Origin of the sequence: Haloarchaeobius salinus, assembly GCF_024464185.1 — an archaeon.
GTDB classification, from domain to species: Archaea; Halobacteriota; Halobacteria; order Halobacteriales; family Natrialbaceae; genus Haloarchaeobius; species Haloarchaeobius salinus.
The window spans coordinates 607,111-661,544 of the sequence record NZ_JANHAU010000002.1 but is presented as its reverse complement, the minus strand read 5'-3'; the positions used below and the strand labels follow the sequence as shown (position 1 = coordinate 661,544).

Here is a 54,434-nt window from a genome sequence, read left to right as displayed (position 1 = left end):
GGTCGTCGCGCTGGCTGCCGATGGTGCAGCCCGCGAGGGCCGTCGCGCTGCCCACTCCGACCGCCTGCAGGAACCGCCGTCGTGACGTGCTGGAACTCATGGTTTACAGCCTAACAGAACACATACGGTTGCTTATACACGGAATACGTTTCCCGCTTTTTGGGAGACCTAAAACGTTGTTTATACGGGGTACGCGTATGTTCGCTCATGAACACGAGCCAGCCACACACCGACGTCGACCGCCGAACCGTCCTCCGTGGGGTCGGGACCCTCGCAGCGGGCACCGCACTCGCCGGTGCCGCCAGCACGCCTACGCGGGCACAGGAGACGCCCGAACTCGCGGCGTGGTTCGAGAACGTCGACAACTTCGACGGGCTCGTCGACGCGCGGGGCCAGTCCGAGGTGACCGTCGGCGTCGGAACGCCGGGCAACGGTGGCGCGTTCGGCTTCGGTCCCGCGGCGGTCAGGGTCGACCCCGGCACGACCGTCGTCTGGGAGTGGACCGGCGAGGGCGGGATGCACAACGTCGCCGCGACCGACGGCGCGTACGAGAGCGACCTCGTGGACGACGCGAGCGCGACGTTCGAGCACACCTTCGAGGACGAGGGCGTCAGTACGTACGTCTGCGTCCCCCACGAGGCGATGGGGATGAAGGCCGCGGTGGTCGTCGGCGACGTGCCGGTCGACATCGGGCTCGGTGGGCTCGTCGAGGCGGAACCCGACTACGGCGACTGGTTCGACGGCGTCGAGAACTACGAGGGCACCGCCGACATGCGCGGGCAGGACGAGGTGACCGTCGCGGTCGGCGCGGCCGGCAACGGCGGCAACCACGCGTTCGAACCCGCCGCAGTCCGGGTCGACCCGGGCACGACCGTCGTCTGGGAGTGGACCGGCGGGGGCGGCGCACACGACGTGCAGGACAGCGACGGCGTGTTCGCCAGCGAGCCCACCGACGTCGGCGGTGCGACCTACTCGCTCACGTTCGACGGCGACGGCGTCAGCACGTACGCCTGCACCAGCGGCGACAGCGACGCGATGCGCGGAGCCGTCGTCGTCGGGAACCCCGAGGCGGGTATCGTCCACGTCAGCGAGGCCTCGATGCTCGTCGGCGGGTTGCTCGGGACGGCGCTGCTGTTCCCGCTCGGACTCCTCGCGTTCCTGCTCGCCACCGGTGAGGGGGACAGGGAGGGCGTCGTCCACGCACCCGGCGGGAACGTCCCGCCGAAGCGGCGGAACCGGCGTCGGTGACCGTCCGGCTACTGTTCCCGTTCCACGACCACGACGCGCAGGTCGTTCACGTTCGTCCCCGTCGCGCCCGTTCTCAGCACCGCATCCCGTCCGTCCAGATAGCCGAGGCTGTCGTTGTCTGCGAGGGCGTCCCGCGCAGCGGCCGTGTCGTCGACCGTCGCCCCGTCGACGAGCGCGCCCGCCGCGTCCGTCGAGCCGTCGCGACCGTCCGTATCGACCGCAGCGACCGCCACGTCGTCGCTCCCGCACAGGTCCAGCGCCGCGGCCAGCCCGAACTCCAGGTTCGGCCCGCCCGCACCGTCGCCGTGGACGCCGACGGTGCACTCGCCACCGGAGAGCAGCACCGCCGGCGGGTCGACGGGCTGGCCGGTCGCGCGAATCTCACGAGCGACGGCCGCGTGGAACCGGCCGGCCTCGCGCGCCTCGCCCTCGACGCTGGTCGAGAGCACGAGCGGTTCGCATCCGCGTTCGCGGGCGACCGCCGCCGCCGCCGACAGCGCCGTCTCCGCGTTCGCCAGCACGTGGTAGCCGGCGCGGTCGAACGCCGGGTCGTCGGTGCGCGGCGTCTCCGGTTCCGTCCCGTCCACACCGCGCTGGAGGTGCTCGCGCACGGTCGGTGCGGGCACGTCGTACCGGTCGAGGACGGCTGCCGCGTCGGCGTACGTCGTCCCGTCGGGTACCGTCGGCCCGCTCCCGACGACGGAGGGGTCGTCGCCGACCACGTCCGAGATCGCGAGTGTGACGAGCCGCGCCGGTACCGCCGTCCGGGCGAGCCGCCCACCCTTCACCGCCGAGCAGTGCTTCCGGACGGCGTTGAGCGCAGAGACGGACGCACCCGCGTCGAGCAGGTCGCGCGTCACGCCGGCGAGGTCGTCGACGGTGAGGTCGCCGGCGGGTAGCGTCAGCAGCGCGCTCGCGCCGCCGGTGAGCGCGACGAGAACGAGCGCGTCGTCGGGGGCGTCGGCGACGCAGTCCCGAATCCGGCGGGCCGCGTCGACGTTGCGCACCGTCGGGACGGGATGGTCGCCGACGAGCACGTCGACCGGGCTCGCGTCGGTCGGTTCGTCGGTGACGACGACGCCCCCATCCACTCGGCCGTCGAGTGCGTCGACCAGCGCCGCGGCCAGTCGGCCCGAACCCTTGCCCGCACCGACGAGCAGCACCGTCGAGAAGGAGTCGAGATCGTAGCGCGCGTCAGCAACCGTCAACACCCCGCCGTCGAGCGCCACCCGGTTCGCGACGACGCGTTCCGGGAGCGCCGCCTCGATGCCGGCCGCGACACAGGAGAGTGCCGTCTCGCGGGCCGGCGTCGTCGCCAGTTCGTCGCGGTTCTCGATAGCCACAGTCCGTTCCTCGCGGTCCTACGTGGCGAAGCGCCGGACGAGCCCGACGACCACGTCACGGATCCGGTCGGGCAGGTAGCGCGCGAGCAGGCCGTACTTCGCGACGACGCCGACGGGATATCTGGTCGCCGGGTCGGTGCTGCTGGCCGCGTTGAGGATGACCGCTGCGACCTCGTTGGGTGAGACGGCGAGCGGACCGTCGCCCGCGACGAGGCTCGCGTCCTCGAAGATCTCGTAGAGGTCGTCGTAGGCCTCGGAACGCGGCAGGTCGTCGACCTCGCTCTCCGCTCGGTCCCCGAACTCGGTGGCGACGGGACCAGGTTCGACGACGACGACCTCCACGTCGAACTCCCGCAGCTCGCTCCGGAGCGCGTCGCTCATCGCCTCGACGGCGAACTTCGAGGCGGAGTAGACGCCCGTGCCGGCGACCGAGAGCTTGCCCGAGACACTGGAGACGTTGACGAACGTGCCGTCCTCGGCCTCTCGCATGTGGGGCGCGACGGCGCGGACGAGCCGGTGTGGCCCGTAGACGTTCACGTCGAACTGCTCGTGGACCTTGTCGGTAGGAACGTCCTCGATGGGGCCCAGCTGCGCGTAGCCGGCGTTGTTGACCACGCAGTCGATGTGGCCGGCCTCGTCGACGACCCGGTCGACGACGCGTTCGACCTGTCCGCGGTCGGTGACGTCGAGTTCGGCGGTCTCGCAGCCGATGTCGGCGAGGTCTGCGAGGTCGTCCTCGTCGCGCGCCGTCGCGTACACCAGCCACCCCTCCGAGCGGAACGCCTTCGCGGTCGCACGGCCGATACCTGAGGAACAGCCGGTGATGAGCACGGTCGAAAGCGTCGGTTCCGGGCCGGACGACCCGTCGTCCTCGTCGTCCGCCGTCGGGCTCGCCGCCTCGGGCGAGTCGTCGTCCTCGTCTGCGGTCATGGTCCGGCGTTCACCCGGGAGGTACCTAAGTGTCGATGGTTCGTTTCACGTCCGCGGCGTGTGCGTCGGCCAGCCGGGTCGGCTCGGGGAGCTTGTAGCCCGCCGACGTGGCGAGCGTCCAGTCCGCCGCCGTCTCGGCACTGACGCGGTGGCCGGGACTGACGTACAGCGGGTTGACGTGGCGGTTCGGCGAGTCGTACTGCTTCGTCTGCACGGCGTAGCCGATTCTCGTTCCCGCGGGCGCGTCCACGTCGCCGTCGGCGTCGATGCCGACGCGCTCGCCAGCCCGGAGGCCGTCGGTCGACGCTTCGGGCGTCCCACAGAGCAGGTTCTTGGCGACGCCGACGCTCGGGATATCGAGCACGACGCCGATGTGCGTCGCGAGCCCGGCCTGCCGGAAGTGGATGCGGCCGCTCCCGTCGAACAGCACGCAGTCCGGCTCCGTCTCCAGTTCCTCGAACGCGGCGAGGATGGGGTTGCCCTCGCGGAACGACAGGAGGCCGGGGATGTACGGGATCGAGAGCGGCGAGACGGCGTGGGCGCGCTCGACAACGCTGTCGCCGCGGGTGACGACGATGGCGCTCACCGCGCGATCGTCGAGGAATGCCTGGTCGACGCCCGCGACGAGCGGGCCGGTGTCGGTGCCGACCGCGTCGCAGTCGAACGCGAAGTCGTCCGCGAACGTCGCGGCGTCGGCGATGTCGCGCTGCTGGGCCGTCATCTCCGCGCGGGAGGCAGCCGGGTCCGGAACGAACTCGGTCCGCATCTCAGAACGGGCCGCGTCCGCCACCGCCGCCGCGACGGCCGCCGCCGAGGCTGGTCTCCCGGGGGAGGCTCACCTTGTCCTTCACGTACTGGCCGTACAGCAGGCCGAGCACGAGGCCGAACAGGTGGGCCGCGTGGGCGACGTTCCCCCCGCCGGGCATGACGCTCCCGCCGAGGATCCCGGTGACGCTGACGAGCGCGTACAGCCCGGTGAGCACCCAGATGGGCGTCGGGATGATGAAGTAGATGAGCACGGTGAGGTTGGGGCGGATGATCGTCAGCACGCCCATCAGGGCGAGCGCGGCACCGGAGGCTCCGTACAGCGCGGTCGGTTCGCCGGTCACCAGTGCGAGGCCGATGTGGCCGAGTCCGGCGAGGACGCCGCTCCCGAGGAACAGGAAGATGTAGTCCCGGCTCCCGACGTACTCCTCGACCAATCGGCCGAAGAAGAATATCACGATGCTGTTCCCGGCGATGTGGTAGAGGCTGGGCGCGTGCGAGAAGATGGAGGTGAACCACGCCCAGACGTACTCGGGGTGCTCGCTCTGGAGCGCGAAGATGTCGGTCCACGCCTGCGAGCCGGCCTGGATGTCGGTGACGTTCGGGACGATGAAGTACTGTAGCGCCCACGTCACCCACATCAGCCCGAGGAACACGAACGTCATGTTCCCGCGGAAGTACGCCAGCGGGCCGCCGCGGCGGAACGGGTCTGCCGTGAGGCCGCTCAGCACGCCACCTTCGCTGTCGTCGCTCGCTGTCGTCGTCTCCTCGGCCCAGACGCCCTGCGGGTCGTTCCACTGCAGCCCGGGACAGTCGTGGTTCTCGGGCAGCCGGTGGGTGCCACAGAACTTCCCGCCACACCGGTTGCAGGTGTACGGCATGTTCGTCTCGTCGCCGCACTCGTCGCAGTTGGCCATTGGTCGCCCGTACGAACACGGACGGCAAAGGGGTTGGGATTCCGAAACAGGGGCAATCAAGTACCGATGGTGACAACTGCCGGTCAGTGGAGTTGCCGAACCTCGACCTTCGTCCTGAACTGCGCGGAACGGCGTACGAGAGCCTCTGGTTCCTCAGTATCCAGCGCGTATTCGCGATTGGATTCCTCGGTTACCTCCTGCACCGGTACGTCGTCGGCTACAGTCCACTCGTAGCACAGCTATTCCTCCTCGTCGTCGTCCCTGCGATGGTGCTGTTCCATGCGTATCTGGCACTCAGTACCGCTCCGCGAATCGCGAGACACTGGTTGCCGTCGGTTTCGTACTCGCTCGCAACAGCCCCGTGGTACGTGTTCGGCGTGGTCTGGCCCGTCGAATTTCTCAGGAAAGTCGTCCCGATAGTGTACGTCCTCGCCGGGTTCGTGACGGTGGTGTGGCTCATCGCGTCCTTCGACGCGGAGACCGCGGCGTAGCAGGAACCCGCCCGCGAACAGTCGGTTCCGTCCCGTACGGCCAGCTTTCGGCTCGTCGTGAGAGGCAGGACACCGTCGCTCTCGGGCGGGAGTTCGTCAGGAAGGGGGTGAATCGTAGCCGGCGATGCTGTGTACGTCGCCGGCCGGTGAACGGTTCGGAACCGTCCGGGATTGGATCAGTCTCGATCCAGTCGAAGTGCCTGATCGACCGCCATGTCGTTCTCGATGGCGGGCGGCGGCGGGGCGAACATGCGTTCGAGACGGTCGCCAACCGTCCGTGCGCGCGCCGCGTCCTCGACCGGGGTGGCCGGGTTCGCGGCGTACGCGAGCAGTTCGGCCCGCAGACGCCAGCCCTCGAACTGTGTGAACGAGCGCACGCCAGCTTCGAGTTTCTTCGCGGTCTCGAGTGCCCACCACGGCTGCGGCGCGTGGGGCGAGTCGCTCTCGTCCGTCAGCGCGGACAGCGCGACGTGGTGGACGACCCACTCCTCGGCTCGTGAGAGGTCGAGGCGGGTCTGGTTCGTCTGGCTGCGGGTTCGGTTCGTGGTCGACATGGCGTGACTGGGGAGTTCGTATCCCCTATCATCCTGGTGTGACCGTACCCACATGAAGGTGTCAACGAAGTCGGGTGTCGTTTCGAGTCTCGATTCGGCTAGCGAACTGACGCAGTAGAGCCGGTTGCAGTATGGCGATTGTGGGAACTATCTGGTCGACAACAGCCAGAAAGCCCCGCACAGCACCGCACCTCACGCCTCCCCAGCCGACTGCGCTCCTCGCTCCGCTGCGGTGCTCATCCCTCGCGCGGATGGCTCGACGCGCTCGCTTCACTCGCGCAGTCTCGCCAGTCGCGCGCCACGTGGACTGCTGCGCGTCGAACTGTGAACGGATTCGCCCCCGTCAGCGTGAGAGTTTTTGGTCCCACGGGCCCGACTCTGGAGTGTGAAAGCGTACGAACAGAAGCAACTGCTCGCGCGCATCGACCGCGAGGGGGCGACCGTGGGCGCGGAGATCCCCGAGCGCATCGACGTGCAGGGCGAGCCCATCGACCTGCAGTCGTTCGTCTTCGAGATCAAGCGTCGGGACACCATCCCGACGGGCGAGCGCGAGCGGGTGCAGCAGGCGAAGAAGAACCTGCGGCGCGAGCGGCTCCAGCGCCGGCAGCGCATCGAGAACGACTGGGCCGACATGAGCTGGGCGGAGGGCGAGGAGCTGGTCGAGGCCATCATCGGGCTGGACCGCGCGCTGAACGCACTGGAGAGCCTCGGCCCGACGAACATCGAGGCGGAGGCCGACGCGAAGGACGCCGCGGACAAGAAACGCTGGATGAACTTCCTGAAGAAGGCCCTCGGCCGCGAGGGCAGTGGCCCACGAACATGACACTACAGGACGACGTCGCCGCACGACTGGAGGAGATGGCGGACCTGCTCGAAGCCGACGACGTGGACTACAAGCCGAACGCCTACCGCCGCGCGGCCGAGAGCATCCGCGACTACCAGGGCTCGTTCGACGACCTCGTCGCGGAGGGTGCCGACGCCGTGGACGAGCTGGACCACGTCGGCGACGCCATCTCGTCGAAGATCGTCGAGTACGCCGAAACCGGGGAGATCGAGGAGCTTTCGGAGCTGCGCGAGCGCTACCCCGTCGCGCTCGACGCCTTGCTCAGGGTGGAGGGCGTCGGCCCGAAGACCGTCGGGACGCTGTACGACGAGCTCGGCGTGACCGATCTGGAGGACCTGGAGGCGGCCGCACGCGCGGAGAAGATACGCGAGCTCCACGGCTTCGGCCCGAAGACCGAGGAGAACATCCTGGGGAACATCGAGTTTGCCAAGTCCGCCGGCGAACGGACGTTGCTCGGCGACGCCCGCCCGCTCGCCGACGAGCTCGTCGGCTACCTCGCGGGAGCCTCGCCCGTCGAACACGTCGAGGTGGCGGGTTCGCTCCGGCGCTGGCGGGCGACAATCGGCGACATCGACGTGCTCGTCGGCACCGACGACGGCGAGGCGGCCATCGACTCCCTGCGCGACTGGGAGGCCACGGACGACGTCATCGAGGCCGGCACGGAGAAGGCGAGCGTCCGCAGCGACGGGATGCGCGTCGACCTGCGCGTCGTCGTCCCCGACGAGTTCGGCTCGGCGCTCCAGTACTTCACCGGGAGCAAGGCCCACAACGTCGCCCTGCGGAACTACGCCATCGACCGCGGCCTGAAGCTCAACGAGTACGGCGCGTTCGACGTGAGCGACGTGGACGACCCCGACGCCGGCCAGCGCGTGGGGGAGCGCGTCGCCGGTGACACGGAGGAATCGATGTACGACGCGCTCGACCTGCCCTGTATTCCACCCGAGATCCGGGAGGACCGCGGCGAGATAGCCGCCGCAGCCGACGACGACCTGCCGGACCTGCTGACCGCGGACGAGATCCGCGGCGACCTCCACACACACACCGACCGGTCCGACGGTGCGGAGTCCATCGAGTCGATGCTCGACGGTGCGGCCGCCTTCGGCCACGACTACATCGCCGTCACCGACCACGCGACCGGCCCGGGCGTCGTCGGCGGTGTCGGCGTCCCCGACGAGGAACTGCTCGAACAGGCCCACGAGATCCGAGAGCTCGCCGACAACTACGACATCACCGTCTTCACCGGCGTCGAGGCGAACATCACCGCCGACGGCGAGATATCCGTCGACGACGACGTGCTCGCAGAGCTCGACGTGGTCGTCGCCTCGCCACACGCCGCCCTCGACGGCGACGGCACCGACCGACTCGTCCGCGCGATGGAGCACCCCTCGGTCGACATCCTCGGCCACCCCACCGGCCGGCTGCTGAATCAGCGGCCCGGCCTCGACGTCGACGCCGAGGCGCTCGCCGAGGCCGCCGCACGGGAGGGCGTCGCGCTGGAGATCAACAGCGACCCGCACCGGCTCGACCTCTCCGGCGGCCCGGTCAAGGTCGCCGTCGACGCCGGCGCGACCATCGCCATCGACACCGACGCCCACCGGACGCCATCGTTCGGACACATCCGCTTCGGTGTCCACACCGCCCGCCGGGGGTGGGCCGAGGCCGCCGACGTGCTGAACACGCGCGACGCCGACGGCGTCCGCGAGTTCCTGCACTGATGCGGTACCTCCTCGACGCGATGCTCGGCACCCTCCCGACCTACCTGCGGCTCTGCGGCCACGACACCGTCTACGCGCTGGACCGCGACGTGGAGGCGGACGAGGCCGTGCTCGGGCTGGCGGCCGAGGAGGAGCGCACGCTCGTCACACGGGACGGACGGCTCGCCGCGCGGGCCGACGACGCCGTCCTGCTCCGGGAGCGCGACACGGAGCCACAGCTCCGCGAACTCGCCGCGGCCGGCGTCGAGCTCACACCCGCCCCCGAACCGGTCCACTGCGGGCGGTGCAACGGTCGGCTCGTCCGGGATGACGCCGCCGATTCGGACACCCGGCCGGCGTACGTCCCCGACGATGCCGACCCTGTCTGGCGGTGTCTGGACTGCGACCAGCGGTTCTGGAAGGGGAGCCACTGGGAACGGATGGTCGCGACGCTGGCGGACGTACGGGACACGTCAGGAGAGACGGCTACGGACGGCTAGTTGTTCGGCTCCCACTGCTGGCACGCCTCCATGTCGTCCATGACCTCGTCGTGCGCGCCGCAGTAGGGCTGCATCCCGCGGTTCGTCCGGACGTACTCGAAGTGCTGGCAGTTGCCGCAGTAGCGGTCGGCGAGGCTCTTCTCGCGCCGACCCGAGTCGGACTGGAGCACCTCGCCGTCGTCGTGTGTGTCCATCGGCGACTGGATGTCCCGGGTCGACGCCCCGCCGTCGCTCGTCGCGGTGCCCGTGCCACCGAGCCCCGGTGACCCGCCACCACGGGACGACCGCGACGACGCCGCGGCCGACGCCGTTGCCCCGCCGGAGGACTGGTTCGACCCCGGTGCGGGCTGGTTCGTCTGCGTCTCGACGGAGCCGTCGGGGTCCGCACCGAACATGCCGACACCGCCGTAGGCGGCCTGCTCGGCGTGTTCGGCGGGCACCTCGACGACGCGGGTCTCGCCCTCGCGGGTGACCTGCATCGTGACGGTGCCGCCGGGGTCGTTGCGCGTCTTGAACGTCACGACGGCGCTGAACAGGCAGCCGATGGAGGCGAAGACGCCGAAGGAGTACACCGCCGCGACGAGGAGGGTGAGCCCGGTGCGCTCCTGCGGGCCCGTCACCCAGTACGTCGGGTAGGCGTACCAGAACAGCGCGACGCCGAGCACGCAGAGGCTCGCCCCGATCGCTGCGGCGGCTCGGATGCGCTTGCTCGCCGGCAGGACCGTGAACACGCCGACGAGCACGGCCGGCACGCCGAGTCCACCCAGCACCCCGGCGACCTTCCGTGCGTCGTAGACGCCCACGCCGACCGCCCCGAGCAGGTCGGTCCCCCCGACGAGGATACCCACCACCGTGAGCAACGCACCCGCCGCGAACAGTGCGACCCCCAGGTAGAAGCGTCGGAGGTCCTCGACCTCCCCGACGTTGTCCTCGTACACGTCCGCGAGACTGGTCATGCACCCGTGTTGGTCTTCCCACCACAAAACAGTACGTCAGACATCGGGGGCGGAAGCGAAAGGTTGAATCGACGCGGTTGCAAACCCCCGACCATGGCTGACGAGGAGGAAGAAGACGCAGAACCCGCCGTCGAGCTTGGCGAGGGTGAACCCGTCGAGGGCGCACCGCTCGCACGAGTCACGTCCCGCCTGACCTGGCCTATCACCAAGAGCCGACTCGAGACGCTCGAGGGCGACGCCGTCATCCGGACGCCCGACGGGCCGACCGAGCTCTCCGCGGCCCTCGAGGACGTGGACATCACGTACTTCGAGAAGCGCCAGGAGTTCGAGGAGGCCGTCCGCGACGTCGTCGGTCGCGGCCCCGTCGCGACCGCGGACGAGTAGAGCCGTGTCGAGCCAGGACGCCGGCGTCGTCGCCGATGCCGTCGACTGGCTCCGCCCCAGGCTCGCGTCCCTGCGCTGGTCCCGGCTCTCCTGGACCGCGAGGTCGCTCGTCGCCGGCGCGGTCCTCTCCATCCTCTGGATGACGTTCCACCAGGCCGGGCTGGACCAGCGGCTGGTCATCGACGGGCTCATCTTCTTCGGTGGGCCGATGGCGCTCGCGACGTACTACGGCAAGGAGATCGGCTACCGGGTCGACCGGACCGCGGTCCGGAACGCCGTGCTGCTCGCGCTGTTCGTGCTCCCGTTCTACCTCGTCGGGTCGTCGCTGCCGTCCATCCGGAACTACTACCCGATGTGGGCGACCGCGGCCGAGCTGCGCGAGCCCGGCACGTTCGCCGTCCACGCCGCCAAGCAGTTCGCGCTGGTCGTCGCCGTCGAGACGTACTACCGGGGGCTGCTCTGTGTCGGCGTCGGCGAGCGCTTCGGCATCAAGGCCGCGTTCATCAGTCCCGTCGTCTACGCGCTGCACCACATCGGGAAGCCGCCGATAGAGATGCTGCTCTCCGGGCCGACCGACGTGCTGTTCGGCGCGGTCGACTACAAGAGCGGCTCTATCCTGCCCTCCGTCATCGCGCACGGGGCCGGGCTGGTGCTGCTCGACTGGCTGGTCATCCACGACCCGCTCATCCCACCGGAGACGGTGTACGGCTGGCTGGAGTGGCTGCCCGTCCCGCTGTAGGATACGTTTTTCCCCTTGCGAGCCGCCTCTTGTAGTATGGGACTCGAATCCAACGACGAGAGCGACGTCGAACTGCCGACCCCGAGCGACGACGAGATCGGCAAGAAGCAGGCCACGCTCGAGATGGAACACGAGGCGGCCATCGAGCACGTGCGCGAGGCCTTCGCCGACGCGGGGTTCGGCACCGCCGTCGAGTTCTCCGTCTCGGACCTGCTCGCCGAGAAGATCGGCGCGGACCGCGACCCGTACTACATCCTCGGGGCGTGCAACCCGGAGATGGCCGACCGCGGGCTCGACATGAGCCCCGAGCTCGGCGGACTGATGCCGTGTAACGTCGTCGTCTGGGAGGAGGAGCCCGGTCGGCAGCACGTCTACCACGTCTCCATCATGAAGATCGCGCCGCTGCTCGGGATGGCACCGAACGACGAGGACTGGGACGAACTGGTCGCCGACACCGGCGAACTCGTCGAGGCGGCGTTCGAGAACCTCGATACGGCCTGAGCGCGGTCGCCGACGCCTGTTTTCGGGTCAGAAGTCACCCAGCGAGCTCTGCACGCCGGCGACGAGGTCGGACTTCCGGCGGAGCCGGTCGTAGGAGACCGGCAGGCGCTGTGCGATGGTCCGGACCGCCCCGTGGAACGTCTCTGCCTCGCCGTGCTCGCCCTCGAGCGATTCGTCCACCGCGTCCTCGTCCACGCTGTGCCACGGCGTCCCGTCGAAGGCGTTGCGGACGCTCTCGCGCACCTGCCAGACGCCGACCGGTGCCCAGTAGTCGTCGCTGACCTCGCGGAGCACCAGGCACTTCGCCTGGCGGCCGCGGTCGGCGAGGTGTTCGAGGACGCCGAGCCGGCTGGCGTAGTACGCCCCGGCGGTCTCGTCGACGTAGCCGGTCCGGCCCTCGTAGCCCTCCGAGGCGCTCCCCATCCAGATGTCGCCGGACGGGTCGGGGTTCCAGACGCTGCCCGGGGCCTTCATCTCGACGAGCTCGAACTCCCACTGGCCGGGCGCGAGGACGACCCAGAAGCGGTTGCCCATGTACTCGTTCATGCGCACCTCGACGCTGTCGACGCTCGGCGCGTGGCGGAGCTTTCCCCGGAGGTACTGGCCGATGGTGTCGTCGACCGCGGTGATGGACCAGCGGGTCGGGACGAGCCGCCGGTTCTCGCCCTGCCCGAGCGCACCGGCCGACAGCACGCGGTTGATGTCGTACACGTCGAGACCCCGCCGGTAGAGGTACGTCATCGCGCCCTGGGCCTGCCAGTCGTCGTCCTCCAGCGTCTTCTTCACCGGGCGCGGGACGTACGGGTTCTCGGTGAGGTCGACGGAGGTGGCGCTGGCGCTCGGGCCGGTCGGCGTCGCCACGCCCTCGCCCACGTCGAGGTCGAGGTCGAGCTTGCCGTCGAGGCCGATCTCCACGTCGACCGGGTCGCCCGCGATGGCGACCTCGCGCTGGACGCCGACGAAGCCGTCCCAGACGTCCTCGACGTTCACGTTCGCGCGCCGGCGGGAGTTCAGCAGGCCGGTGCGCCGCTCGACGACGTCGCCGACGCCGAGGCCCTGCTGGTACCACTGGCCGTCGGTGACGAAGTCGGTGGGGTCCCCCTCCGCGACGGGCGAGAGCAGGCCCGTCGAGACGTCCGGGTAGTTCGTCCGACCGACGAAGATGGAGGGAGCCGTGGCTCCGTAGAGCGAGTCGCCCTGCACGGTCTCCTCGAAGCGCGACTGGAAGTCCTCGAGGTACTCGGTGATGGCGTAGGACTTCTCCTCGGCGAGCTGTCGGCGGCGCTGGGACTCGTCGGGCTCCAGTCCCTCGATGTAGTCGTCGAGCCGCATTCGACCGAGATACGGCGACGATGCGCTTCAATCTGGCGGACAGGCGACACCGGAAACTCCCCGACTGCGACGTGTCGCACAGCCGCTGCCCGCAGTCGGTCCGTCGTCAGGACACGCCGACGCTGGGCGCGGCCTCGTACTTAAACCGTCGCGAGCGTTCTGGCTCCCGCGGGGACCGTCGCGACCTCGAACCAGCCGCGCTCCTCGCGCCGGAGGATGCGGGCGGGTTCGTACTGGCCGAAGCCGTCGCGTACGTCCATCGTGCCGGCGTAGACGGTGCCGTCGACGACGGCCCAGGAGACGGGGAACGACTCGTTCTCGCCGGGGTACGGGAGCCGGTCGACCTCGCCGTCGTGCGCCTCGAACAGCGCGCCGCCGGGTGCGGCGGGCCCCCAGCCGTTCGCACCGATGTACAGCGTCCCGTCGTGCTCGCAGCTCTCGCGGAAGTAGTTGAACCAGAAGTCGCGGAAGTCGGTGTCCTGTCTGAGCCACGTGCGGCCGGCGTCGTCGGTCCGGTAGAGCCCGTTCCCGCAGGCGGCGACGTACTCGTCGGCCCCGAGCGCGAGCAGGTGGTGGACGTCGTCGTGGACGCCCGCGGAGCGGGCCGACCACGTCTCGCCGCCGTCGACGCTGAGGTAGACGCCGCCGGGTTCGATGCCGACGGCGAGCCGGTCGGGTGCGCCCGGATGGACGGCCATCGTACGGACGCTCGCGTCGTCGCCGGGTGCGCGGTCGCGCCAGCGCTCGCGGCCGGGGAGCGACTGGAGGGCTTCGAGCTCGCGCCAGCTCGCCCCGTCGTCGGTGGAGACGTAGACGGCGGCGGGGTCGGTGCCGACGTACCAGCGCTCGCCGTCCGGGCTGACACCCGTCGAGACGGCGGCACCGGGGAGGTCCGCGACGTGGACCCAGTCGTGGCCGTCGGTCGTCCGGTAGAGGCCGGACTCGGTGGCCGCGACGCAGCCGCCGGCGGTCGAGTGCAGTCGGTGGACGGTCGCGTCCAGCCGTCGTTCGGGGGCGTCGTCGTCCTCCGGGACGGCGAAGAGACCGTCGAACGTGCCGACGAGTAGCACCATCTTCGGGTACGTCTGTCGCCACGCTCGTTAAGCGTTGTGTCGCACGTGGCAGGCTCGGTCGGACGGCCCGTTGAGTCGGTACTGCAGGGGAGCGGGCGAAAGAACGGGTGGATGGTGTGTGGGCTCTAGCTGTGGATACCCATCGCTTCGATCTGCTCCTGGTAGCGGTTCCGGATGGTGACCTCCGTCACCTGCGCCACGTCGGCCACCTCGCGCTGTGTCTTCTTCTCGTTGCACAGCAGCGAGGCGGCGTAGATGGCGGCGGCGGCGTAGCCGGTCGGCGACTTGCCGGAGAGCAGACCCTTCTCCGCGGTCGTCTCGATTATCTCGTTGGCCTTGGTCTGTACCTCTTCGGAGAGTTCGAGTTCGGAGCAGAAACGGGGAACGTACTTCTTCGGGTCGACCGGCCGCATCTCCAGGCCGAGTTCCTGGGAGATGTATCGGTACGTGCGCCCGATCTCCTTGCGCTCGACCCGGGAGACCTCCGAGATCTCCTCGAGGCTGCGCGGGATCCCCTCCTTGCGGCAGGCCGCGTAGAGCGCGCTCGTCGCGACGCCCTCGATGGACCGGCCACGGATGAGGTCCTCCTTCAGGGCGCGGCGGTAGATGACCGAGGCGACCTCGCGGACCGAGCGTGGGACGCCCAGTGCGCTGGCCATGCGGTCGATCTCGCTGAGCGCGAACTGTAGATTGCGCTCGCCCGCGTCCTTGGTTCTGATGCGCTCCTGCCACTTGCGGAGCCGGTGCATCTGACTCCGCTTCTTCGAGGAGATAGAACGGCCGTACGCGTCCTTGTCTTTCCAGTCGATAGTCGTCGTCAGCCCCTTGTCGTGCATCGTCTGCGTTGTGGGGGCACCGACGCGAGACTTCTCCTGGCGCTCCTGGTGGTTGAACGCTCGCCACTCCGGACCGGGGTCGATCTTCTCCTCCTCGACGACGAGCCCGCAGTCGTCGCAGACGAGTTCGCCCCTGTCGGAACTCTTGACCAGGTTCTCGGAACTGCATTCGGGACACTCCCTGACTCCCTCCTGCTCGTCCGACGCCTCGGTCTCGGTTTCTCGCTCCCGCTGGCGGGTGGACCGTGTCATCGCACTTTTATAGTAGTATTTCGCACACACTTAAACCCTCGGTGGGAATCTGTCGGCTGTTACGGGGACACAACCACGTGGAAGGAAGACAACCGCACGACTGCGCGATGTAACTATTTCCGACACGAATTCGGAATCAGAACGGTTATACCCGAGGTTCGGTGACCTTCGGTCAATGCCGGCCATCGAGTGCGACGTCGAGGAGGCCCGCGCGGCGCTGGAAGCCGCCGGTGCGAGGGTAACCGAGGGGAACACCGAGCACGAACGCTGGCGCGCGGAGTACGGAGATGCGTCCGCGGTCGCGTACGACGGGAAGGTCGTCGTGCAGGGCGCACGTCCAGCCGACATCGAGGCGCTCCTCCGGGAGGGGAGCGGTCGGGCGCACTGCTACTTCGACGGCGCGTCGCGGGGGAACCCCGGGCCCGCCGCCATCGGCTGGGTCGTCGTCACGAGCGACGGCATCGTCGCCGAAGGTGGCGAGCGCATCGGGGACGCGACGAACAACCAGGCCGAGTACGAGGCGCTCCTGCGCGTACTCGAGGTGGCCGTCGACTACGGCTACGACGAGGTGGAGATCCGCGGCGACTCCGAACTCATCGTCAAGCAGGTGCGAGGGGAGTACAACGCGAACGACCCCACGATGCGGGAGAAGCGGGTCTCGGTCCACGAGCTCCTGTCGAACTTCGACTCGTGGACCATCAGCCACGTCCCCCGTGAGATTAACGAGCGTGCGGACGAACTGGCCAACGAGGCACTCGACGAGGCCTGAGAAGACGTGTCAATGTCAGGGAAAGATAACACTACGGTGGATGACACAGCGATGGACCAGAGCGGGAACGAGCTCCCAGAGCCGGTGGTGGACGAGGCCGAGCGCCTGTCCCGGCTCGCGCGTGAGGCAGTCGACGACGCCGAGGCGGAATCGTACCGCGACCGACGTGCCGACCTCGTCGACGAGTACGGCTACGCCGCGCGCGTCCGGAGCGAGGACGAGGCCACCCTGGTCTGCTATCCGCAGGACTGGCTCGAGGACGGCGTCGTCCAGATGGACCGCATCGAGGACACCTCACGCGCCGTGGAGGTGCCGCTCTCCGGCCCCGGCGACCCCGACGAGTGGCGCGCGGTGGACGAGCACAACCGCGAGCTCGTCGAACAGGTCCGCGAGGAGCACGGCGAGGTACACGCACGGAACGCGACGGCGTTCGCCGACTTCGCCGGGAACCACTACGCGAAGCCCGCCGAGTCGCTCACGGCGGGCGAGATGCGGGAGTTCCTCGAGGAGTACTACCCGCGCAACGCCTGGCCCAGCGAGGAACAGACCGCAGTGGTGGAGCAGTCGCTCGAACTCGTGTACGAGACGGCAGGAGAGCGGGTGCCCGGTCCGTAGTCCGCCTCCCGCGTCGTCAGCGACTGTCGCAGTTCCGTTACTCGAGGATGGCCCGGACGTCGTCCGCGCGCTCCTCGTCGGTCGCGATGTTCTCGAGCGTCCACTCGACCTGGTCCATGACGGCGTCGTAGCCGTCGTCGGTCAGCTCGTACTGGTTCGTGCGCTTGTCAAGCTCGCTCTTGTCGATGAGCCCGAGCCCGACCAGCTCGTCGAGGTTGGGGTACAGACGCCCGTGGTTGACCTCGGTGCCGTAGTACTCCTCCAGCTCCCGCTTGATCGCCAGCCCGTACATCGGTTCCTTGGCCAGGATCACGAGGATGTTGTGCTGGAACGCGGTGAGTTCGCGTGCAATGCCCTGCTTGCCGGTGACTGTTTGTGCCTCTGACATGGTTGCATAAATGTCATCGAGCTATTTAACACTTCTCAACTATTCGTTGTGTCCGCCGCTACTTACGTTTAATTGCATGAGGGAAAAAACCAGACGGTGACCAGTTCGGGCCGAGTCCGAGAACAGCCGATCTGAGGCCGAGACGGACACGCATACCCCACCCGGGCACGTGCGAACGTGCCGCATACGGCCGAGACGAAAGGACTTTGCCCCGGCCAGTCCCACGCCGGGACGTATGACGAACCTCTGGGAAGACCTCGAGACGGGTCCGAACCCGCCGGAAGAGATCTACGCGGTCGTCGAGTGCCTCAAGGGCGAGCGCAACAAGTACGAGTACGACAAGGACGTCCCCGGCGTCGTGCTCGACCGTGTGCTCCACAGCAACGTCCACTACCCCTCGGACTACGGCTTCATCCCGCAGTCGTACTACGACGACGAGGACCCCTTCGACGTGCTGGTGCTCGTCGAGGACCAGACGTTCCCCGGCTGCATCATCGAGGCCCGTCCCGTCGCTCTCATGAAGATGGACGACGACGGCGAGCAGGACGACAAGGTCATCGCGGTGCCGACCGAGGACCCGCGCTTCGACCACATCGAGGACCTGGAGGACATCCCACAGCAGCAACGCGACGAGATCGACGAGTTCTTCGCGACGTACAAGAACCTCGAGGAGGGCAAGGAAGTCGAGACGCTGGGCTGGGAGGACAAGGCGGCCGCGAAGGAGGCCATCGAGCACGCGATGGACCTCTACGAGGACGAGTTCCAGTAGCGCCGTCACGACCCACGACGCTCCGTTCTTCGCCGCGATCACACCTCCACACAGCGACGCGGCGCTCCCCGGATACGCACCGGTTATGCGAACCCACCCCACGATGAATTATGAGCATGGGTAATCTTATCCGGGTACCGTCCGTAGCACCACCTGTGATGGCGACCAACACCACGACTCCCACGACCGACAGCCGCGAGGACGACGACGACCGCCCGTCGGTCGGACTCTCCCACGTCACCGTCGTCCCGACGAACTTCGAGCGGCCGGAGCGGTAGCCGTTCTTGCCGCCATCGACGAGCGGCGGTGGCGCTGCCGGTGAAAAGAAGGTTCTTGTATCCATCTCCAGTACGGGAAGGTATGGGTCTGTTCGACAGGTTACGCGGTGACGACGCGCCACGCGTCGCCTTCTTCGGTATCGACGGTGTGCCGTACAGCCTCGTCACCGACAACGAGGACGTGTTCCCGAACCTCAACGAGATCGCCCGCGAGGGCAGTGCCGCGGCGATAGAGAGCATCGTGCCGCCGGAGTCCAGCGCGTGCTGGCCGTCGCTGACCACCGGCGTCAACCCGGGCGAGACGGGCGTCTACGGCTTCCAGGACCGAGAGACGGGCACCTACGACACGTACGTCCCGATGGGCGACGACGTGCAGGCGAAACGGCTCTGGGACCGCGTCCAGGAGGACGGCCGCGACGCCACCGTGCTGAACGTCCCCGTGACGTTCCCGCCCCAGCGCAACGTCCAGCGACAGGTGTCGGGCTTCCTCTCCGTCGACGACATGTCGAAGGCCGCACAGCCCGAGGAGCTGCAGCAGTACCTCGACTCCATCGACTACAACCTCGACGTGAACGCCAAGCTCGGCCACGACGAGGACAAGTCCGCGTTCATCGAGAACGCCCACGAGACGCTCGAGAAGCGCTTCGAGACGTTCGAGCACTACGTCGAAGAGGACGACTGGGACCTCTTCTTCGGCGTGTTCATGACGACCGACCGCGTGAACCACTTCCTGTTCGAGCACTACGAGCGCGACGGCGAGTACAGCGAGGAGTTCATCGAGTTCTACCGCAAGGTAGACGAGTACATCGGGAAGCTCCGTGACGCACTCCCCGACGACGTGACGATGATGGTCGCCTCGGACCACGGGTTCACCACCCTCGACCACGAGGTCCACCTCAACGAGTGGCTCCGTCGCGAGGGCTGGCTCTCCTTCGACACCGACGAGCCGAGCGAGCTCGGCGACATCAGCGACGACACCCGGGCGTACTCGTTCATCCCCGGCCGCGTCTACCTCAACCTCGAGGGCCGCGAACCCCGCGGCAGCGTCCCCGAGGAGGAGTCCGACGCCGTCCGCGACGAGCTCAAGGCCGAACTCGAGGCCCTGGAGGGGCCGAACGGCGAGCCGGTCGCCGAGCGCGTCGTCGAGAAGGAGCAGGCGTTCCGCGGCGACCACGACGCGATCGCGCCCGATCTCGTCGTCATCCCGAACCACGGCTTCGACCTCAAGGCCGGGTTCAAGGGCCACGACGACGTGTTCGGCAAGGAGGCGCGCAACGGGATGCACAGCTTCGACAACGCCGCGCTGTTCGTCGACGACCCCGACGTGAGTATCACCGACGCCGACCTCTACGACGTAACCCCGACCATCCTCGACCTGATGGACGTCGACTACGAGCGCACCGAGTTCGACGGCGGCTCGCTCGCCTGAGTCCTGTCGGAACGTTTTTGCGACGATTGCACCAACGTCAGGGCATGACACCGGGTGACGACGGGGACTCCCAGGGAAAGGCCTCCGCGATCACCTCGCTGCTCGTCCTGGGCGCGGGCCTGCTCGGTCTGTTTCTGGACGTGCCGAACTGGTGGCTCATCTTCGTCATCGGCTACGCCGTCGTCCTCCCCATCGTCGCCATCCTCTTCGACGAGGACGACGACGTGCTCGACGAGACGGACCGTCGGATGGACGACGCACTGAAGGGCCGGAGCGAGGGCAAGCTGCCCGACTCGAAGCGCGACGCGCTCGAGACGCTCCGTGAGCGCTACGCGCAGGGCGAACTCTCCGAGGAGCAGTTCGAGAACAAGCTCGAGAACCTGCTGGAGACGGAGACGCTGGAGGACGCCCGCGCCCGAATCGAACGGTCGTCGGCCGACGAGGAGGGTACCGACGACGACCGCGAGCTAGAACCCGAACGGGAGCGCGAGTAGCTCAGAACAGGTCGTCGAGCTGGTCGTTCTGGAAGTTCGCGGTGTGGTCGACCTGCTCCTGTTCCTGCTGTGCCTCCCGTGCGCGCTCCATGAACTCGTCGATGCGCGGGGAGCGCTCGACGCCGCCGAGCAGCACCAGCGCCGCGAGGCGGTCGGAGTCGAGCGGGAAGTCGCCACCCCGGACCTGGAGGCTGCCGGTCTGGTCCTCGACCCAGCTCCGTGCGCGCTCGACGCCCTTGCGCGGGATGGCGTCCGGACGGCCGGCGACGACGAGGAGGGCGGCGTCGGCCGTCACCGCGTCGGGGAGGCTCGTGCCCGTGAAGAGGGCCGAGCGCGTGATGCTCGTGACCGCGTTGATGTTGTCCTCGGCGTCCTCGCCGGCGGCGGCGCTGGCGTAGCCGACGCAGGCGATGCCGCCCTCGCGGAGCGTGTTGATGATCTCCGAGGAGTCGACGACCGACTCGCCGACGCCCTCGACGTTCTCGCCGGAGGCAAAGAGCAGCCCGATGCGCTGGGCGATGTTCCGGTTGATGGTGTCGAACGCGGCCTCGACGGACTCGCCGGCGTCGTGCCACGCATCGTTGTCGACGAGGATGGTCGAGTCGGCCTCCCGCACGACGGTCTTGAGCGAACGGCCGGCGTTGGCCTGGTACATCGACCCCTCGCCGCGTCCGGGGAGGATACCGAGTGCGTAGACGGGCACGTCGTAGACCCGCTTGAGCTCGCGGACGAGGACGGGTGCACCGCCGGAGCCGGTGCCGCCGCCGAGGCCGGCGACGACGAAGACCGCCTCCGCCTCCGCGGTTATCTTCCCGTCGAGGGCGTCCATCACCTCGACGGCGTCCTCCTGCATCACCTCGGCACCGAGCTCGTTGTCGCCACCGACGCCGTGGCCGCGCACGCGGTCCTGGCCGATGAGCTGTGTCTCGATATCGAGCGTCTGGAGGTCCGTCTCCGCCGTGTTCACGGCGAGTGCGCCGCGGACGGCGTCGAAGTCCATCTCGTAGTCGAACTCGGCCAGGGCCTGGGTGAGCTTCCCACCGGCCTGCCCGACACCAATCAGGACGACTTTCATGTCCCGAACGTCGAACGACGAGGGGGTAAACGTTCCGACCAATCGTTTTTGTTGGATGACGCGCCCAGAGCGGTCATGCCCGACACCCTCGAGGACAGGCTCCGCGCAGTCGAACGCGCGCTGGATGGGTCGACCGACCGCGCCGCGAGCGTGACGACGACGCCCGACGAACCGAACGCTGACCACCGGTCAGCCCGGCGACACGACGAGCGGGAGGGCGACCGCCTCGACGAGTTCGAATCGCGCCTCGACGACGCCGAGACGACGCTGTCCGAGGTCGAGGCCGCCGTCCAGGCGCTCCGTGGCTACGCCGGCAAGGTCCGGTCGGTCGACGAACGCGTCGAAGAGCGTGCCGACGCAGCCCTGGCCGCGGTCGAGACGCTGGAGGTCCGCGTCGACGAGCTCGAGACGGCTCCGACCCAGTCACGCGAACACCGTGAACCCAGTCACGACGGGCACTGCCCGCACTGCGACGACCAGCAGGACGACGACCGACCGACCACCGGACGACGCGACCGGACGCTCGACGCCGAGTGGCCGACATCCCCCGCGCCACGCTTCGAGAGCGAGGACGACACCGACGCGGACCCCGGGCTGCTCGCCCGGCTGCGTGACCTGCTGTGATGCGCGTCGTCCTCGCGGTCGCCGTCACGCTCGCGCTGTTCGCCGTGGCCGCCCCCGCCGCGGCGGACGCCCGCGAACACCGGAGCGACCGCGTCGTCGCGACCGACCTGACGGCTCTCGAACGCGCGGGGACGGCGCTACTCGGCCTCGAGGCCCCGACACCGTCGCCCGCGACCGGGCCGCGACGGTTCGTCACGCTGCGGGTCCCGGGCGAGAGCTTGACGACCGCCAGTGTCGACTGGGTCGCACTCGGGGGACGCCCCGACGTGGCGGACCGCGACCCACACGTCGTCGCCTACGCACTCGCTGGCGGCGACCCCCGGACCGTCGAACTCCCGTTCCGGCTCGTCACCGACGCCGATGGACCCCTCGTGCTCGAGGGGAGCGGCCGCTACGAGCTGCGCCTCACGCTCGCACTGGACGGTGTGCACGTCGACCGGGTCGAAGTTTAAACCGGAGCGGGCGGCCAGGGGCGGCATGGGACCACTCCGTTCGCTGCTGGGCGACGATGACGACGACCGCTGTGGCTGTCGCCCTCGGTTCGAGGACGACCGACTGCTGGTCGACGCGAGCGACTGTGACGGCCGTGGCGACCTCGCGACGGTACCGGACTGTCGGGCGACCGTCGTCGGGGCCCTCGCCTCGCGCGACGCCGACCGTGTCGTCTGTCGGGCCGAGGGTGTCGACCGCGCCTACGAGGACGACGCCGCGGCGCTGCTCGTCGCGGCCGGCCGGTTCGCCGAGACCGTCGCGCACCGCGACCCGACGCTTGCCGACCGTGCCGAGACGGACCCGCTCCGGGCGGCAGCGGACGCCGAGGCACGCACCGGACCGGTCGCGGACGCCGCCGCCGAGACGGGCCTCGCGCTCGCAGCGAAGCGCGCACGGAAGCTCGCGGCGGGTGGCGACGCGGACATCGGCCGGTACGAAGCCGTGCTCCGCCCGTACGTGGCTCCGTCGCTCGCCCGCGCCAGGGTCGCGGCGACGCCCCCACCGGGCGCGACGCTGCTGCGGGCTCGCGAGACGGACACCGACGCGGCGGTGCGCGAGTACGAGGACGCAGCGGGCCGACGGCGCTACCACGTCGAGCCGGTCGAGCACCGGCTGGACCCGGCGAGTCTGCGGACGCTCGACGCCGCCTACGAACGGCTCGCGTCGGGGACCGCGGACGGTGCCGTCGACGACGACGGTGCGGGCCGACGCGCGCCGGGCCGGGCCGTCCGTGCCGTCGCGGACGACGACGACCCGGTCGAGACGCTCTCGGCGGTCCTCCGGAAGCACACCCGCGGCTTCGGCGTGCTGACCGACTGCTTCGCCGACGACGCGGTCTCCGACGTGTTCGCCTCTGCACCGGTCACCGGGACCCCGCTCCGGGTGACCGCCGACGGACACACCATGCCGACGAACGTTCGCCTGACCGCCGACGGCGCGGCCGCACTCGCCTCCCGGTTCCGTCGCGAGAGCGGCCGTGCGTTCTCCAGGGCAAGCCCGACGCTCGACGCGACGGCGACGGTCGCGGGAGAGCAGATCCGCGTCGCCGGCGTCACCGAACCGGTCAGCGACGGCTACGGCTTCGCGTTCCGCCGCTCGGGCACCGAGGCCTGGACGCTCCCACGGCTCGTCGCCGTCGACTCCGTGACCCCCCGGGCCGCCGCCGTGCTCTCGCTCGCGGTCGAGCGAGCCGCCGCCACGCTGGTCGCCGGGACCCGCGGCGCGGGCAAGACGACCACGCTCGGCGCGCTGCTCTGGGAGCTCCCCGTCGAGACGAGGACCGTCGTCATCGAGGACACCCCCGAACTCCCGGTCGCGAGCCTCCAGAGCCACGGGCGGGACGTGCAGGCACTCCGAACGGCGACCGACGACGGGCCGAGCGTCGCCCCCGACGAGGCGCTCCGCACCGCGCTCCGGCTGGGCGAGGGTGCGCTCGTCGTCGGCGAGGTCCGCGGCGAGGAGGCACGCGTGCTCTACGAGGCGATGCGCGTCGGTGCGAGCGGGAGCGCGGTGCTTGGGACGATCCACGGCGACGGTGGTGCGGATGTGAAAGAGCGCGTCGTCTCGGATCTCGGTGTTCCCGTCTCCTCGTTCGCCGTCACGGACCTCGTCGTCACGCTCCGACCGCTCGACACGCCGGATGGGAGCGTTCGGCGCGTCTGCCGCATCGAGGAGGTCCGTACCGGTGGGGACGACGGTGTCTCCTTCGCGCCGCTGTTCGAACTCGACGGCCGCGAGCTGGAGCCGACCGGGCGCATCGACCGCGGCGAGAGCGAACTCGTGGTGGCCCTCGCCCGCCCCGGCGAGTCCTACGCCGACGTGCGCGAGGCGCTGGCCGACCGCGCCGAGAGCATCGCCTCGCTCGCCGGCGAGGTCGACGGCGACGTGCCCGAAGACGGTGGCTGGTCGTGACGTCCCGTCTCGCTATCGTGCTCTCGCTACTCGGCCGTGGGTACCCGTGGCCCGTCGATACGAGCGGCGAACTGGGGCGTGCGCTCGCCTTCGTCGGGGCCGAGGTCGACGCCGCGACGGTCGTCCGGGCCGGCTACGTGATGGGTGCGCTGGCCGCGTTCGCCGGCACCGCCGTCGCACTCGTCCTCTCGCTCTCCCCCACGACCGTGCCGCTCGTCGCCGCCGCGCTCGGGCTCGGCGTCACACACGCCGTCCACGTCGCTCCCGGCGCACTCGCGAGCGCCCGTCGGACCGCCGCACTCGGTGACGCACCCGACCTGGTCGGCCGAGCGGTCCTGCGGATGCACGTCGAACCCGCGGCCGAGCGCGCCGCCGCCTTCGCGGCCGAGACCGACGACGGGCCGCTGGCGCGGAGCCTCGCGGGCCACGTCCGCCGTGCTCGTGGCGCACCCGGGTCCGGACTCGGGTCCTTCGCCGACGAGTGGGGCGCGGAGTTCCCGGCGCTCCGCCGCGCCCTCCACCTCGTCGACGCGGCCGCCGACGCGCCGCCGGGCGAGCGCGGGCGCACCCTCGACCGGGCGATGACCGCCGTCACGCGGGGGACCCGCGACCGGATGGACGAGTTCGGCGCACGCATCCAGGGTCCTGCGACGGGCATCTACGCGTTCGGCGTGCTCCTGCCGCTCGCGCTCGTCGCCGTGCTCCCGGCCGCGCGGGTCGCCGGCGTCCCGGTCACCGTCGGCGTCCTGGTGCTCGTCTACGACGTGGCGCTCCCCTGTTGCCTGCTCGGGGCGAGTGCGTGGCTGTTCGCCCGCCGTCCGGTCGCGTTCCCACCACCGTCGGTGCCGCGTTCGCACCCCGACGTACCGGACCGGCCCTGGCGCGCGCTCGTTGGCGGGCTCGGTGCCGGCGTCGGCGGTGCGGCACTGGCTGGTATCGTCGCGCCGCCGTGGACCCCACCGCTGGTCGGCATCGCGATGGGTGCCGGCGTCGCGCTCCTCGTCCGCTACCGGCCCATCGCGTCGGTCCGGGACCACGCACGGGCCGTCGAGGCGGACCTCGTCGACGCGCTCTACCTCGTCGGCCGGCGCGTCTCGGAGGGTACAGCGGTCGAGTCGGCCGTCGAACGCGCCGCTGCGGAGGTCGAGGGCGAGACCGGCGAGACGTTCGCGACGGCGGCCAGCCGCCAGCGCCAGCTCCGCGTCGGCGTCGAGCGCGCGTTCCTCGGCGACCACGGCGCGCTCGCGGACGTGCCGAGCCCGCGGGCCAGGGGAACCGCGACGCTGCTCGGCCTCGCCAGCGAGGAGGGTGCGCCGGCCGGTCGCGCGCTCGTCTCCATGGCCGACCACCTCGCCGACCTGCAGGCGCTGGAGCGCGACTGTCGCACCGACCTCGCACGCGTGACCGGGACGCTGGCCAGCACGGCCACGACGTTCGGCCCGCTCGTCGCGGGCGCGACGGTCGCGCTGGCAGCTGGGATGGGGATCGACGGCAGCACCGGAGCGGCGGGTCTCGGCGGCGCGGGAGCCGGTGGCAGCGCGACAGGCGTCCCGCCGCTCCCGACGGCCGACCTCGGCATCGTCGTCGGCGTCTACGTCTGCCTGCTCGCGGTCGTCCTCACCGTCCTCTCGACCGGGCTCCGTCACGGCCTCGACCGCGCGCTCGTCGGGCTCCACGTCGGCCGCGCGCTCCCGACCGCGGTCTGTGTCTACGTCGGGAGCGTCGTCGCCGCGGGCGTGGTCGTCTGAGGGTTCAAGTACGGAGCCGCGGCCAGGGTCGGCATGTTCGACGCACCACCCGACGTCTGGTATACCTGGGTCGCCGTCGCGGTCGCCAGCGTCGCCGTCGCCGGCGTCGCGACCGACCTGCCGACCCGTCCCGCGCCCGACGCGTCGGCCGCCGCCGACACTGTCGACGCCGTCGCCGGCTCCAGCTACCCCAGCTCGGCCGAGCATCCGCTCGACGCTGACCGGGTCAGACTCCGCCCGCACCGACTCGCCCTCCGGACCGACGGCGAGACGAGCCACGCCACGTTCGCCTTCGGGCCGGTCGTCCCCGTCGGCGGCGACGACGCCCTCACTCGCGTCGCCCGAGGTGTGCCACCCGGACGAGCGTTCGACTCGCTGGCCGCCTTCCGCGAGGCCGTCGAGGCCGCCCGCGAGCGCGCCGCCGACGCCGACTGGCGGCCCGCCGACGACCAGCTCGTCGTCAGGCACCTCGAATGGGGTGAGCTGGATGTCACGCTGGTCGACGCGTAGGGCGCAGGTCGAGCCGACCGCCGCGCTCGTCGCCGTGTTCGCGGTCGCGGTCGGACTGACGCTGTACGCCGGCGCGCTCGACTCGCTGCCCGTCGCGGAGGACTCACGCCGGGTCGCGGAGCCGACGCTCTCGCGGGTCCACGAGTCGCTGACCGAGACCGGCGTCGCCGACCCTGCGGACCTGAACGAGGCGCTCGCGGCCGGCCCGGACGGCTACCACGTCGCGGTGACGCTTGCGGCCGACGGCGAACGGTGGCGTGCTGGCCCCGCAGCACCGCCGACTGCCGCGACCGCCGCACGTCCGGTGAGCGTCCGCGTCGCACCGGGCGTGGTCGTCTCGGGACGGCTCCACGTGGAGGTGTGGACGTGATGCTCCCCGACTCCGCCGGCGGCCGCGCAGTCAGCACCGTGCTCGACGTGGCGGTCTGCCTGCTCTTCGTCACCGCCGCCGTCGGAGTCCTCGCGACGGTCGACCGGCCCACCCCGGACGACTCGGACACCGCGGACCGCGCGGCCTCGCTGCTGGGCACGACGACCACGACGGTGCACTACGCCGCGACGGGACCGGACGGGGGAAGCGGCGGTCGAGCGGCGGTCGCCTGCCGAGTCGACGGCGGCTCCCGCCCCGACGACTGCCGGACCGCCCACGGCACTGTCGCCGACCTCCTCGCCCATGCCGCGGTCGCCGACGTGACTGCCGCCGCCGAGGGCTCCGGGTTCGAGCGCGGCGTCAGGAACGCGACACATCAGCGACTCGCCGGCATCCGGTCTTCGTGGCAGGTCGTCGTCACGTGGCGGGCGTATCCGGACGCGCCGCTCGCGGGCCGCCTGGTCGTCGGTGACGGCCCACCGCCTGGCGTCGACGTCCACACCGCGACGCTCCAGGTACCCGTGGCCGGAAACGGGGCGACTGAGGCAACCGGTGCCGACGAACCACGGACGGTCGACGCCGTCGCACGACAGGCCGCGAGCACGATGATCACCCGCCTGTTCCCGCCCGAACCGACGCGGCTGGCGCTCGTCGGGGAGGCATCGGCCGACCAGCGAACGGCCAGCCACTACCGCCGAACCGCGGCCGCACTCGGCGTCGGGCTCGACGGTGCCGTCGCGGACGGGTCGGTCAGACGGGCAAACAGTATCCTCACCGACGCGCTCGCCACACGGTACGCCCGCGACCTCGAGACGAGAACCGACGACCCGACCGCCGCCGCGGCGCTGGTCTCGGTCGAGACCGCGACGGTCACCGTCAGGACGTGGTCGGCGTGAGACTCGCGGACGACGAGCGAGCGCGGGTTCCGTTCGCCATCGTCGGTATCCTGTTGCTTGTCAGCAGCGCGACGCTCGCGGCGACGTTCGCCACGCGCCAACCGGGCGGTGCCGAGGCCGACGGCGACGTGGCGATGGAGCGCGCCGACGCCGCGGTGACGACCGCACTCCGGGCGGCGGTCCAGCGTGCGGCCCGGAACGCGGCCGCCGACCCGGTCGTCTCTCCGGCGAACACGACGTACGGCCGGGTGCTAAACGGGTCGCGGCCGTTCCGCGACGCGCTCGAACTCCGGGTGTACCTGCAGGCACGAGGAGCGCTCGCCGGCGTCGGTGCCCGTGCGGGCGACGCACGGGCGACGGCCGCCCTCCCGTCAATCGACGGCACGGCCGACGCGCGGGCGGCCATCGAGCGCGTCTCGCTCACCAGGACGGGGAACGGCACCGTGTCCGTGGCCATCTCGAACGTCTCAGTGACGCTCTGGCGGCACGACCGCGCCGTCGACCGGCGGACGGAGACGGTCCGCCTCACGAGTGCGACGCCGGTACTGGCCACCCACGACCGCGTGACCGAGTACGAGCGACGGCTGAACCGTGGCCCGACCGAGGGCCCGGGGCTCGGTCGCCAGTTCGCCTCACGGCTGTACGCCTGGACGTGGGCCCGCGGCTACGGACAGTTCGGCGGGCTCCCCGTCGACAACGTGCTCGGGAACCGCCACGTCTCACTGTCGGCCAACGAGGCGGCGCTGGCGACCCAGCGAGGCGTCTTCGGCGCGAGCGACGACGCGGGGCGACGGGCACTCGGGCGAGCACGCGCTCGGCTGCTGGCACAGGAGGCGCTCGACCAGGCTCCGGGCGAGACCGGCATCAGTCCGGGGCAGTGGACGGACCTCGTTCTGGGGGACATGGACGGGTCGTTCGCCAACGCGGACCCGAACGTGTCGGCGGTCCCCGAGACCGGCTCGCCACGGACGACGCACGACGACCCGGTGACAGTCGGCGTGAACGAGAGCGCGACCGACGCCTTCCGCCGGCTGCTCGACGGCGACGACGGTCCGACCGTCGAACAGGTCGTCCGACGGACCTACAGCGCCGAGGTCCTGGTACACGCGACGACGAGGCAGGTCGCCGCGGAGCCGGCGCTCCCCGCGGCCCCACCGGGACCGGGCTGGGAGCGACGCGGGAGCCACACAACCCGGGCTGTCACCGTCTCAACCGGCTCCGCGCCGGTCCCGTCCCGGCCGTCCGGAGCGACGCGGTTCCTGACGTTCGAGCGCGTCGTCACCGTCACAGAGACGACGACCACGGTCTGGGTCCGGGGCGCGAACCGCACCGAGACCGAGCGCACGGCGAACCGGACCGACCGCGTCGGCGTGGCGGTCGACGCGACGCCCGCGACACTCGCCCCGGGGCCCAAGGGCCACGTTCCGGGCGCGTTCCAGCCCGGTGGCGTGCTCGGCGGCGAGACCCCGTCCGACGTGCGCCAGCACGTGCGCTCGGTCGTCGACGACCGCGGTGGGCCGGACTCGGTGGCCACCGCCGCCATGACGGGGAGGCTCGACGAGACACCGACGGTCGTCCATGGAGCTCCGCCCGAGGACGCCGTGGACACCGCGTATCTGGCCGCCGCCGCGCTCCGCGACCGGACGCGGAACCGGTCGGTGACGACGACGCACGGTGACCTCGTGACCTCGGCGAGCCCCGCGACCTCGCTGGCGGACGGCATCGCCGCCGACCGGCCCGAACTCGTCTCGGCAGCCGACCCGTACCCGAGCGTCGCGGGGCGACTCCGGACCGCCGCCCGGGCCGCGTACCTCGACCAGCTCCAAGCCGAACTCGAGTCCCGTGCCGACGCGACCGACCGGACCCGGGACGGGATGGACGAGGTGCTCTCGGACCACGGCCACTCGCTCGCCGAAGCTGACGCGACGATGGACGCGAGCGCGAACGCGAATCTGCCGGGTGCACCCACGCTCGGCAGCGATGGCCCGGCGGGGCCGGTCTCGTTCGACGTCGCTGCCGGCCCGTCGTACCTCGTCACGAGCGAGCTGGACACCGACCGGCTCCGGGCGGTGCGCGAGGACGGGTTCGCACCGCTGACCGCGCGGAACGTGAACCTGTTCACCGTCCCGTACGGCGAGGCCGCCGACAGCGTGACACGTCAGGTCGACGAGGGAGCCAGCGGGGACAGCGTCGCGCTCGCGACGGGGAGCCCGGCACTGTCTGCGATGGAGCACGCGGGCCGCGTCGCCGAGAACGCGAGCGCACGGCAACGACGGGAGCGGCTCCGGACCGCGGTCGGCGAGTCGCTGGCGAGCGTCCGGGAGCAGGTCGCGGTCGACCTCGCGACAACGACGACGCTCGCCTATCCCGAGGCCGACGCCGCCGTCGCGGCGGCGTTGGGGCGGTACCCGACCGAGGCCGAGCGAGCGGAGGCGGTCGTGAACGGCTCGTTGGCACCACAGGTCGCCGGCGAGGCCGCGACCAGGCTGCCGCCGGACGGCGCTGTGACCGCCCGACAACGCGACGAACTGCAGGTCCGGGCGACGACTGCAGTCCGGGACGCGAGACAGTCCGAGGCCGCACGGCTCCCGCAGGGTCCGGTCGGGGACGCGAGCCGTTTCCTCCGCGACCGACAGCGTAGCCTCGTGGCCGCCGGGGCGCACTCGGCGCTTCAGGACGGTGTCGAGGGCTACCTAAACGGGAGCAGCGACGAGGAGGTGCCACACACGTTCACCGGCGTCCCGCTGGTGCCGCTTTACTCCTGGGTCGTCACGACGAACGTCTGGGTCGTCGACGTTCGCGGGACGTATCCGCGGTTCACCGTGCGAGCCGACCGAGGAACCCCAGGGGAACCGGGCGGGTTCGTCTACAGCCGCGATGGGTCCCCGGTCGCGTTCGACGTCGACGGTGACGGGGACCCGGAACGTGTCGGACACGCCGACCGCGTCTCCTTCGAGAACAGCGTCGCCGTCGTCGTGGCGGTCCCACCGGGCAAGCAGGGCGTGGGGGACAGGAACGGGGTCGCAGACGAGCACACCGGTGCCTGGCCGTGTCCGGGGGCCGAACGCTGGCCGGCGGCGACCGGCACCCCCGCGGGTACGGAGGCCGGGAACGCGTCCGATTGCAGCACTGACTTGTACGCGCCGGACCGAACGGACAGCCATGTTCCACGAACACCGGACCGACGTGTCGGGGCAGTCCCCGCCCGAGCTGGAATCGGAGTACGCCGCAGACCTCGCCGCCATCGTCGAGGCCCACGGCGTGGACGCAGTCGTCAAGGAGACCGGGCTCGACCGGCAGCTCGTCGAGACCGTCGCGAACGAGGAGCTCCCCGAGGAGCTGACCCTGGAGCAGGCCGCAGCGATCCAGGCGCTGGCCGACGGTGTCGCCGACGCCGACACGGTCCACGAGATGGCCTGCGAGCATCTCCTGCTCGGGATGACCACGGGCGTGCTCGACATCGACGCGGTGACGGCCGAGCTGCCGCTGAACCTGGAGGCGACGGAGGTTCAGCAGAAGATCGAGCGCCGCGCCCCGATGACGTTCCGGGAGTTCGTCTACATCCAGCACGTCATCGCGACGCACCAGCCGTAGTCAGACCGCGCGACGGTTGCCATCGCCGTCGAATCCCGGCATCCCTAACACCGTCTCCCTCCTACCACCGTCCATGCGCGTCGCGATCCTCGGCTGTGGCTACGTCGGCATCGAACTGGGACGACAGTTGACCGAGGTGGGGCACGACGCCGTCGGCGTCCGGCGCTCGACCGACGGGCTGGCGGCCATCGAGGCGGCCGGCTTCGAGGCCGTCGAGGCGGACATCACCGACGGCGAGAGCCTCGCGGCCGTCCCCGACGCGGACGCCATCGTCTTCGCCGCCAGCACCGGCGGGCGCGGTGCCGACGCCGCGCGCGAGATCTACATCGACGGGCTGCGGACCGTGCTCGACCACTTCGCCGCGCGGGAGTCGCCACCGGACCGGCTCGTCTACACCTCCAGTACGGGCGTCCACGGCGACCACGACGGCGACTGGGTCGACGAGTCGACACCGCTCGACCCGACGACGCCGAAGACCGAGGTGCTGGTCGAGGCCGAGGAGCTGGCGCTGGCGGCAGGCGAGACCCACGGCATCGACGGGACCGTCGCTCGGTTCGCTGGACTGTACGGTCCCGACCGCTACCGTCTGGAGCGGTACCTCTCCGGACCGGTCACGGAGGGCTACCTGAACATGGTCCACCGGGACGACGCCGCCGGTGCGGTCCGGTTCCTGCTGGAGGAGGACCTCGCACGCGGTGCCGTCGTGCAGGTCGTCGACGACGAGCCCGTCTCGAAGTGGGAGTTCGCGGACTGGTTGGCCGAGCAGTGCAGGGTGCCGGAGCCGCCGAAGCAGACCAAGGCGGAGCGACTGGCCGACCCCGACCTCTCCGAGGCGGCCAAGCGACGCATCCGCACGTCGAAACGCTGTTCGAACGACCGCCTCCGCGAGCTGGGATACGAGCCCCGATATCCGACGTTCCGGGCCGGCTATCGTGCCGCTGTCGACGGGTATCGCGCGTAGTGACCGAGTGGGAACCTTCTTACTCGTCCGATGTGAGACGTGGGGTATGGGGTTCGCTGTCACCCCGGCCGCCATTCGCGCCGCCAACGCCGTCGACGCAGCCACCAACGATCCGATGATGGCTGCCGGTGTGTTGCTCGCGGTGGTCCTGGGGGCCGGAGCGGGGCTGGTCGGCGTCCAGCGGCTTCGTCGGTCACCCGGCGAACGGTTCGTCCGCGCCGTCGGGGGTGTCGACGAGGTGTCGGTACTGCTGCATCCGAACCCGGACCCGGACGCGATGGCCGCCGGGATGGCGGCCGCCGACCTCTGTGAACACGCGGGGGCCGACGCCACCCTCCAGTACCCGGGCGAGATACGCCACCAGGAGAACCGGGCGTTCCGGACCGTCCTCGACCTCGACCTCGAACAGATCGAGACCGCCGGGGACCTCGCGTCGGACACGGTCGTCCTCGTGGACCACAACACCGCCCGCGGGTTCCAGGGTGCCCAGAGCGTCGAGCCGTACGCGGTCGTGGACCACCACCCCGGCAACGGAACCGGCACCGACCACACCGACATCCGGACCGACTACGGCGCGTGTGCGACCATCTTCGCGGAGTACTACGAGGAGCTCGACGCCAGCCACGGCAACGGCGACGAGGGCCTCGCACTCGAGTCCAAGACCGCCACCGGGCTCGTCTACGGCATCCTCTCCGACACGAGCGACCTGACGAAGGGCTGTTCGGCGGCCGAGTTCGACGCCAGCGCGTACCTCTACCCGGCCGTCAACGAGGACCTGCTCGACCGCATCGCCAACCCGCAGGTCCCCGACGAGGTGCTCAAGACGAAGGCGAAGGCCATCGTCGAGAAGGACGTCGACGGCCCCTTCGCCGTCTGCGACCTCGGGGCCATCCCGAACGTCGACGCCATCCCGCAGGCCGCCGACGAGCTGATGCACCTCGAAGGCGTCAGCGCCGTCGTCGTCTTCGGCGAGCAGGACGGCACCGTCCACATGTCCGGCCGGTCGCGCGACGACCGCATCCACATGGGCGAGGCCCTGCGCTCCGTCGTCGCCGACATCCCGATGGCCGACGCCGGCGGCCACGCCCGCATGGGTGGCGGCCAGCTCTCGAAGGAGCACATGGAGGGGCTCGGCCCCTCCGACGGCGTCTCGCGCGACGACTTCAAGCAGCGGCTGTTCGACGCGCTGGCAGGTGCGAGGGGATAGCTGGCTGGTTTTCGACGGGACGACGAATTTCCACTTCCCACCACTGGCGAGCGTGCCGAGCCCTGTGGGGTCTCCGCGAGCCATCCCGCGCGGGGGGCGAGGTGCAGCCGTCGAGACGCTCGGGGCTTCCGGGACCATCCTGGCTACGGTACCTGATCGGACTCCGGAAACGACGTTCGAAACCGAGCGCGCTCCTTTTCACGACCACCCCACTACACCCACCCATGGTCACCAGCAATGCCTCGTGGGCGTACCGGGACGAGTTCCACGACGCGTTCGCGCGGACGTTCTACCGGCGGTTCGGCGACGGTCTGGTCTCGAGCATCGGCGTCGGGACGTACCTCGGCGACCCGACGGACGAGGTGGACGAGCGGTACTACGACGCCATCCGGGAGGCGCTGGCGACGGGCGCGAACGTCGTCGACACCGCCATCAACTACCGGTGTCAGCGCTCGGAGCGTGTCGTGGGACGAGCCCTCGCCGACGCCGACGTGGATCGCGACGCCGTCCTGGTCTCGACGAAGGGCGGGTTCGTGCCGTTCGACGGCTCGCGACCCGACAGCCCCGGCGCGTACATCCAGTCCGAGTACGTCGACACGGGCATCGTCGACCCGGACGAGCTCGTTCGGGGGAGCCACTGCATGGCACCCGACTACCTCGACGACCAGCTGGACCGGTCGCTGGCGAACCTGGACCTCGACACCATCGACCTCTACTACGTCCACAACCCGGAGACCCAGCTGGCCGAGCACGACCGCGAGACGGTGTACGACCGACTGGAGGTGGCGTTCGAGCGGCTGGAGGAGCGGGCGGCGACGGACGACATCGACCACTACGGCGTGGCGACGTGGGAGTGCTTCCGGGTGCCACAGGACCACGAGTCGTACCTCTCGCTGGCGGAGGTCGTCGGCCGTGCGCGGGCGGCGGCGGAGTCGGCGGGCAACGCGGCGACGCACTTCCGGGCGATCCAGCTCCCGTTCAACGTCCACATGGCCGATGCGTTCACGGTGGAGGCACAGCCGTCGGCGGACGGGCCGGTGAGCACGCTCCGGCTCGCCCACGAGGCCGACCTCGACGTGTTCACGAGTGCCTCCATCCTGCAGGGCGACCTCGCCGACGGGCTGCCCGAGGACGTCGACGCACGCGTCGCTGGCGAGACGGCGGTACAGCGCGCGATAAACTTCGCTCGGTCGGCACCGGGGGTGACCTGCTCGCTGGTCGGCGCGAGTCGGACCGAGCACGTCGCCGAGAACGTCGACGCGGGACGGTTCGAGCCGCTGGGTGCGGACGCCTTCGACGCGACCTTCGAGTGACTAGATCTCCTTCCACTCACCACCGCAGTCGGGACAGACCCGGACGGTACCGATCTCGTCGGGGTCGTTCTTCGTCTTGAGCGTCTTCCCGCACTCGGCGCAGTTCAGTCGCTCGTACGTGTCCTTCTCCAGCGTGCCGTCCCTGAGCGCCTTCCTGACCGATTTCATGTGGCGTCGCTACGAGGGGCGGCGGGAAAAAGACCCGGGTGTCGATCCGGGATACCGCCGGCAAGAGGCGGGGTGCCTCCGGAGTGACAGGTTCGGCGAGTGTCGATGGCTACCACCGGCGACACGCGTCTGTCCCGACGCCGACCGAGCGACTGGCAATTCTGTTTCGGTTCGAAAGGTTTGAACGCACCCCGGGAGTAACACGGTTCGTGACGGAACAGCCACGGAACGAGTCCGAGCACCGCCGAGACGGCCGTCTCGGCGTGTTCGGCTCGCTCTGTACGATGGTGTTCCTCGTGAACTTCGCGCGGGTCGTCTTCGCGCCGTTGCTGGACCCGTTCCGGCTCCAGTTCGGTATCGGAACCGAGGGCGCGGTCGGACTCATCGCGACGCTGGCGTGGGTCGGCAGCGCGCTCCCGCGCATCCCGACGGGCTACGTGCTGACCCGCGTCCCTCGCCACCGCGTCGTCGGGTGGACCGGACTCGTCCTGACCGTCTCGGCGGCGTTCACCGCCGCGGCGACCTCGCTGACGATGGTGTACGTCGGCGCGCTCTGCATGGGCCTCGCCAGCGGCGCGTACTTCATCGCGGCGAACCCGCTCGTCAGCGAGCTGTTCCCCCGGCGGGTCGGCCGCGCCATCGGCGTCCACGGGATGTCGAGCCAGCTCGCGGCGGTCGCCGCGCCGTCGTTCGTCGGGCTGGTGCTCGTCCGGGATACCTGGTGGGTGCCGATGCTCGGCAGCACGGAGGCGTGGCGGGTCGTCTTCGTCGCCATCGCGGCGGTGACCGCGGTCACGACGGCCGTCTTCTACGTCGTCGCGCGCCGGACGACGATGCCGGTGGCGGGCACGGAGGACCGCGACCTGCTCTCGGCGCTCCGGCGGCAGTGGAAGATCATCCTCACCGGGCTGGCCATCCTCGGCGCGACCGGGTTCGTCTGGAACGGCGTGTTCAACTTCTACGTGCGCTACATGACCGTCTCGAAGGGCCTGACTGCGGGTCAGGGCCGCACGCTGCTGACGCTCGTCTTCCTCGCGGGCGTGCCGGCGTTCCTGTTCACCGGCGACCTCGCGGACCGGATCCCCCACGTGCCGCTGCTGCTCGCGCTGCTCGGGGGCTTCGTCGCCTCGCTGCTCGGACTCACGCTCGTCGGCGGGTTCCTCCCGCTCGTCGGGGTGACGCTCGTGCTCGGCTACATCGTCCACAGCACGTTCCCCGCGATGGACACGTTCATGCTCGATTCGCTGCCCGACGAGAACCGGGCGTCGGCGTACGCGCTCTACTCCGGCTCGATGATGCTCGTGCAGGCGACCGGCAGCGTCGCGGTCGGGCTGCTCGTCGACGCCGGCGTGGAGTACGACGCCGCGTTCCAGGGGTTCGCGGCGGTGCTCGTGCTGGTGCTGGCCGGACTCGTCGGCCTGTACCTGCTCGACCGGCTCCCGTCGGGTGCGGAGACCTGACGAGGCGCGACCCCGGAAACCCGTTCCCCAGTCGGGGCCGTTTTAGGACTGTGGTCCCGACCGTCGAGTGATGGAGTACGTCCAGGAGCGGGTCGCCACGCTGCACGACCTCACCGACCCGACGCCGGACGCGCCGACCGACCGCGCGGCCGTCGTCGTCCCGATGACCGAACGGGAGTACGCCGGCCTCGCCGCGGAGCGGGTGCTGACGACGCTCGCCGCGGTCGACCCCGCCGCGGTCGTCGTGCCGCTGCGCGCCCCGGCCGAGCGCGTGCCGGACTTCCACGCGTGGCTCGACTCGTTCGACCTCGACGTGGAGCTGCTGTGGTGCTCGGCCGACCGCGTCACCGAGCTGCTGGCCGAACACGGCCTCGACAACGGCTTCGGGAAGGGCCGGGACGTGTGGCTCGCGCTGGGGGTGGCGGCGGAGGCGGCCGACTACGTCGTCGTCCACGACGCGGACGCGAAGACCTACTCCGAGCGCCACGTCCCCCGACTGCTCGCCCCCGTCGCCGGGGAGTTCGAGTTCTCGAAGGGCTACTACGCCCGCGTCGAGAACAACCAGCTCTACGGCCGGCTGTTCCGACTGTTCTTCACGCCGCTGGTGCGCGCGCTCGACGACGAACACGACCACCCGTTCCTCGACTACCTCGACGCCTTCCGCTACGCGCTCGCCGGCGAGTTCGCCATGACCGCCGACCTCGCCCGGACCGTCCGCGCCCAGCGCGCCTTCGGGCTGGAGGTCGGGATGCTCTCTGACGCGTACGAGTACGCCGGTTTCGCTGGCACCGCACAGGTCGACCTCGGCCGGCACGAGCACGACCACCGCTCGGTGTCGGGGCCGACGGGGCTCTCGGACATGGCCGACCAGGTCGGACAGGCGCTGTTCAACGCGCTCGGCGACCACGGACTCGACCCCGACTTCGGGACGCTGCCCGACCGCTACCGCACGGCCGCCGACACCCTCGTCCGGCAGTACGCCGCCGACGCACGGTTCAACGGCCTCGACTACGACGTGGCGGGCGAGCGCGAGCAGGTCGACGCCTACGCCGGCTCGGTCCGCCCGCCCCGGACCGACACCCGGCTCCCCGCCTGGGACGACGTGGCGTTCTCGCCGGGGGACGTCGCCGCGGCCGCCCGCGCCGCCAGCGACGAACTGGTCGAATGAGTCTTTACCCCCTCGCCCGTGGCACCCCACATGCGCCTGAGTGAGGACGAACTCGCCGGCGTCGTGGACACCTTCGGCGGCCTGACCCGCGCGGAACTCGAGCAGGCCGTCGAGGAGGTCGCCTTTCGCGCCGGTGCGGACGTCGACGCCGAGACGGTCGACGGGTGGGTGACCGACGCCGTCGACGCCTACCACCTCGTCGCCTACGACGATGGCGAGCGCACGCTGTACGTCGCCGGCCCGCGGTCGTTCCCCGAGGAGCCACCCCACGGTGAGGACCTCCCGCACATCATGGACGTCGAACCCCGGAGCGTCGACCGCGCCGACCTCGGTGCCCAGGTCCACGACCGGCTGGCCGACGAGGCCACGGCGGCACTCGCCGGCGGGAACGAGGAGCGCGCCCACGAACTGCTCGACGTGACCTACGACCTCGAGGCGTGGGCCCCCGTCGACTGCACCGACGTGCGGAGCCGGCTCGACGCCCGCCTCTGAGAACGAGAGAGTGAACGCTTTAGGGCCGGGGACCGTAGCCGGTGGCGATGGACCTGCGTCGTGTCGCCGAGTTCACGCCCCGTTCCGTCGACGACGAGCCGCGGGACGCCGGCGTGCTCATCCCGGTCGTCGAGCGCGACGGCCGACTGTTCCTCATCTTCACGAAGCGCTCGGAGGACCTCGGCAAGCACGCCGGGCAGATGAGCTTCCCCGGCGGCGGCTACGAGCCCGGCGACGCCGACATCGAGGAGACCGCGCTCCGCGAGGCGTACGAGGAGATCGGGCTGCTCCCCGGGGAAGTCGAGCTCGTCGGCCGGCTCGACGACATCCGTACCATCACGGAGTACGCCGTCACGCCCTTCGTCGGACGCGTCCCCGACCGCGAGTACCACCCCGACGAGCGCGAGGTCGCGGAGGTCGCCATGCTCGCCGTCGACGCGCTGATCGACCACGAGAACTACCGGTACGAGCGCCGCGACCACCCGTACTACGGCGACATCGTCATCCACTACTTCACCGTCGACGGCTTCACCGTCTGGGGCGCGACCGCCCGTATCCTCGTCCAGCTGCTCGAGCTGACGACGGACTGGCGCGCGCCCGAACGCATCGACCGGCGGGTGTGACCCCGGGGGACTCTTGTCGCCTGCGACCGTACCGCGACACATGTCGACACCGTGTGTGTACTGCGATAGCCCCGTCGAGCACCACGACCCGGTGTACGTCCGGGAGGACGAGGGGGCCGAGCTGGCGTTCTGCAACTACGCCTGTCTCGCCACCTACATCGACGACGAGGGACTGACGACCGGGAACTGCTGTGAGTGGTCTCCCGCCTGACCCGGCGCCGCCGGCGATCCGGCACCCGGCAGGTCTTCGCAGTCTCCGACACGTTTATCCCGCGTCGAGACATGGAGACGAGTACATGGTCCACAAGACGATGGGTCGCGTTCCATTCGACCGATAGCCTACTTCTCCTGAGCCGTATCGCCGTCGTCCGAGGTGGTCGCCGATGTTGACCAGCGGCGCGACCGTCGCCCGTACGGGGCTCGACGGCATCGCTCTCAAGCCCGCCGAGGTCGACGTCGCCGACGCGGTCCACCTCGACGCCGACCTGCTCGTGGTCGACTACGAGGGTCGCGAACACCTGCCGGACGCGTACGTCCTGCGCGAACTCGCCGACGAGACCGCGGTCCGGGTGACGACGCCCGTGCGCGCAGACGGGTTCGACCCCCTCGGCGACGACTCGCTGGCGCACGAGCTGCCCGACGGCGTCGGGCGCGTGCTGGTCGCCGGCCACGGCGCGTACCTGACCGAGCGCGAGGCCGGCCGCGCCATCGCACCCCGGCTCGGGGCCGCCCGGCAGGTCGCGAGCGACGCCTGGGTCGGCACGGAGGGGGTCGAGCGCGTCGCCCTCGCCGCGGGCGGCACGCAGTTCGACCTGCTCTCGCGGTCGACCGACCGCGACCTGCAGTCGTTGCGTGCGGCGGGCTACGAGGGCGAGATCGCCGTCTACGCGCCCACCGTACTCGCGTCCGACGACGACGCGATCCTCGACGCCGTCGGCGACTTCGTCGGCCGGCGGGGGAGCGTCGCCCGCGCCCTCCCCGACGGTGCCGCGACGGACGCCTCGGCGACCGGCCGGGCCCGCGAGGTGCTGCTGAAGGCGAGCCGCGACTTCGCGCTCGTCGGCGACGCCGGGACGGTGCGCGACCGGGTCGCCGAACTCCACGACCTCGGCGCGGACCACGTCGTCGGCTACCCGGCCCGTGGGCTGGACGAGTTCCTCGGCTGAGCGGTCCGCCGTTCATCCGTCCAGTCAGCGACCGCGCGTCCCCGACGGTCATACGAACGTATAAATAGGTGTAATTTAATCTCGGGAGCATGGAAATAGCAGCGAAGGCGGACGACGCGATCCCGAACCGAGTCATGGCGTTCGGCGTCGACTGGGTGATACTGTCGCTCCTCTCGGCGGTGATCTGGTTCCTCTTCTGGATGGTCCGGGCGGTCCTGGCCATCGGTGGTGCCGCGTCGGACGGCTCCGTGGGCACCGGCCTCGGTGTCCTCGCCATCCTCCTCGCGCTCGTACAGTGGGCGCTCATCGGCGTGGCGCTGCTGGCGTACTTCACACTCCTGCAGACGCGTTCCGGTCAGACACTCGGGATGAACCTCCTCGACGTGAAAGTCGTCGCCGCCGACGGCTCGCCCGTCACGAGAAAGCAGGCACTCGTCCGGAACGCGGTGCTGATCGCGCCCCTCCCGCTCATGGCAGTCGTCAGTGTCTTCGTCCCCGTCATCGGGTTCCCCCTCGCGTTCGCGATGATGGTCGGCTGGCTCCTCGTCGAACTCGGTGCGATGTTCGTCCTCGGAGACGGCCAGCGCATCGGGGACAGGTTGGCGGACACGTTCGTCGTCGAGGAGGCTGACCTCGTGACCGAGGAAGTGACGGGGACGCCGAACGAGGCGACCCAGCCGGGCGACGCCTGAGCCCGACCGGGTGGGCCGACGAGCGAAACGGTTTATGAACTGCGGTGGAACGGGGGCGTATGCGACTCGCACACCAGACGACGGCGAGCCTTGCCGACGCGGCCGAGGTCGCTGTCCTCCCCGTGGGAAGCGTCGAACAGCACGGCCCGGCCCTGCCGCTCGGCACGGACTTCCTGGCCGCCGAGGCGACCGCCGCCGCCGTCGCCGACCGCGACGACACGCTCGTCCTCCCCACGCTGCCGGTCGGCGTCAGCGAGCACCACCGCCAGTTCGACGGCACGCTCTGGACGCACCCCGGGACGTTCGAGGACTACGTGGCGGACACGCTCGCGAGCGTCGCCAGCCACGGCGTCCGCAAGGCCGTCGTCGTCAACGGCCACGGCGGGAACACCGACGCCATCACCCGCGCGGCCCGCCGCCTGCGTCGGGAGGAGGTCGCCTTCGCCGCACCGTGGGCCTGGTGGTCGAACCTCGACGGACTCGACGAGGCGCTGTTCGGCGAGGCGGGCATCGGCCACGCGGACGAGCTCGAGACGAGCATGGTCGCCCACGTCGCGCCCGACCTCGTTCACGAGGAACGGCTGGAGGAGGCCGAGGCGGGCGCGGCCGACTCGTGGGGGAAGTCCGTCCACGGCGCGACCGTCGGCTTCGACACCGCCGACTTCTCCGACTCCGGCGCGGTCGGACGGCCGACCCGTGGCTCGGCGGAGGCGGGTGAACGGTTGTTCGAGCAGGCCACGGACGAGCTCGACGCGCTCGTCGACTGGCTCGCCGAGCAGCCCTTCGAGGCGCTGCTGCCGGAGGCCCACCGATGAGCGCGCGGGTTCCAGCGGACGCGGAGCTCCCGACAGACGACGCGCCCGACACCGTCGCAGTCGTCGGTGGCGGTGCCCTCGGCGCGACGGCCGCCTACGACCTCGCGCGCCACGGCGTCGACGTGACGCTGTTCGAGGCCGGGGAGATCGCGGGCGGCAGCAGCGGCCGCGCGGCGGGCATCTGCTACGACGCCTTCGCGGAGGACGTCGACGCCCGGGTCGCGGGTCGCGCGATGGAGCGGTTCCGCGCGTTCGACGGGCGCGGCGACTTCACCTTCGACGAGACGCCGTACGTCTGGCTCGCCCGCGCAGGCGACGACCGCCGCGCCGACGCCATCCGCGAGCAGGTGCCCCGGATGCGCGCCAACGACCGCGACGTGGAGCTGCTCGACGCCGCCGACCTCGCCGAGGAGTTCCCGACACTCCGGCACGACGACGTGGCTGTCGCGGCCGTCGCTCGCGACGCCGGCGTGGTCGACCCGGCGACGTACCCGCCGCTGCTCGCGACACTGGCCGAAGCGGAGGGTGCGACGGTCCGGGCGGCGACGCCGGTTCGGGTGCGGAGCGACGGTCACGACGGGCCGTCCGTGGTCCACCGCGACGGCGAGCGGACGACGTTCGACGCTGTCCTCGTCGCCGCCGGCGCGCACACGAAGCGACTGCTCGCCGACGCCGGCATCTCCATCCCGATGAAGCCCTACCGCGTGCAGGCGCTGACCGCCGACTTCGACCGCGACGTGCCGACCTGCTACGACGCGACCGCCGGCGTCTACCTCCGACCACACCCCGACGGACTCCTCGTCGGCGACGGCACCGAGGAGCGCGAGGCCGACCCCGACGATTGGCGGCGCGCGGCCGACGACTGGTTCGTCGACGGCGCGGTCGCGGCGGTCGCCGAGCGTACCGGCACGGAGCCGTCCGTCGAGCGCGCCTGGGCCGGCCTCTGCACCGCGACGCCCGACCGCGACCCGCTGCTCGGCGAGCTCGCGGACGGGCTCTCCGTCGCGACCGGCTTCCAGGGCCACGGCTTCATGCGCGCGCCGGCGCTGGGCGAGGCGGTCGCTGCGGAGATACTCGGTGGCGAGGGCATCGCGCGGTTCGACCCGACCCGGTTCGACGGCGACGAGGCGTTCGAGGTCGTCGAGGGGATGGTCGTCGAGGAGTGAGTCGGCTCGACCTGCGTCCAGGGCTCACCGCAGTCCGAAGTTCGACAGTGGGTCGACGCCGAAGGGGGCCTGCCCGGTTGCGAACTCGAGGTCGAGCAGCACGCGCCCGTCGTCGTACTCGACGGACGCCGAGCGGAGGCGGTCGACCGAGGACCGGACCTGTTCGATGTATGATTCGAGCTCCTCGCCGCGAGCCTCGCCGACGCCGGGGACACGGAGCGCCCGGGCGTTCGTCGTCCCGCCGTCGATGCGGTAGGCGTGACCGTGCAAGGTCGGCGTCCCCGATTCGTCGGAGCTGAGCCGGAACCCCGCGTTCGCACCGACGCCGACGGTGTCGAAGAAGTCGGCGAGGCGGTCGTCGTCGCTGGCGAACGAGCGCGACCCCGTCACGTACGACTCGGCGTCGGCGCGCGGGAGGCCGCGGACGAACACGAGCTCGCCGTCCGCGACGACCGCGAAGGCGTCGGTGCCGTCGCCGTAGAGCGGACGGTCGTCGACGCTGCCGAGGCGCTCGAACCCGCTCGTGAGGCTCTCCCGGACCGTCGCGGCGTCGAACGAGCCCTGCGAGACGAGCACGTACGGGAGCCCGCCGGAGGCGCTCGCGCCGCCGAGCTCGACCGTGAACTCGACGTCCTCGGGCGCGGCGGCGTGGTAGCGCTGGACCCGGTTCGCGCTCTCGCCGAGCGAGTCGCGGCTGGCCGCGAACGTCGCGGGCTCCCAGTAGCCGACGACGTAGTCCGTCACGTCCGACCGGTAGCTCGCGGGGTCGTAGAGCCACGGGCCGAGGCTCCCCTCACGGTCGGTATCCCACGAGCCGCCGCCCGGACCACCGAAGCAGCCGGCGAGCGAGACGACGCCACCGACGAGCGCTGTGCCGGCCGCTCGTCGCATCGCGGTCCGTCTCGTCTGCAGAAACGACCGACCACCGGGAACGCCGTCGCCGGCGGCGGTCACGACTCGTCGGCGGCAGCGTCGGCGCTCGCGTCGGCGTCCGCACTCGCGTCGTCGGTCTCGTCGTCACCGTCGCCCACCTCGGCGATGGTCACGGTGTCGGTGTCGCCACCGCCGCCGTCTCCCTCGTCCTCCTCGGTGACCGCCTTCGGGACCTCGACCTCCAGCGTGCCGTTCTTTCGGAGGGTCGCGGTGGCGGACTCGGGGTCGACCAGCGCGTCGGCCGGGAGCCGGACCCGGCCGTCGAGCGCCATGCCGCGGCCGGGGATTCGCATGTCGAAGCCCTCGTGGAACTCCCGGAAGCGGTCGATGCGGACCTTCACCGCGCCGTCGTCGTAGCGGACCTGCACGTCGGCGTGGGTCGCCCCCGGCGCGTCGAAGACGGCGAGGTAGGCGTCGTCGCTCTCCAGCAGGTCCGTCGGCAGCGGCCGGTTCTCCTGCACCTGCGAGGACGCGCGGCCAATCTGTCGCAGGACGCCGTTGCTGACCGACCGGCCGAACTCGCGGATCGTCATAGCTCGATCTCCTCCAGCCCGGCCGTGGTCCCGCAGTACGGGCAGGCGAAGTCCTCGACGGTCACGTCGTCCGGCATGTCGTAGGTGTAGTGCAGCTCGAACATGTCGAGCTCGCAGTCCGTCTCCGTACACCGTACTTCCATCGTCGCGGGCATACCCGATGCTTGGGGCGTCACGGGAAAACAGTTTTCGGAGGGCGGAACCCCTGCCACCATCGAGCGTCGCCGACCGCGTGTAGTCAACTTCTTCCCCGTCGAGACGCAACCACGCCCTATGACAGACCCCGCCGAGCTCGACGTGACCATCGTCGACGGCTACGTCGACGAGCCGGCGCACTTCGGGGTGCCGCCGTACATCTCGACGTACCCCCGGTACACCGCCGGGGCGCTGGTCGACGCCGGGGTCCCCGCGGAGCGCATCACCTACCACACCATCGACGAGCTGCGCGACGACCGGATGCTGTGGGCGGACGTGGCCGACGCCGACCTCGTCTGCTACCTGGGCGGGATGACCGTCCCCGGGAAGTACGTCGGCGGGAAGCCCGCCGAACCCGACGAGGTGCGCGAGATCGCCTGGACCGCCGACGGGACGACGCTGATGGGCGGCCCCGTCAAGTTCGGCGTCGGCGACGAGAACGCCGGGGCGACCGAGACCGAGCGCGACGACCTCGACTACGACTTCGTGGCGAAGGGCGACGTGGAGGCCGCCGCGTACGACCTCGTCGAGTCCGGGCTGGAGGGGTTCAACAACCGGATGCGCGACAACCGCGAGATCGACCGCTGGGCGGCGAAGGGCGCGTTCGTCGTCGAACAGCACCCGAACCACCCCGAGTACCTCATCTGCGAGATGGAGACCTCGCGGGGCTGTCCGTACCGGTGCTCGTTCTGCACCGAGCCCCTCTATGGCGACCCGTCGTTCCGGTCGCCCGACTCGGTCGTGAGCGAGGTCGGGGAGCTGTACGACCGCGGCGCGCGGCACTTCCGGCTCGGTCGGCAGGCCGACATCCTCGCCTACGGCGGCGACGGCGAGAAGCCCAATCCCGACGCGCTCCGGGAGCTGTACGGCGGTATCCACGAGGTCGCACCCGACCTCGGGACGCTCCACCTCGACAACATGAACCCCATCACGGTCGTCGAGTGGCCCGAACTCTCGCGGGAGGGCATCCGCGTCATCGCGAAGCACAACACGCCGGGCGACACGGCGGCGTTCGGGCTGGAGTCCGCGGACCCCGTCGTGCAGGAGGCGAACAACCTGAACGTCACCGCGGAGGAGTGCTTCGAGGCCGTCAAGATAGTCAACGAGGAGGGTGGCTGGCGACCCGGCGACGAGCCCGGTACAGGGCCGTCGACCGGCCCCGACGCACCGCGACGCCTCCCCAAGCTCCTCCCCGGAATCAACCTCCTGCACGGGCTGAAGGACGAGCGCGAGGAGACCTACGAGCTGAACCGGCAGTTCCTCCAGCGCGTCTACGACGCGGGGCTGATGCTCCGCCGGGTGAACATCCGGCAGGTGATGACGTTCGCGGGGACGGAGATGAACAGCGAGGGCGCACACATCGCCCACGACCACAAGTCGCTGTTCAAGCGGTACAAGACGCAGGTGCGCGAGGAGATAGACAACCCGATGCTGCAGCGCCTCGCGCCGCCGGGCACCGTGCTCCCGGACGTCCACCTGGAGTACCACGAGGACGGCACGACGTTCGGGCGGCAGCTCGGTACCTACCCCCTGCTCGTCGGGCTGCCGGGCGAGCGCGAACTCGGACTGACCATCGACGTGGCCGTCGTGGACCACGGCTACCGCTCGGTGACGGGCGTGCCGTACCCGCTCGACTTCAACGAGGCGTCGCTGAAGGAGCTCACCGCCATCCCCGGCATCGGGAAGGGGACGGCGGGCGACATCGTCGTCAACCGGCCGTACACCGCTCCCGAGGAGGTGTCCGCCGACGTCGACCTGCGGAAGTACGCGGGCAGTTCGTCGGGCTCCGGCGCTGACTGAGACCGGGTCACCGACGCCGACGCCCGTCGAGTCCGGTGCTTGCCGTTTGATTCCGGACGGCAACGGTAATTCTAATACCCACCCGTACCAGTACTCTGGTGGAGGTTCACTGTGGAGATATCTGATAAGCTACTGTGTCTGTTCAGTGCGGAGGTCGAGGTCGAGGACGGTTCCTACGTCGTCGAAGTACCGCGCCAGGAGGTGGACACCGGGTCGGTGGAACCCGGCGAGACGTACCGAGTCGCACTCATCGAGCGGGAACGTGAGGAGACCACACAGGGGACCGAGAGCCACGATACGGCTCCCTCGGAGCCCCAGCCGCCGGTCGAGATCGGCGAGACGCGCTACGTCGAGATCGAGGACATCGGCAAGCAGGGCGACGGCATCGCCCGCGTCGAGCGCGGCTACGTCATCATCGTCCCGGGTGCAGAGGTCGGTGAGCGCGTGAAGATCGAGGTCACCGAGGTCAAGTCGAACTTCGCGGTCGGCGAGATCATCGAGGACACCTTCTAGCGCTCGTAGGCCGACCCGTCCGGCCGTTTCGCGCCCTCGCTGTCGTGGACGACGACGGCACCCGGCTCGGGACGGGCGGGCTCGTATGCGTCCCTGACCCCGATAGCTTCTTCCAGCTCTCGAACCGCTCGTTCCTTGAGCGTCGCCGCCAGTTCTTCGGCGTCCTCGCGCGAGATGTCCCGTCCGAGCCCCTCGCACTCGTGGGCGCGGACCAGCCCCTCCTCGTCGACGGCCTCGCCCATCGGCTGGCTGGTGCCGGCGAGCGCGACGCTGAACGGGTACGTCCGGCAGACGAGCGGGCGGTCGTCGTGGACGGTACACGCGCCGACGCCGTCGTCGTCCTCGGCGTAGAAGGTGCAGTCGCCACAGGAGTCGGTCTGGAGCGCCCACTCGAACGTCTCGCCCCCGACGCCCCCGTCGTCGGTCTCGTCGAGCCCGTACGGCATCGGGCGGGCCACGTCGCGGAAGTCGTAGTCGGTGGCGGCCTGCAGGTCGCGGACCTCGTCCGGGAAGACGGTCGCAGTGTGCGGATCGTCGTCCTCGGCGGTGCAGCAGGCCCCACAGCGCGTGCACTCGAAGCCGATGGTCTCGATGGCGTCGGCGAGGTCGGCGACGGCCAGTTCGCGGGCGCGGTCGAGTTCGGCTTCGAGTGACTCCATCCAGTGGTAGCTCCGTGACTGGTGGGCAAAAGGCTGGCGTCAGTCGTCGGCAGGGGCGACCTCACGGCCGTCCCAGCGGATTCGCCCCTCGACCGCGAGCTTCCGGAGGTGGGACTCCACGGTCCGGAGCGCGAGGTCGCGGACGCCGGCGAGGTCCTTGTCGTAGGCGGCGTCGAGTACCTCGCCGAGGCGGGTCGCGCCGTTCTCGACGGCGGCGAGCACGCGTTCCTCCCGGTCGAGGCGGTGGTGGATGAGCCGCGCGCAGGTCGCACGCGGGTCGTCGACAGTGGGGCCGTGGCCCGGAAAGAGTCGGTCCGGGTCGCGGGCGTACACACGACGGAGGCTCGCGAGGTACGCCCGGAGGTCGCCATCGGGTCGCCCGACGACGACGCTGCCCGCGGCGACGGCGAGGTCGCCACAGACGATGCCGGCGTCGGTCTCGAAGGCGAGATGGTCCGGCGCGTGTCCGGGCGTCTCGACGGCGGTCACGTCGGTCTCCGGCAGCACGTCCCCATCCCGGAGCGTCCCGTCGGGCGTGGCCCCGGTCGCGTCGGCGAACCGGTCGGTGCGGCCGTATCGTGCCCATACCGTCGCGTCCGACTCGGCGGCGTACTCGGCCACTGCGCCGACGTGGTCGCGGTGGGTGTGCGTGACGACGACGTGGCCGACCGAGCGTTCCGCGACGGCGGCGTCGAGCTCGTCGCTCCGGCCGGCGGGGTCGACGAGGACCGCGGGGTCGTCACCGACGAGGTACGTGTTCGTCCGTCCCGACGGGGCGCGTGTCGAAACCCCGACCGGGACGGTGGTGATGTCGTTCACGTGGTGGCTGGTCGGGCGCGAACGAGAAAAGCGGTCGGCCTCAGCAGTTCAGGAAGTAGACCTGCTTCCGGGCGTCCTGGAAGCTGTAGCGGGAGCTGACGAGCCCGGCCTCCTCGAGGCGGTTGAGCGCGTACCGGACCGTACGGTCGGGGAGCAGGGACTCCTCGGCGAGCTGCCCCTGCGAGAGCGGAGCCTCCGTCTCCAGTACCTTGGAGACGAGCTTCGCGCTCGGGGGGAGCTCGCGGAGGCGCTCCCGGTACTCCGCATCGGAGAGGAGTTCTTCGGCATCGTCTGCACGGTCGTCGGCGGTGCTCATGCTCATACACACCGAAAGCGGGAACCAGGTGTTAAGGGTTGGCTATAGGTAGGTGGGTATTGTTGAGATAATATTAAGTGATAATATGCCACGGTAGTCGGGGACACGGTAGCTTTTGCGGCGGCGGTGCGAACGGCTGGTATGGCCGAGATCCCGTCCTCCCACCGCGACCTGTTCGAGAAGAAGACGTTCGCGCACTTCGCGACGCTGATGCCGGACGGTACCCCACAGGTGACGCCGGTCTGGGTCGACTACGACCCGGAGGCGAACCACGTGCTGGTGAACACGGCCCGCGGCCGGCGGAAGGAGCGCAACGTGAGCCGGGACGCACAGGTCGGCATCGAGATGAGCGACCCCGGGGACCCGTACCGGTACCTCTCGGTGCAGGGCGAGGTCGAGTCGGTGTCGGCCGAGGGGGCGGACGCACACGCCGACGAGCTCGCGGGCCGGTACATGGACCTCGACGAGTACCCGAATCACGGCGAGGAGATGGGCGAACGGGTCGTCATCCGCATCCGGCCGGAGCGGGTCGTCGCGAACTGAGCTGGACAGGCGAGCTGCGCCGGCCGGGTCGTCGGCCGTCCCGGCGCTCACCGCGAGCGCAGGCTCGGGTCGCGGTACCGGCCGAGGACGCAGTTGCAGTCCGGGCAGTGGACGACGACTCGCGTCTCGTGCTCGTGTCTGACGAGGTCCTCGACGGCGGCGGTCCGCCCGCAGTGCGCGCAGGTAGGCATGGCATGTGGTACGTTCACAATACGCAAAACAGTTGTGTCGCCGGACGACTCCAATACCGTTTTATCCCACCGAGGAAGTAGCAACGGACAGTGTGAAGGGCCAGGAGTGGTACCAGACCGCCGAGGTCGCCGAGGAGTACGAGGAGAAGCGCTTCTCCGGCGGCGGTCGACTCATCGACCGTCGCGAGAAGCGCGCCGTCCTCGAAGCCATCGGCCCGGTCGACGGGAAGGACGTGCTCGAGATCGCCTGCGGGACCGGCCGGTTCACGGTGATGCTGGCCGAACGCGGGGCCGACATCGTCGGCCTCGACATCTCCGCCGAGATGCTACAACAGGGCCGGAAGAAGGCCCAGGCCGCCGGGGTCGCCGACCACCTGGAGTTCATGCGTGGCGACGCCGCGCGCCTCCCCTTCCCGGACGACCACTTCGACACCGTGATGGCGATGCGCTTCTTCCACCTCGCCGACACCCCCGCATCGTTCCTCGCCGAGATGCAGCGCGTCTCGAAGGACCAGGTGTTCTTCGACACGTTCAACCGCTTCTCGACGCGGAGTATCTACAACTGGGCGCTACCGATGGGGTCGCGGCTCTACTCCCGTGGCGAGGTCGAGTCCCTGCTGGACAGCGCGGGACTCCGGCTCGCACAGGACGACCACGACTTCGTGCTCCCGTACGGCTTCTACCGGCAGATCCCCGGTAGCGTCGCGCGGACGTTCCGTTCCGTCGACACGAGTATCCTCGGGGCACCGGGGCTCGAACGCCTCGCATCCGTTTCGTACTGGACCGCGACGGTAGAATGAAAGACAGATTGGCGGACCGTCATACCTGTTTTTAACTGTCGCAACGGTATGGGTCGAACATGGACCTCTCGGTGGTCGTTCCGACCCTGAACGGTCGGGACCGACTCCACAGCTCGCTCGACGCGCTCTCGAGCGTCGCCCCGTCGGCCGAGGTCGTCGTCGTCAACGGCCCCTCCTCCGACGGGACGACCGGGATGGTCAGGGCTCGGGACGACGTCGACACGCTGGTCGAGATCAGCGAGCGCAACGTCAACGTCGCCCGGAACGCCGGCTTCGAGGTCGCGACCGGTGACGTCGTCGCGTTCGTCAGCTACGACCTCGCCGTCGAGGAGTCCTGGCACGACGCGCTCGTCGCGGCGTTCGACGAGGGGGCCGACGTCGTCACCGGCCCGACCCATCGGACCGTCCCCGCCGGCATGACCACCGAGACCGAGGAGCGCCGCACCATCGCCGGCCGGCCAGTCGCGTACTTCAACGGCGACAACGTCGCGCTCCGGCGGGGTGCACTCACCGCACTCGACGGCTTCGACGAGTACCTGCAGACCGGCGGTGCCCGCGACGCCGCCCACCGGATCGCCGTCATGCGCTACGACGTGGACTGGTGCGGCGACATGTGCGTCCGCGGCGAGTACGAGACAGACGGCGGTCGCGAACCCGAGGACTGGGAGTGGAAGTACCGGGCGCTCGCCTACCGCATGGTGAAGAACTACGGCGTCCGCCCGACGGTGGCGCGTCGGACCCTCGCCGACGCACTCGGCGACGGAGTCGCCTCCCTCCGCGACGTGCTGACCGGGAACCGACCGCCCTCCGAGTGGCTCGGGAGCGGTCGTGCCGTCACGAAGGGCCTCGTCGTCGGCGCGAAGGACGGCCTCGCAGCACGGAAGGCCGACCGGTCGCCCCGCAGAAATCCGAACGGCGTCTCCACGCGCGCGGACCGCGCCGTCTGTCGGTACGACATCGCCGAGACGGCCGACTGACGACGACTCCCGCCTCAGTCCATCGCCTCCGGCGCGAGCCCGTCGACCACCCGGACCGCGTTCTTCGAGAAGGCCCGGCGCATCTTGTCCTCCGAGACGTCGAGTGTCAGCAGCTCCATCACGCCCACGTTCGGGTGGACCGCCGGCGCACCCGAGCCGAACAGGACCCGGTCGGGATGCTCCAGCAACGCCCGCTCCATCGGCTCGCGGAACCGCACGAAGCTCGTGTCGACGTACACGTCGTCGTGGCCGTCGAGCAGCTCGATGGTGCGCTCTATCGCCTCCCGGTCCAGCGGGTAGCCACCGAAGTGCGCGAGGACGACCGGGAAGCCGCGCCCGAGCAGGGTCCGTTCGACCGCGGCCGGCGGGAACTCGCTGCCGGCGCGAACCAGCACCGGCAGGCCGACCTCGCCGAGCACGTCGACGACCGCCCCGTCCGGGAGCCCGTCGTGCAACGGGTCGACGACGAACCCGTGGAACCGGTCGTCGTAGGCGTACTGCTCCACGTCCTCGGGCCCGGCGTGGTACTCCTTGCGTGACGCCGCCAGGTTCCGCAGCCGGCTCGACGCGCCCGCCCCCGGGTCCCGCGGCCCCGCCAGCCGCGCGAACGCCAGGAACGGCCGGTCGACGCTGTGCCGTGCCACCGCGTTGTTCGCGGTCAGGTACGACCCCTCGTCCGGCCGTGGCTCCGGGAACGTCACCGCGCGCACGACACCCGCCTGGCGCATCTCGCGCTCGACGGTCTCCGGCGTCGTGGTGTGTGTCCCGGTCGAACCGTACTCGTCTGTCGGCAGCTGGACGTGGACATCGACCACGCGGAAGCGGTGCTCCAGCTCCAGCATCTACCCACCGTTGCAGGGCCTCGTATTTCTTGATACCGGTCCGATTGGGAACCTCTCGCATGGCCCTGCCGGTGGGGCACGGCTACGACCAGCTCGACCGTCGTGGGAACCGTCTGGACCACGAACAGCCAGAACGCTCCCCATTGACGAGAACAGATGGAGACGGGAACAGCCAGAGTACTCCCCGACCCGAGATCGGGTACGTGTTCTGGTAGCTTCGTGCTAATCGCAAGCAAGCGAGGCCACCGACACAAAAATATTATATAGAAGAAGAAACAATCTAGTGGCGAGGTTTCAGAGCATGTCATCAGCAGAATTCGCACAGCGAGGCATGGGCAACCGACCGATGTTCATCCTGGCCGAGGACTCACAGCGCACACACGGCCGGGACGCCCAGTCCTCGAACATCACCGCCGGCAAGGCGGTCGCCGAGGCCGTACGGACCACGCTCGGACCCCGCGGCATGGACAAGATGCTCGTCGACTCGACGGGCGACGTGGTCATCACGAACGACGGCGCGACCATCCTGACCGAGATGGACATCGAGCACCCGGCGGCGCAGATGCTCGTCGAGGTCGCCGAGACCCAGGAGGAGGCCGTCGGCGACGGCACCACGACCGCGGCTGTCCTCGCGGGCCGACTCCTCGCCCAGGCGGAGGACCTGCTGGAGAACGACGTACACCCGACCACCATCGTCGAGGGCTACCACGAGGCCGTGCGCATCGCCCTCGAGGCCATCGACGAGCAGGTGCTCGACGCGGCGGTCGACGACGACACGCTCCGCAAGGTCGCCGAGTCCAGCATGACCGGCAAGGGGACCGGCGGCCTCACCGCCGACCAGCTCGCCGAGACCGTCGTCTCCGCGATCCGCCACGTCGAGGACGACGACGGCCACGTCAACCGCGACGACGTCCGCGTGTTCACGAAGGTCGGCGCGTCCTCGAACGCGACCGAGCTCGTCGAGGGCATCATCGTCGACGAGGAGCCCGTCCACGACGAGATGCCCAAGCACGTCACCGACGCCTCGGTGCTCGTGCTCGACGTCGAACTCGATGTCCGCACCGCCGACATCGACGCCGAGTACCAGGTCACGTCCGTCGACCAGCTCACCGCCGCGATGGACGCCGAGGAGGCCGAGCTCCGCAAGTACGCGAAGACCATCGCCGACGCCGACGTCGACGTCGTCTTCGCGACCGACGACATCGACGGCCGGGTGGCGTCCTTCCTCGCCGAGGAGGGCGTGCTGGCCTTCGAAGGCCTCTCGAACAGCGACGCACGCGCCATCGCCACCGCGACCGGCGCACGCCGCGTCGGCGCACTGGACGACCTCGAGTCAAACGACTTCGGCCACGTCGACGCCATCGACGTCGAGCACGTCGGCGACGAACAGCTCACCTTCGTCGAGGGCGGCGCGGCCGCCAGCTCCGTAACGGTCTTCGTCCGCGGCGGCACCGAGCACGTCGTCGACGAGCTGGAGCGCGCGCTCGAAGATGCTCTCGACGTTGTCAGCGTCGCCGTCGAGTCCGGCGAGGTCCTACCCGGCGCTGGAGCGTCCGAACTCGCCATCGCCGCCGCGGTGCGGGACGCCGCCTCCGGCATCGAGGGGCGCAAGCAGCTCGCCGTCGAGGCGTTCGCCGACGCGGTCGACGTCATCCCGCGCACGCTCGCCGAGAACACCGGGATGGACCCCATCGACGCGCTCGTCTCGCTGCGCGCCCGCCGCGAGGACGGTGACGTCGTCGGTCTCATCAGCGAGGGCGAGACCGGCCGCGTGGACGACCCGCTCGCCTACGGCATCCTCGACCCCGCCGACGTGAAGCGCGAGGCCGTCGAGTCCGCCACCGAGGCCGCGACGATGATCCTGCGCATCGACGACGTCATCGCCGCGAACTGAGCGACCGACCGCCATTTTCGAGCACGTAGCCCCGTGGACTCGACGGGCATGACGAGGGTCCGTCGTGGCCACCCTCAGGGTTCGGAGACGACGTCCCCCAGGGCCGCGCCGACGGCCATCACGACGGCGGTGAGTCCCGTCGCGCTCGTCGCAATCCAGGGCGTCGCCCAGTCCACGCGTCCCCAGGCTGTCATCAGGACGACGGACGTCACCGTCGCGATGCCGAGCACCCCGAGCAGCCGGACGGGGACGACCCCGAACAGCCTGTCCGCCTCGACGTCCTCGAATCCCGCCGCGTGGAGGATGCCGAGAACCAGTGCGACACCGACGAGGAGCGTCATGCCGAGCACCTGCAGCCGCGTCGAGAGGTGTTCGGCGATCTCGAGGGTGCCACCCTCGACGATCATCGGGATGCCGAAGACGAAGCTCCCGACGAGCGCCTCGCCCGCGTCCTGCAGACCGAACGAGGAGCGGAACCGACCGAACACCCGTGGCTGACGCGCACGGCGGAGCGTCCGCATCGTCTGCCTGACCTTCTCGCGTTCCACCTCCGTGTCGACGATATCCTCCAGTTCCTCCAGCTCCTCGAACACCGTCTCCATCTCGACGGTTGCCTCCTCGCCGCCGGTCCGGACGGTCCCCCCGTCGGTCGTACTCATACCAGCGACGAGACCGTGGTGGTAGATAAATCCGGGTTCGGGAACCCGGTCACGCGACCGTCGGCAGCGACCAGCCCCGGCGCATCCCCATCAGCCGGAGCCCGAGCGCGACGGCGACGCAGGCGACGGTCGGCACCGGGGATGCGACGTCCGCGGTCCAGAGCAGCCAGAAGACGGCCCCACCGGCGATGGCACACGTCGCGTAGAA

General features: G+C 70.4%; 62 protein-coding genes and 1 pseudogene (2 of these 63 only partly in view). 40 read left to right on the top strand and 23 right to left on the bottom strand.

Going from position 1 to position 54,434, the window contains the following annotated elements:
• A protein-coding gene (gene nirK, locus NO345_RS09980) for a copper-containing nitrite reductase (protein ID WP_256298827.1) crosses the window boundary here: on the bottom strand, positions 1–100 show its 5' end (the start). The gene continues 986 nt to the left of window position 1, outside the view; 100 of the gene's 1,086 nt are visible here — the first part of the coding sequence; the start codon lies at positions 98–100; its stop codon lies beyond the left edge, outside the window.
• Positions 101–207: 107 nt separating this feature from the next.
• On the opposite strand from nirK, the gene NO345_RS09975 reads away from it, so the two are divergent.
• Positions 208–1,248 (top strand): halocyanin domain-containing protein, encoded by a 1,041-nt coding sequence (locus NO345_RS09975; protein WP_256298826.1) that lies wholly within the window; start codon positions 208–210, stop codon positions 1,246–1,248.
• Positions 1,249–1,256: 8 nt separating this feature from the next.
• Here NO345_RS09975 and NO345_RS09970 read toward each other — a convergent pair whose 3' ends face one another.
• The 4 genes from NO345_RS09970 to NO345_RS09955 are packed head-to-tail and all read right to left on the bottom strand — an operon-like array spanning position 1,257 to position 5,203.
• Entirely contained in the window at positions 1,257–2,585 is a 1,329-nt protein-coding gene (locus tag NO345_RS09970) for a glycerate kinase type-2 family protein (protein ID WP_256299573.1), read from the bottom strand.
• 24 nt (positions 2,586–2,609) lie between these two features.
• Entirely contained in the window at positions 2,610–3,521 is a 912-nt protein-coding gene (locus NO345_RS09965; protein WP_256298824.1) for an SDR family oxidoreductase, read from the bottom strand.
• 25 nt (positions 3,522–3,546) lie between these two features.
• The gene (locus NO345_RS09960) at positions 3,547–4,287 is read right to left on the bottom strand and encodes an endonuclease V (RefSeq protein ID WP_256298822.1); all 741 of its coding nucleotides are present in this window, start codon (positions 4,285–4,287) and stop codon (positions 3,547–3,549) included.
• 1 nt (position 4,288) lies between these two features.
• A complete protein-coding gene (locus NO345_RS09955) occupies positions 4,289–5,203 on the bottom strand; it encodes a rhomboid family intramembrane serine protease (RefSeq protein WP_256298820.1) in 915 nt (304 codons plus the stop codon).
• Between the two features lie 86 nt (positions 5,204–5,289).
• Between NO345_RS09955 and NO345_RS09950 the strand changes: the two genes are divergently transcribed.
• Entirely contained in the window at positions 5,290–5,694 is a 405-nt protein-coding gene (locus NO345_RS09950) for a hypothetical protein (protein WP_256298818.1), read from the top strand.
• Between the two features lie 176 nt (positions 5,695–5,870).
• Here the strand turns inward: NO345_RS09950 and NO345_RS09945 are convergent, their stop codons facing one another.
• Positions 5,871–6,248 (bottom strand): DUF7853 family protein, encoded by a 378-nt coding sequence (locus NO345_RS09945; protein WP_256298816.1) that lies wholly within the window; start codon positions 6,246–6,248, stop codon positions 5,871–5,873.
• A gap of 385 nt (positions 6,249–6,633) precedes the next feature.
• Between NO345_RS09945 and NO345_RS09940 the strand changes: the two genes are divergently transcribed.
• From NO345_RS09940 to NO345_RS09930, 3 genes are read left to right on the top strand one after another with little or no spacing between them, the layout of a single operon-like run.
• Entirely contained in the window at positions 6,634–7,071 is a 438-nt protein-coding gene (locus NO345_RS09940; protein WP_256298814.1) for a DUF5788 family protein, read from the top strand.
• Positions 7,068–8,807 carry a DNA polymerase/3'-5' exonuclease PolX gene (polX, locus tag NO345_RS09935; RefSeq protein ID WP_256298812.1) on the top strand — a complete coding sequence of 580 codons (1,740 nt, stop codon included), beginning with the start codon at positions 7,068–7,070 and terminating at the stop codon, positions 8,805–8,807. The genes NO345_RS09940 and polX overlap by 4 nt, the downstream gene beginning before the upstream one ends.
• On the top strand, positions 8,807–9,286 hold the full coding sequence (locus NO345_RS09930; RefSeq protein ID WP_256298810.1) for a Mut7-C RNAse domain-containing protein: 480 nt from the start codon (positions 8,807–8,809) through the stop codon (positions 9,284–9,286). The genes polX and NO345_RS09930 overlap by 1 nt, the downstream gene beginning before the upstream one ends.
• Here NO345_RS09930 and NO345_RS09925 read toward each other — a convergent pair.
• Positions 9,283–10,242, bottom strand: coding sequence for a cell division protein CdpA domain-containing protein (locus tag NO345_RS09925; RefSeq protein ID WP_256298808.1), 960 nt, complete (start codon positions 10,240–10,242; stop codon positions 9,283–9,285). The genes NO345_RS09930 and NO345_RS09925 overlap by 4 nt on opposite strands.
• A 93-nt stretch (positions 10,243–10,335) precedes the next feature.
• Here NO345_RS09925 and NO345_RS09920 point away from each other — a divergent pair, with 93 nt between their 5' ends.
• From NO345_RS09920 to NO345_RS09910, 3 genes are read left to right on the top strand one after another with little or no spacing between them, the layout of a single operon-like run.
• Positions 10,336–10,626: a DUF5789 family protein gene (locus NO345_RS09920; RefSeq protein WP_256298806.1), complete on the top strand. Its 291-nt coding sequence runs from the start codon at positions 10,336–10,338 to the stop codon at positions 10,624–10,626.
• 4 nt (positions 10,627–10,630) lie between these two features.
• The gene (locus tag NO345_RS09915) at positions 10,631–11,365 is read left to right on the top strand and encodes a CPBP family intramembrane glutamic endopeptidase (protein ID WP_256298804.1); all 735 of its coding nucleotides are present in this window, start codon (positions 10,631–10,633) and stop codon (positions 11,363–11,365) included.
• A 36-nt stretch (positions 11,366–11,401) separates the two neighbouring features.
• Positions 11,402–11,866, top strand: a complete 465-nt coding sequence (locus NO345_RS09910; RefSeq protein ID WP_256298802.1) for a DUF302 domain-containing protein — start codon at positions 11,402–11,404, stop codon at positions 11,864–11,866.
• Positions 11,867–11,893: 27 nt separating this feature from the next.
• Here the strand turns inward: NO345_RS09910 and nreA are convergent, their stop codons facing one another.
• The 3 genes from nreA to NO345_RS09895 form a co-directional block, all read right to left on the bottom strand.
• Positions 11,894–13,198 (bottom strand): DNA repair protein NreA, encoded by a 1,305-nt coding sequence (gene nreA, locus NO345_RS09905; protein WP_256298800.1) that lies wholly within the window; start codon positions 13,196–13,198, stop codon positions 11,894–11,896.
• Between the two features lie 140 nt (positions 13,199–13,338).
• Entirely contained in the window at positions 13,339–14,271 is a 933-nt protein-coding gene (locus NO345_RS09900) for a WD40/YVTN/BNR-like repeat-containing protein (RefSeq protein WP_256298799.1), read from the bottom strand.
• Between the two features lie 125 nt (positions 14,272–14,396).
• Positions 14,397–15,359, bottom strand: a complete 963-nt coding sequence (locus NO345_RS09895) for a transcription initiation factor IIB (RefSeq protein WP_089731433.1) — start codon at positions 15,357–15,359, stop codon at positions 14,397–14,399.
• A 175-nt stretch (positions 15,360–15,534) separates the two neighbouring features.
• Between NO345_RS09895 and rnhA the strand changes: the two genes are divergently transcribed.
• Both rnhA and NO345_RS09885 read left to right on the top strand, forming a co-directional pair.
• Complete coding sequence (rnhA, locus tag NO345_RS09890; protein WP_256298798.1) at positions 15,535–16,128, top strand: ribonuclease HI; 594 nt, start codon at positions 15,535–15,537, stop codon at positions 16,126–16,128.
• A 51-nt stretch (positions 16,129–16,179) separates the two neighbouring features.
• On the top strand, positions 16,180–16,743 hold the full coding sequence (locus NO345_RS09885; protein WP_256298796.1) for a DUF7108 family protein: 564 nt from the start codon (positions 16,180–16,182) through the stop codon (positions 16,741–16,743).
• A gap of 37 nt (positions 16,744–16,780) precedes the next feature.
• On the opposite strand, the gene NO345_RS09880 is transcribed toward NO345_RS09885, so the two are convergent.
• Positions 16,781–17,131 carry a PadR family transcriptional regulator gene (locus tag NO345_RS09880; RefSeq protein ID WP_256298794.1) on the bottom strand — a complete coding sequence of 117 codons (351 nt, stop codon included), beginning with the start codon at positions 17,129–17,131 and terminating at the stop codon, positions 16,781–16,783.
• A gap of 235 nt (positions 17,132–17,366) precedes the next feature.
• Between NO345_RS09880 and NO345_RS09875 the strand changes: the two genes are divergently transcribed.
• The 3 genes from NO345_RS09875 (at position 17,367) to NO345_RS09865 (ending at position 20,101) form a co-directional block, all read left to right on the top strand.
• The gene (locus NO345_RS09875; RefSeq protein WP_256298792.1) at positions 17,367–17,900 is read left to right on the top strand and encodes an inorganic diphosphatase; all 534 of its coding nucleotides are present in this window, start codon (positions 17,367–17,369) and stop codon (positions 17,898–17,900) included.
• Between the two features lie 360 nt (positions 17,901–18,260).
• Entirely contained in the window at positions 18,261–19,607 is a 1,347-nt protein-coding gene (locus NO345_RS09870; RefSeq protein ID WP_256298790.1) for an alkaline phosphatase family protein, read from the top strand.
• Positions 19,608–19,651: 44 nt separating this feature from the next.
• Positions 19,652–20,101: an SHOCT domain-containing protein gene (locus NO345_RS09865; protein ID WP_256298788.1), complete on the top strand. Its 450-nt coding sequence runs from the start codon at positions 19,652–19,654 to the stop codon at positions 20,099–20,101.
• 1 nt (position 20,102) lies between these two features.
• Here NO345_RS09865 and NO345_RS09860 read toward each other — a convergent pair whose 3' ends face one another.
• Positions 20,103–21,176: a tubulin/FtsZ family protein gene (locus tag NO345_RS09860; protein ID WP_256298786.1), complete on the bottom strand. Its 1,074-nt coding sequence runs from the start codon at positions 21,174–21,176 to the stop codon at positions 20,103–20,105.
• Positions 21,177–21,251: 75 nt separating this feature from the next.
• Here NO345_RS09860 and NO345_RS09855 point away from each other — a divergent pair, with 75 nt between their 5' ends.
• From NO345_RS09855 to NO345_RS09805, 12 genes and pseudogenes are all read left to right on the top strand, one after another.
• Entirely contained in the window at positions 21,252–21,800 is a 549-nt protein-coding gene (locus NO345_RS09855; RefSeq protein WP_256298784.1) for a DUF7310 family coiled-coil domain-containing protein, read from the top strand.
• Entirely contained in the window at positions 21,800–22,252 is a 453-nt protein-coding gene (locus NO345_RS09850; protein ID WP_256298782.1) for a DUF7311 family protein, read from the top strand. Before NO345_RS09855 ends, NO345_RS09850 begins: the two co-directional genes overlap by 1 nt.
• A 25-nt stretch (positions 22,253–22,277) precedes the next feature.
• A complete protein-coding gene (locus tag NO345_RS09845; protein WP_256298781.1) occupies positions 22,278–24,203 on the top strand; it encodes an ATPase, T2SS/T4P/T4SS family in 1,926 nt (641 codons plus the stop codon).
• Positions 24,200–25,951 carry a type II secretion system protein gene (locus NO345_RS09840; protein ID WP_256298779.1) on the top strand — a complete coding sequence of 584 codons (1,752 nt, stop codon included), beginning with the start codon at positions 24,200–24,202 and terminating at the stop codon, positions 25,949–25,951. The genes NO345_RS09845 and NO345_RS09840 overlap by 4 nt, the downstream gene beginning before the upstream one ends.
• A gap of 33 nt (positions 25,952–25,984) precedes the next feature.
• Positions 25,985–26,461, top strand: coding sequence for a DUF7283 family protein (locus tag NO345_RS09835; RefSeq protein ID WP_256298777.1), 477 nt, complete (start codon positions 25,985–25,987; stop codon positions 26,459–26,461).
• Positions 26,439–26,831, top strand: coding sequence for a DUF7285 family protein (locus NO345_RS09830; RefSeq protein ID WP_256298776.1), 393 nt, complete (start codon positions 26,439–26,441; stop codon positions 26,829–26,831). The genes NO345_RS09835 and NO345_RS09830 overlap by 23 nt, the downstream gene beginning before the upstream one ends.
• Entirely contained in the window at positions 26,831–27,727 is an 897-nt protein-coding gene (locus tag NO345_RS09825; RefSeq protein WP_256298774.1) for a DUF7284 family protein, read from the top strand. The genes NO345_RS09830 and NO345_RS09825 overlap by 1 nt, the downstream gene beginning before the upstream one ends.
• A pseudogene (locus NO345_RS19980) lies at positions 27,715–30,762 on the top strand (DUF7286 family protein); the annotation flags it as partial. The gene NO345_RS09825 and the pseudogene NO345_RS19980, both read left to right, overlap by 13 nt.
• A gap of 127 nt (positions 30,763–30,889) precedes the next feature.
• On the top strand, positions 30,890–31,321 hold the full coding sequence (locus tag NO345_RS19975) for a DUF5791 family protein (protein ID WP_438266769.1): 432 nt from the start codon (positions 30,890–30,892) through the stop codon (positions 31,319–31,321).
• A gap of 73 nt (positions 31,322–31,394) precedes the next feature.
• Entirely contained in the window at positions 31,395–32,282 is an 888-nt protein-coding gene (locus NO345_RS09815; protein WP_256298770.1) for an SDR family oxidoreductase, read from the top strand.
• Positions 32,283–32,328: 46 nt separating this feature from the next.
• Entirely contained in the window at positions 32,329–33,489 is a 1,161-nt protein-coding gene (locus NO345_RS09810; RefSeq protein WP_256298768.1) for a DHH family phosphoesterase, read from the top strand.
• 224 nt (positions 33,490–33,713) lie between these two features.
• Complete coding sequence (locus NO345_RS09805; RefSeq protein WP_256298767.1) at positions 33,714–34,802, top strand: aldo/keto reductase; 1,089 nt, start codon at positions 33,714–33,716, stop codon at positions 34,800–34,802.
• Here NO345_RS09805 and NO345_RS09800 read toward each other — a convergent pair whose 3' ends face one another.
• The gene (locus NO345_RS09800) at positions 34,803–34,970 is read right to left on the bottom strand and encodes an HVO_0758 family zinc finger protein (protein ID WP_256298737.1); all 168 of its coding nucleotides are present in this window, start codon (positions 34,968–34,970) and stop codon (positions 34,803–34,805) included.
• Between the two features lie 284 nt (positions 34,971–35,254).
• Here NO345_RS09800 and NO345_RS09795 point away from each other — a divergent pair, with 284 nt between their 5' ends.
• The 9 genes from NO345_RS09795 (at position 35,255) to NO345_RS09755 (ending at position 42,552) form a co-directional block, all read left to right on the top strand.
• Positions 35,255–36,430 carry an MFS transporter gene (locus tag NO345_RS09795; protein WP_256299571.1) on the top strand — a complete coding sequence of 392 codons (1,176 nt, stop codon included), beginning with the start codon at positions 35,255–35,257 and terminating at the stop codon, positions 36,428–36,430.
• A 70-nt stretch (positions 36,431–36,500) separates the two neighbouring features.
• Positions 36,501–37,598 (top strand): glycosyltransferase family protein, encoded by a 1,098-nt coding sequence (locus NO345_RS09790; RefSeq protein WP_256298736.1) that lies wholly within the window; start codon positions 36,501–36,503, stop codon positions 37,596–37,598.
• Between the two features lie 30 nt (positions 37,599–37,628).
• Positions 37,629–38,090: a DUF7109 family protein gene (locus NO345_RS09785; RefSeq protein WP_256298734.1), complete on the top strand. Its 462-nt coding sequence runs from the start codon at positions 37,629–37,631 to the stop codon at positions 38,088–38,090.
• Positions 38,091–38,137: 47 nt separating this feature from the next.
• Positions 38,138–38,713: an NUDIX hydrolase gene (locus NO345_RS09780; RefSeq protein ID WP_256298732.1), complete on the top strand. Its 576-nt coding sequence runs from the start codon at positions 38,138–38,140 to the stop codon at positions 38,711–38,713.
• 40 nt (positions 38,714–38,753) lie between these two features.
• Entirely contained in the window at positions 38,754–38,924 is a 171-nt protein-coding gene (locus NO345_RS09775; protein ID WP_256298730.1) for a hypothetical protein, read from the top strand.
• Between the two features lie 172 nt (positions 38,925–39,096).
• Positions 39,097–39,879 (top strand): DUF7388 family protein, encoded by a 783-nt coding sequence (locus NO345_RS09770; RefSeq protein WP_256298729.1) that lies wholly within the window; start codon positions 39,097–39,099, stop codon positions 39,877–39,879.
• An 89-nt stretch (positions 39,880–39,968) separates the two neighbouring features.
• Positions 39,969–40,571 (top strand): RDD family protein, encoded by a 603-nt coding sequence (locus NO345_RS09765; protein WP_256298728.1) that lies wholly within the window; start codon positions 39,969–39,971, stop codon positions 40,569–40,571.
• A gap of 59 nt (positions 40,572–40,630) precedes the next feature.
• Positions 40,631–41,386, top strand: coding sequence for a creatininase family protein (locus tag NO345_RS09760; protein ID WP_256298727.1), 756 nt, complete (start codon positions 40,631–40,633; stop codon positions 41,384–41,386).
• On the top strand, positions 41,383–42,552 hold the full coding sequence (locus NO345_RS09755) for an NAD(P)/FAD-dependent oxidoreductase (RefSeq protein ID WP_256298725.1): 1,170 nt from the start codon (positions 41,383–41,385) through the stop codon (positions 42,550–42,552). The genes NO345_RS09760 and NO345_RS09755 overlap by 4 nt, the downstream gene beginning before the upstream one ends.
• A 24-nt stretch (positions 42,553–42,576) precedes the next feature.
• Here the strand turns inward: NO345_RS09755 and NO345_RS09750 are convergent, their stop codons facing one another.
• Genes NO345_RS09750 through NO345_RS09740 form a run of 3 tightly spaced genes read right to left on the bottom strand, consistent with a single transcriptional unit; the run spans position 42,577 to position 44,173 of the window.
• Positions 42,577–43,443 carry a hypothetical protein gene (locus NO345_RS09750; protein ID WP_256298723.1) on the bottom strand — a complete coding sequence of 289 codons (867 nt, stop codon included), beginning with the start codon at positions 43,441–43,443 and terminating at the stop codon, positions 42,577–42,579.
• A 59-nt stretch (positions 43,444–43,502) separates the two neighbouring features.
• Positions 43,503–44,018, bottom strand: a complete 516-nt coding sequence (locus tag NO345_RS09745) for an Hsp20/alpha crystallin family protein (protein ID WP_256298721.1) — start codon at positions 44,016–44,018, stop codon at positions 43,503–43,505.
• Positions 44,015–44,173, bottom strand: coding sequence for a DUF7559 family protein (locus tag NO345_RS09740; RefSeq protein ID WP_256298719.1), 159 nt, complete (start codon positions 44,171–44,173; stop codon positions 44,015–44,017). The genes NO345_RS09745 and NO345_RS09740 overlap by 4 nt, the downstream gene beginning before the upstream one ends.
• A gap of 118 nt (positions 44,174–44,291) precedes the next feature.
• Here NO345_RS09740 and NO345_RS09735 point away from each other — a divergent pair, with 118 nt between their 5' ends.
• Both NO345_RS09735 and NO345_RS09730 read left to right on the top strand, forming a co-directional pair.
• Positions 44,292–46,013, top strand: a complete 1,722-nt coding sequence (locus tag NO345_RS09735; protein WP_256298717.1) for a radical SAM protein — start codon at positions 44,292–44,294, stop codon at positions 46,011–46,013.
• 111 nt (positions 46,014–46,124) lie between these two features.
• Positions 46,125–46,526, top strand: a complete 402-nt coding sequence (locus NO345_RS09730) for a TRAM domain-containing protein (protein WP_256298715.1) — start codon at positions 46,125–46,127, stop codon at positions 46,524–46,526.
• Here NO345_RS09730 and NO345_RS09725 read toward each other — a convergent pair.
• From NO345_RS09725 to NO345_RS09715, 3 genes are read right to left on the bottom strand one after another with little or no spacing between them, the layout of a single operon-like run.
• On the bottom strand, positions 46,523–47,185 hold the full coding sequence (locus tag NO345_RS09725) for a YkgJ family cysteine cluster protein (RefSeq protein WP_256298713.1): 663 nt from the start codon (positions 47,183–47,185) through the stop codon (positions 46,523–46,525). The two genes, NO345_RS09730 and NO345_RS09725, sit on opposite strands and share 4 nt — an antisense overlap.
• Positions 47,186–47,224: 39 nt before the next feature.
• Complete coding sequence (locus NO345_RS09720) at positions 47,225–48,004, bottom strand: MBL fold metallo-hydrolase (RefSeq protein ID WP_368407862.1); 780 nt, start codon at positions 48,002–48,004, stop codon at positions 47,225–47,227.
• A 40-nt stretch (positions 48,005–48,044) separates the two neighbouring features.
• Entirely contained in the window at positions 48,045–48,326 is a 282-nt protein-coding gene (locus tag NO345_RS09715) for a MarR family transcriptional regulator (RefSeq protein ID WP_368407861.1), read from the bottom strand.
• A gap of 135 nt (positions 48,327–48,461) precedes the next feature.
• Here NO345_RS09715 and NO345_RS09710 point away from each other — a divergent pair, with 135 nt between their 5' ends.
• A complete protein-coding gene (locus NO345_RS09710) occupies positions 48,462–48,863 on the top strand; it encodes a PPOX class F420-dependent oxidoreductase (protein WP_256298711.1) in 402 nt (133 codons plus the stop codon).
• A 47-nt stretch (positions 48,864–48,910) separates the two neighbouring features.
• Here NO345_RS09710 and NO345_RS09705 read toward each other — a convergent pair whose 3' ends face one another.
• Positions 48,911–49,054 carry a hypothetical protein gene (locus NO345_RS09705; RefSeq protein ID WP_256298709.1) on the bottom strand — a complete coding sequence of 48 codons (144 nt, stop codon included), beginning with the start codon at positions 49,052–49,054 and terminating at the stop codon, positions 48,911–48,913.
• Between the two features lie 92 nt (positions 49,055–49,146).
• Here NO345_RS09705 and NO345_RS09700 point away from each other — a divergent pair, with 92 nt between their 5' ends.
• Both NO345_RS09700 and NO345_RS09695 read left to right on the top strand, forming a co-directional pair.
• Complete coding sequence (locus NO345_RS09700) at positions 49,147–49,854, top strand: class I SAM-dependent methyltransferase (protein ID WP_256298707.1); 708 nt, start codon at positions 49,147–49,149, stop codon at positions 49,852–49,854.
• Positions 49,855–49,913: 59 nt separating this feature from the next.
• A complete protein-coding gene (locus NO345_RS09695; RefSeq protein WP_256298705.1) occupies positions 49,914–50,831 on the top strand; it encodes a glycosyltransferase family 2 protein in 918 nt (305 codons plus the stop codon).
• Between the two features lie 14 nt (positions 50,832–50,845).
• On the opposite strand, the gene NO345_RS09690 is transcribed toward NO345_RS09695, so the two are convergent.
• Positions 50,846–51,673, bottom strand: a complete 828-nt coding sequence (locus NO345_RS09690; protein WP_256298703.1) for an amidohydrolase family protein — start codon at positions 51,671–51,673, stop codon at positions 50,846–50,848.
• 346 nt (positions 51,674–52,019) lie between these two features.
• On the opposite strand from NO345_RS09690, the gene thsA reads away from it, so the two are divergent.
• On the top strand, positions 52,020–53,567 hold the full coding sequence (thsA, locus tag NO345_RS09685; RefSeq protein WP_368407871.1) for a thermosome subunit alpha: 1,548 nt from the start codon (positions 52,020–52,022) through the stop codon (positions 53,565–53,567).
• Positions 53,568–53,641: 74 nt separating this feature from the next.
• On the opposite strand, the gene NO345_RS09680 is transcribed toward thsA, so the two are convergent.
• Entirely contained in the window at positions 53,642–54,226 is a 585-nt protein-coding gene (locus tag NO345_RS09680; protein ID WP_256298699.1) for a TIGR02587 family membrane protein, read from the bottom strand.
• A gap of 49 nt (positions 54,227–54,275) precedes the next feature.
• Positions 54,276–54,434, bottom strand: the final stretch of a protein-coding gene (locus NO345_RS09675) for a trimeric intracellular cation channel family protein (protein WP_256298697.1). It continues 471 nt past the right edge of the window; the window shows 159 of its 630 coding nt (coding positions 472–630); its start codon lies beyond the right edge, outside the window; the stop codon is at positions 54,276–54,278.

Bases quoted from the DNA above. Each gene is read 5' to 3' on its own strand.
- NO345_RS09900 (WP_256298799.1), bottom strand. From the start codon at position 14,271: ATGGTGCTACTCGTCGGCACGTTCGACGGTCTCTTCGCCGTCCCGGAG.
- NO345_RS09965 (WP_256298824.1), bottom strand. From the start codon at position 3,521: ATGACCGCAGACGAGGACGACGACTCGCCCGAGGCGGCGAGCCCGACG.
- NO345_RS09855 (WP_256298784.1), top strand. From the start codon at position 21,252: ATGCCCGACACCCTCGAGGACAGGCTCCGCGCAGTCGAACGCGCGCTG.
- NO345_RS09775 (WP_256298730.1), top strand. From the start codon at position 38,754: ATGTCGACACCGTGTGTGTACTGCGATAGCCCCGTCGAGCACCACGAC.
- thsA (WP_368407871.1), top strand. From the start codon at position 52,020: ATGTTCATCCTGGCCGAGGACTCACAGCGCACACACGGCCGGGACGCC.
- NO345_RS09845 (WP_256298781.1), top strand. From the start codon at position 22,278: ATGGGACCACTCCGTTCGCTGCTGGGCGACGATGACGACGACCGCTGT.
- NO345_RS09925 (WP_256298808.1), bottom strand. From the start codon at position 10,242: ATGACCAGTCTCGCGGACGTGTACGAGGACAACGTCGGGGAGGTCGAG.
- NO345_RS09880 (WP_256298794.1), bottom strand. From the start codon at position 17,131: ATGTCAGAGGCACAAACAGTCACCGGCAAGCAGGGCATTGCACGCGAA.
- NO345_RS09765 (WP_256298728.1), top strand. From the start codon at position 39,969: ATGGAAATAGCAGCGAAGGCGGACGACGCGATCCCGAACCGAGTCATG.
- NO345_RS09835 (WP_256298777.1), top strand. From the start codon at position 25,985: ATGTTCGACGCACCACCCGACGTCTGGTATACCTGGGTCGCCGTCGCG.
- NO345_RS09750 (WP_256298723.1), bottom strand. From the start codon at position 43,443: ATGCGACGAGCGGCCGGCACAGCGCTCGTCGGTGGCGTCGTCTCGCTC.
- NO345_RS09860 (WP_256298786.1), bottom strand. From the start codon at position 21,176: ATGAAAGTCGTCCTGATTGGTGTCGGGCAGGCCGGTGGGAAGCTCACC.
- NO345_RS09785 (WP_256298734.1), top strand. From the start codon at position 37,629: ATGCGCCTGAGTGAGGACGAACTCGCCGGCGTCGTGGACACCTTCGGC.
- NO345_RS09800 (WP_256298737.1), bottom strand. From the start codon at position 34,970: ATGAAATCGGTCAGGAAGGCGCTCAGGGACGGCACGCTGGAGAAGGAC.
- NO345_RS09830 (WP_256298776.1), top strand. From the start codon at position 26,439: ATGTCACGCTGGTCGACGCGTAGGGCGCAGGTCGAGCCGACCGCCGCG.
- NO345_RS09770 (WP_256298729.1), top strand. From the start codon at position 39,097: ATGTTGACCAGCGGCGCGACCGTCGCCCGTACGGGGCTCGACGGCATC.
- NO345_RS09870 (WP_256298790.1), top strand. From the start codon at position 18,261: ATGGGTCTGTTCGACAGGTTACGCGGTGACGACGCGCCACGCGTCGCC.
- NO345_RS09795 (WP_256299571.1), top strand. From the start codon at position 35,255: ATGGTGTTCCTCGTGAACTTCGCGCGGGTCGTCTTCGCGCCGTTGCTG.
- NO345_RS09875 (WP_256298792.1), top strand. From the start codon at position 17,367: ATGACGAACCTCTGGGAAGACCTCGAGACGGGTCCGAACCCGCCGGAA.
- NO345_RS09705 (WP_256298709.1), bottom strand. From the start codon at position 49,054: ATGCCTACCTGCGCGCACTGCGGGCGGACCGCCGCCGTCGAGGACCTC.
- NO345_RS09755 (WP_256298725.1), top strand. From the start codon at position 41,383: ATGAGCGCGCGGGTTCCAGCGGACGCGGAGCTCCCGACAGACGACGCG.
- NO345_RS09745 (WP_256298721.1), bottom strand. From the start codon at position 44,018: ATGACGATCCGCGAGTTCGGCCGGTCGGTCAGCAACGGCGTCCTGCGA.
- NO345_RS09975 (WP_256298826.1), top strand. From the start codon at position 208: ATGAACACGAGCCAGCCACACACCGACGTCGACCGCCGAACCGTCCTC.
- NO345_RS09715 (WP_368407861.1), bottom strand. From the start codon at position 48,326: ATGAGCATGAGCACCGCCGACGACCGTGCAGACGATGCCGAAGAACTC.
- NO345_RS09805 (WP_256298767.1), top strand. From the start codon at position 33,714: ATGGTCACCAGCAATGCCTCGTGGGCGTACCGGGACGAGTTCCACGAC.
- NO345_RS09680 (WP_256298699.1), bottom strand. From the start codon at position 54,226: ATGAGTACGACCGACGGGGGGACCGTCCGGACCGGCGGCGAGGAGGCA.
- NO345_RS09690 (WP_256298703.1), bottom strand. From the start codon at position 51,673: ATGCTGGAGCTGGAGCACCGCTTCCGCGTGGTCGATGTCCACGTCCAG.
- NO345_RS09930 (WP_256298810.1), top strand. From the start codon at position 8,807: ATGCGGTACCTCCTCGACGCGATGCTCGGCACCCTCCCGACCTACCTG.
- NO345_RS19975 (WP_438266769.1), top strand. From the start codon at position 30,890: ATGTTCCACGAACACCGGACCGACGTGTCGGGGCAGTCCCCGCCCGAG.
- NO345_RS09945 (WP_256298816.1), bottom strand. From the start codon at position 6,248: ATGTCGACCACGAACCGAACCCGCAGCCAGACGAACCAGACCCGCCTC.
- NO345_RS09825 (WP_256298774.1), top strand. From the start codon at position 26,831: ATGCTCCCCGACTCCGCCGGCGGCCGCGCAGTCAGCACCGTGCTCGAC.
- NO345_RS09790 (WP_256298736.1), top strand. From the start codon at position 36,501: ATGGAGTACGTCCAGGAGCGGGTCGCCACGCTGCACGACCTCACCGAC.
- NO345_RS09740 (WP_256298719.1), bottom strand. From the start codon at position 44,173: ATGCCCGCGACGATGGAAGTACGGTGTACGGAGACGGACTGCGAGCTC.
- NO345_RS09955 (WP_256298820.1), bottom strand. From the start codon at position 5,203: ATGGCCAACTGCGACGAGTGCGGCGACGAGACGAACATGCCGTACACC.
- NO345_RS09695 (WP_256298705.1), top strand. From the start codon at position 49,914: ATGGACCTCTCGGTGGTCGTTCCGACCCTGAACGGTCGGGACCGACTC.
- NO345_RS09725 (WP_256298713.1), bottom strand. From the start codon at position 47,185: ATGGAGTCACTCGAAGCCGAACTCGACCGCGCCCGCGAACTGGCCGTC.
- NO345_RS09780 (WP_256298732.1), top strand. From the start codon at position 38,138: ATGGACCTGCGTCGTGTCGCCGAGTTCACGCCCCGTTCCGTCGACGAC.
- NO345_RS09885 (WP_256298796.1), top strand. From the start codon at position 16,180: ATGGACCAGAGCGGGAACGAGCTCCCAGAGCCGGTGGTGGACGAGGCC.
- NO345_RS09710 (WP_256298711.1), top strand. From the start codon at position 48,462: ATGGCCGAGATCCCGTCCTCCCACCGCGACCTGTTCGAGAAGAAGACG.
- NO345_RS09850 (WP_256298782.1), top strand. From the start codon at position 21,800: ATGCGCGTCGTCCTCGCGGTCGCCGTCACGCTCGCGCTGTTCGCCGTG.
- NO345_RS09815 (WP_256298770.1), top strand. From the start codon at position 31,395: ATGCGCGTCGCGATCCTCGGCTGTGGCTACGTCGGCATCGAACTGGGA.
- NO345_RS09735 (WP_256298717.1), top strand. From the start codon at position 44,292: ATGACAGACCCCGCCGAGCTCGACGTGACCATCGTCGACGGCTACGTC.
- NO345_RS09920 (WP_256298806.1), top strand. From the start codon at position 10,336: ATGGCTGACGAGGAGGAAGAAGACGCAGAACCCGCCGTCGAGCTTGGC.
- NO345_RS09810 (WP_256298768.1), top strand. From the start codon at position 32,329: ATGGGGTTCGCTGTCACCCCGGCCGCCATTCGCGCCGCCAACGCCGTC.
- NO345_RS09865 (WP_256298788.1), top strand. From the start codon at position 19,652: ATGACACCGGGTGACGACGGGGACTCCCAGGGAAAGGCCTCCGCGATC.
- rnhA (WP_256298798.1), top strand. From the start codon at position 15,535: ATGCCGGCCATCGAGTGCGACGTCGAGGAGGCCCGCGCGGCGCTGGAA.
- NO345_RS09895 (WP_089731433.1), bottom strand. From the start codon at position 15,359: ATGACACGGTCCACCCGCCAGCGGGAGCGAGAAACCGAGACCGAGGCG.
- NO345_RS09760 (WP_256298727.1), top strand. From the start codon at position 40,631: ATGCGACTCGCACACCAGACGACGGCGAGCCTTGCCGACGCGGCCGAG.
- NO345_RS09960 (WP_256298822.1), bottom strand. From the start codon at position 4,287: ATGCGGACCGAGTTCGTTCCGGACCCGGCTGCCTCCCGCGCGGAGATG.
- nreA (WP_256298800.1), bottom strand. From the start codon at position 13,198: ATGCGGCTCGACGACTACATCGAGGGACTGGAGCCCGACGAGTCCCAG.
- NO345_RS09910 (WP_256298802.1), top strand. From the start codon at position 11,402: ATGGGACTCGAATCCAACGACGAGAGCGACGTCGAACTGCCGACCCCG.
- polX (WP_256298812.1), top strand. From the start codon at position 7,068: ATGACACTACAGGACGACGTCGCCGCACGACTGGAGGAGATGGCGGAC.